Raw genomic sequence first — 57,671 nt, 5'->3', positions numbered from 1 at the left:
GTGCGCGCGTTCGCCGTCGTGGCCGGCGTGGTGGCGCTGGCCGGCTTTGCCGCCCTGTTCGGCCAGCTGAGCCGCACGCCGCGCCTGTTCCTCGGGCTGTTCCTGTTCGGGCTGTACGTGGTGCTCAATGCGAAGGGGATCGCCATGCTGGACGTGGTCGGCTTCCACGGCGACGCCAACCTGGGGTCGGCTTCTACCTTCCTGGTGGCCGGTGTGGCCGCGCTGGCGGCCGGCATCGCATGGAGCCGGCGCGCAGGATAGTTAACGGCGAAACCGTCGCACCGGCGAAGGCCGGTGCCTAATTCTGTTGAGCACCCACGGGCGTCAAACGCAGTTGGTTCGCACAAAAACTTGGGTTCCGGCCTGCGCCGGAACGACGAGGTTTACACCGCAATCTGCTGCAGCAAATACAAGCGCTGGTACAAGCCCCCCTCGATCCGCATCAGCTCTTCATGCGCCCCGGCTTCAGTAATCCGCCCATGGTTCAGCACAATGATCCGGTCCGCCGCGCGGATCGTCGACAGCCTGTGCGCGATCGCGATGATGGTCACCTTGCCGCGCAATTCCTCCAGCGCTTCCTGCACCACCTGCTCGGTGGCGCTGTCGATGCGCGAGGTCGCTTCATCCAGCAGCAGGATGCGCGGCTCGCCGGCCAGCGCGCGCGCGATCGCCACCAGCTGCTTCTGCCCCGACGACAGGCGCGAGCCGCCTTCGCCGAGCTGGGTCTCGTAGCCCTGTTCCAGCCCGGCGATGAAGCCGTGCGCATGCGCCGCGCGCGCCGCCGCCTCGATGCGTTCGGCCGGCAGGCCGCGCCCCATGTCGATGTTCTCGCGCGCGGTCGCGGCCAGGATGAACGGGTCCTGCGGCACCAGGCCGACTTCATTGCGGAAGCGCTCATTGCCGATCGAGGCCAGCGGCAGGCCGCTGATCTCGATACTGCCTTCGTCGGCCGTGTAGTAGCGCAGCAGCAGCGACAGCAGCGTCGACTTGCCGCTGCCGGTGTGGCCGACGATGCCGAAGAAGGCGCCCTGCGGCACGTCCAGCGACAGCGCGTGCAGCACCCGCTGGCCTTCGCTATAGCCGAAGTTCAGGCCGCGCACCCGCACCGCCGGCGCCTGCGCATCGAACGCCGCTTCGTTGCCGATGCGTCCCACCGCGTGCTCCGCGGCGCCCGCCTCGTCCAGCAGCGCCTCGACGCGGGCAGTGGCGACCACCGCCTGCTGCAGGCCGCTGAACTGCATGGTGATCTGGATCAGCGGCTCCACCACGCGCGCGATGTAGCTGATGAAGGCGTACAGCACGCCGACTTCCACCGCATTCATCTCGCGCCGACCGAAGCCGAAGATGACGATCGCCAGCAGCACCACGTTGAGCAGGTCGAGGGCAGGGCGCAGCAGGAAGGCGTTGGCCTTGAGCTCGCGCAGGCGCGCGCTGCGGTGGGCACGGTTGGTGGACAGGAAACGCTCGCCGAAGCGCTTCTCGGCATTGCTGGCTTGCAGCACGCTCATGCCGCCGATCGATTCGGCCATCTGGCCGTTGATGTCGCTGCGCAGCGCGCGGGCGTGCGTGACGGCCGGCGCCGACAGGCGCTGGTACAGCCAGACGATGCCGACCACCGCCGGCACCAGCGCCAGCACCACCAGCATCAGGCGCCAGTCGAGCCAGGCCATCGCCGCCATGGTCCCCACCAGCACGATGCTCGAGTCGAGCATCACGAACAGCACCTGGATGTAGAGCGTTTTCACCGCTTCGGTGTCGTTGGTCACGCGGCTGACCAGCTGGCCGGTGATGGCGCGGTCGAAGAACGCCATCGGCAGGCGCAGTACGTGGCCATAGACCCATTCGCGCAGGCGGCGCACCGAGCGCATCGCCAGGCCGGAGAGGCGGATCAGCTGCAGGTAGCGGATCCACGACGAGGCCCAGCCGGTGAGCACCAGGCCGCCCAGCAGCAGCCAGATCCGGTGCCAGTCGAGGTTGCGCGTCAACAGGTGGTCGTCGATCAGCATCTTGCCCAGCAGCGGGCCGACCACCTCCAGGCCGGCCGCCACCACCAGCCACAGCGTGGCCCAGTACAGGTGGCGGCGGTCCGGGTGGGCGGCGCGGCGCAGCAGGCGCGCCGCGTGCCTGGCCTGGTCTTTCATGCCGCCGGTCTTGGTATCACTCTGCATCGATGCTGGCCTCCAGTTGTTGGTAGCGCCACTGGCTGGCATACCAGCCGCCTAGCAGCAGCAGTTCGTCGTGGGTGCCCGATTCGGTGATGCGGCCCTCGCGCAGCACCACGATGCGGTCGGCGCCGGCCACCGCCGATAAACGGTGGCTGGCGATGATCGCGGCGCGCTCCGGCCGCGCGGCGCGCAGTTCGGCCAGGTGCTCGAGGATGCGGGTCTCGGTGCCGGTGTCCACCGCCGACAGCGCATCGTCGAGCAGCAGCAGGGCGCTGTCGGCCAGCAGGGCGCGCGCGATCGCGACGCGCTGGCGCTGGCCGCCTGACAGGGTGATGCCTTTCTCCCCCACCGGCGTGTCGTAGCCTTGCGGGAAGCGCAGGATGTCGTCGTGGATCGACGCCATCCTGGCTGCGTCCTCGACTTCCTGGCGCGCGGCGCCGGGCCGGGCCAGCGCGATGTTCTCGGCGATGGTGGCGGAAAACAGGAAGGATTCCTGCGGCACCCAGCTCAGGGCCGCGCGCAGCGCCGCCAGCCGGTAGGCTGCCAGGGGCTGGCCGGCCCAGGTGACCGTGCCCTGTTGCGGCGTGGCCTGGCGCAGCAGCACCCGCAGCAGGGTCGACTTGCCGGCGCCGGTGGGCCCGACCAGGCCCAGGGTCTGGCCCGGCTCCACCGTCACCGATACGTCGCTCAGCGCCGGCTGCTGTGCGTCGCCATAGGCGAAGCTCACGCCGTTCACGACCAGCGCGCCGCGGCCGACGGCATCGAGCGTGCCCTGGTCGTCGACCGTCAGCGGCGCGTCCAGCAGCGGCTGCAGGCGCGCCAGGCCGGCACGGCCACGCTCGATCAGCGACAGCACCCAGCCGGCCGCGAACATTGGCCAGATCAGCTGGCCCAGGTACATCGAGAAGCTGGTGAGCGCACCGACCGTGAGCTCGTTATTCCACACCAGGTAGCCGCCCAGGCCCAGCGTCAGACCGGTGGCGGCCGTCAGGGTCAGGCCGACCGCCGGCTCGTAGGCCGCTTCCCAGCGCTGGGCGCCGAGGCTGGCCTTGGCGGCATTGCCGGCCAGTTCGCTGAACTGCGCGGCGCTGCGTTCTTCCAGCCCGAGCGCGCGCAGGGTGCGCACGCCGGTGAGCGATTCCTGCACATGGTCATTCAGCGCCGAGAAACGCTTCAAGGCGTCGCCTTCGGCCGTGTGGATGTGGGCCGAGATGCGCCAGAACGCAAAGGCCATCAGCGGGAAGGGCAGCAGGGCGATGCCGGCCAGGCGGTAGTCGACGCCGAGGGTCATGATGCCCAGCACCATGACCAAGGTCAGGGTGCCGTCGAAGCCGGCCAGCATCGCTTCGCCGGCCGCCATTTCGATGGCGTCGATGTCGTTGGTGGCCAGCGCCATCAGGTCGCCGGTGCGCTGGCGCTGGTAGAAGGCCGGGCCCTGGCTGGCCAGGCGCGTGTACAGGCGGGTGCGCAGTTCGACGCCGAGGTTGTAGGCGGCCGAATACAGGCGGATGCGCCAGCCCACGCGCAGCACGTAGATGGCCACGCCCAGCCCGAGCAGCTGGGCCAGCCCGAGCAGCAGCGCATCCTGGTCGAGCTGGTGGGCCGCCAGGCCGTCGATCAGGGCGCCGACTTTGCGCGGGATCAAGACCGTGCAGATCGCCACGCCGGCCAGCATGAAGGCCGACGAGACATAGGCATGCCAGTGCCGGCGGACGAATCCGCCGATCAGCCTTGCGAGACTCATGCAGTTTCCTAAGAGATTTTGCGCCCAAAAACAAAAGCGGGCCGAAGCCCGCTAGTGTAGTCGCTTTGCAATGCAAGCGCAGCGGCGCGCACGGCGCCGGCCCTGCCTGCCCGCTGTTGCAGGCGTCCTACATTATTTCCTGCGCTTGGACGACGCGGCCGGGGTGACCAGCTTTGGCGCTTGGGCGATGTCGATGGTTTCCACCGGCGCCGAGGAAGGATGCGGGACCACGGCGGCGCGGGCGCTGCCCTTGCCGGCGGCCTTGGCGATGGCGGTCTGCTCGGCGGCCGGGGCCGGTTCTGCCACGGCGGCCAGCGCCTCGGCGGCGGTTTCCGGTTCGGCCAGGACGACCGGCTCTGCGACGGCGGTCGGGCCTGGCGCAACGGCAGGCTCGTCCGCGACAGCTTCTGCCGCCACGGCAGCTTCAGGCGCTGCCTCGACGGCGGGTGCTTCCAGCGCCGGCTCGACGGTTTCGACCGCCAGTTGCGGCGCGAAGGCTGCCGGCAGCGACCGCAGCGCGAACGGGCGCACGCCGCTGGCAATGCCAAGCAGCTCCTGGCCATACGAGAACAGGCTGCGCACCTGCTCTTCGGCCTGGCCGCCGAAGTTGAGGAAGTCGCGCGGGTCGCACGAGTTCATGAGCGCAAAGGTGGCGCCGATCGAGCGCTGCACCGAGTCACGCGAGGTGGCCAGGTTCAGGGCGGCGACCCGGCTGGCGCTCTCGAACGCCTGGGAGGCAAAGGAATTGAAGAAATCGAACTGTGCTTCGAACTGGGCCTTGCGTACTGCCGAAAATTGCTCGGGGAGTGAAGTCATGGGATTTCCTTGTCGGTCATTTATGGCGCGCTGCAATATCGGCTAGTGTATCCATGAATCGCCGGGCTTGCAAAGCACTTAATGTTCTGTTCTTGAGCAGAAATATTGCGTTGCAGCATTACGAATGCGCTGCGCATGGGCAATGCCGTCCATTCTGTCGGGAAATCGCTACAATCAGGGAAACTGAGGAGGAGCTCGCATGGATCTCGTGATTCGCAACGCCACCCTGCCCGACGGCAGCCGCGGCATCGATATCGGTGTCAAGAATGGACGCATCGCCGCCGTGGAAACGCGCATGGCGGCGCAGGGCGCGCGCGAGATCGACGCCAACGGCGACCTGGTCAGCCCGCCCTTCGTGGACGCCCACTTCCACATGGATTCCACCCTCAGCTACGGCCTGCCGCGCGTGAACCGCAGCGGCACCCTGCTGGAAGGGATCCGTCTTTGGGGAGAGCTCAAGCCCCAGCTGGCGCAGGATGCGCTGGTCGAGCGCGCGTTGCGCTACTGCGACTGGGCGGTGGCGCGCGGGTTGCTGGCGATCCGCACCCACGTCGATATCTGCGACGACCGCCTGCTGGCGGTGGAGGCGCTGCTGGAGGTACGCAAGCAGGTGGCGCCCTACCTCGACCTGCAGCTGGTCGCCTTTCCCCAGGACGGCGTGCTGCGCAGCCCCGGCGCCTTCGACAACCTGAAACGCGCGATCGCGATGGGCGTGGACGTGGTCGGCGGCATCCCGCACTTCGAGCGCACCATGGCCGACGGCGCCGAATCGGTGCGCCTGCTGTGCGAGTTCGCGGCCAGCCAGGGCCTGCGCGTGGACATGCATTGCGACGAGACCGACGACCCGATGTCGCGCCACATCGAGACCCTGGCCAGCGAAACCCAGCGCCTCGGCCTGCAGGGCCTGGTCGCCGGCTCCCACCTGACCTCGATGCACTCGATGGACAACTACTATGCGAGCAAGCTGATTCCCCTGATCGCCGAGAGCGGGGTCGCGGCGATCGCCAACCCGCTCATCAATATCACCCTGCAGGGCCGCCACGACAGCTATCCCAAAAGGCGGGGCATGACGCGCGTGCCGGAGCTGCTCGCCGCCGGCGTCGACGTCGCCTTCGGCCACGACTGCGTGCTCGATCCCTGGTACGGCATGGGCTCGGGCGACATGCTGGAAGTGGCGCACATGGGGCTGCACGTGGCCCAGATGACCGGCGTGGAAGCGATGCACCAGTGCTTCCTGGCCGTGACCGAGACCCCGGCGCGCATCCTCGGCCTGGAGGGCTACGGTCTGCAGCCCGGCTGCCACGCCGACCTGGTGCTGCTCGACGCCGGTTCCACGGTGGAGGCGATCCGCTTGCGCGCGCCGCGCAAGCTGGTGCTGCGGCGCGGCGTGGTGGTGGCCGAGGCGCCGGGCGTGCAGGCGACCCTGCACCTGCCCGGGCGGCCGGCCAGCACCGATTTCCGGATGGCGCAGTAGGGCGCGGGCGCGGCCTCACAATTGCTTACATCCGGATGCGCACGATACATGAAGCCGATCCCGGTTTGAGGCTAGAATAGAACGCTTTCAAGTTCAGCAAGGCTTCCAGAGCAGCCGTGAAAGACCTCCAGATCCGCCCCGCCGGCGAGCAGGACTTCGATGCGATATGGAGCATTTTTTCTGCCCATGTCGCCGCCGGTGAAACCTATCCGTTCACCACCGCGATCTCGCGCGAAGCCGGCCACGCCTACTGGCTGGCGCCCGACGTCTGCAGCTTCGTCGCGTGCACCGGCGGCGGGCGGCTGCTGGGCATGTACCGCATCGTCAATAACCAGGTCGGGCGCGGCCACCACGTGGCCAATGCCTCCTACATGGTCAGCCCGTCCGCGCAGGGCGCGGGCGTCGGCCGCATGCTGGGAGAGCACAGCCTGGCCGAGGCGCGCCGCCTGGGTTACCTGGCCGTGCAGTTCAATTACGTGGTGAGCACCAATACCGCCGCCATCCGGCTGTGGAAGAAGCTCGGGTTCTCGATCGTCGGCACCCTGCCCAAGGCCTATCGCCACAAGCGCCTGGGCTATGTGGACGCCTACGTCATGTACCAGCTGCTGCACGACCCGGACCACTGGCCGACGGTGGATGCATGACCGACATCCTGCGCACCAGCCGCCTGCGCCTGCGCGTGCTCGATTCCCGCGACGCCGCCTTCTACCTCGAACTGGTCAACGACCCGGCCTTCATCGCGCACATCGGCGACCGCGGCCTGCGCACCCTCGAGGCGGCCCGCAAGGCCATCGAGGAAGGCCCGGTGGCCATGCAGCGCAGCCGCGGCCATTCGATCTGGCTGGTGGAACCGATCGAGGGCGGCGCGCCGCTCGGGCTGTCCGGCCTGATCAAGCGCGAGGTGCTCGACGACGTCGACCTCGGCTACGCCTTCCTGCCGCAGCACCGCGGCCGCGGCTACGCGTTCGAGGCCGCGCAGGCCGTGGCGCAGCATGCGCGCACGCTCGGCATCGCGCGCCTGGCGGCGATCGTCGACCCGGCCAACGCCGCGTCGATTGCGCTGCTGCTCAAGCTGGGCATGCGCTTCGACCGGTTCGCCGAGCTCACCCCGGGCCAGCCGGGCGTCAATGTTTACCTGATGGACACGCGCCAGCCCGGCTAGCGCAGACGTGCCGCACCCGGTCGGCGCCGATGGTAGGATGGCCCTGGTAAAACTTGACCATCCGATAACACGAGCCCCTGATGCCGACCACCGAGCCGCGCCCCGATACCCCATTCTTCATTGTCATGAACGCCGGCTCGGGCCATTCCGAGACCGAGCTGCGGCGTTCGACCATCGAAGAGGTATTGCGCGGCGCCGGTCGGAGCTGCCACCTGGAGGTGGTCGAGGACCCGGAGCAGCTGCAGGCGACCGCGCGCAGCATGGCGGCGCGCGCGGTGGACGCCGGCGGCACCCTGGTGGCGGCGGGCGGCGACGGCACCATCAACACCGTCGCCCACGAGGCGGTGCTGGCCGGCTGCCCGTTCGGCGTCCTGCCGCAAGGCACCTTCAATTATTTCGGCCGCACCCACGGTATTCCCGAAGACCTGGCCGAGGCGGTGTATGCGATGCTGCGCGCCAAATTGCAGCCGGTGCAGGTGGGGCTGCTCAACAACCGGATCTTCCTCGTCAACGCCAGCGTCGGCCTCTATCCGCGGCTGCTGGAAGAGCGCGAGCACGACAAGAAGCAGTACGGGCGCAGCCGCGTGGTCGCTTTCTTCTCGGCGATCAAGATCGGGTTGCGCGCGCACCGCCACCTGCGCATCACGCTGGAACTCGACGGCAAGGAACGCCACCTGCGCACCACCACGCTGTTCGTCGGGAACAACCGCCTGCAGCTCGAGCAGGTCGGGATGCGCGACGGCCTGATCGAGGCGGTGGAGGATGGCCAGCTGGTCGCCATCGCGCCGCGCCCGATGGGCAAGCTGGGCCTGCTCGGCCTGCTGGTGCGCGGCATGCTGGGGCGGCTGGGCGAGGCCGACGACGTCGAAGCCTTCGCCTTCAAGCGCCTGACGGTCCGCACACCGGCCGTATACGGACGCCGGCGCATGAAGGTCGCGACCGACGGCGAAGTGGAGCAGATGGCGATGCCGCTCGAGTTCCGGGTGCTGGAAGGCCGGCTCCTGCTGCTGGTGCAGGGGGCGTCGCGCAAGCAAGCGCGCACGGTCCCCGAGGGCGACGAGGCTAGTTGACCCGCAGCAGGCGCACGCCGTAGAGGTCGAAGCGGTTCGAGGGCCCGGCCAGCCCGCCGGCGGCGCTGAAGCTGCTGTTACTGTCCAGGTAGCTCATATTGTAGAAGTCGCCCAGCTCGATGCGGTAGCGGCCCGCCTGCAGCCTTGCCGCCAGCGGCGTCGAGTACACGGTCGGCGTATCCGCCTTGGCCAGCGGGGCGTGCGGCAGCTGCACCACGCCCTGCGCCACCACCTTGCCGCGCGCATCCTTGACCGCCAGCCACTTCACGCCGCCGCTGATCCCCAGGTTCACCTGGTTCGCGCCATTGTGATAGCGCAGCTGCACCTGGTAGTTGCCGGCGGCCGGCACGGTGATGCGATCGACGGCGTAGCGGTCGCCCGGCTGGCCCCAGCCCTCCAGGCGCGGCGCGGCGAAGCGCGCGTTCGGGCCCGTTGGCTTGAGGTTGGCGCTGGTGCGCGGGTCGGTGACGGCCACCTCGATGCCGGCGTCGACGCAGCGCGGCATGCTGTGGTGGCTGCGGTTGCCGCTGGCGGGGGAGTAGGCTTGCACGGCATAGCAGCCGAAGGCGCCCGCGCCGCGGTCGGTCCAGCTCCCCGCGCGTAAGCCGTCGGCCACCCGCTTGCCGTCGCGGTAGACGCTGTAGGTGACATCGCCTTCATTGCCGCCCGCCGCGATCTGCAGGCTGACCCCCTTGGGCCCATGCAGCAGCCCGGCGAGCAGGGGTTCGCGCGGCCCGAAGGTGGCGCCGCCCTCCGCATACGGGTCGGCGTTCACGCGGCGGATGCCCTGCTGGCCCGCCGCCAGCTTGCCAAGCACGATCTCGACCTGGTTGCTGTCCTGGAGCTGGGCCAGCGGCACGCGCTCCCCGCTGCGCGTGCCGTTCACGAGGATGGATTCGACCTGGTAGACGCCGTTGTCCTGGCTGGCCGAAGGCAGGCGCAGGCGCACGTCGATGCGCTTGCCCTGCAGGTGCAGGCCGTGCAGGGCGATCTCGCTGGAGGCCCCGAACATCTCGCGCCGCAGCTTGGCCGTCACGAACGGCTTGAGCTGCAGCGCGCCATCCTGCAGCGACACCCCGAACACCTCGCCCACCACCATGCCGAGGTAGGCGCCGACCGACCACAGCTGGCGCCGCGAATTGATCACCGGCCCGATCAGGGAAGGATTGCGTTCGTCCAGCAGCAGCGGCTGGCCGGACAGCCACTCGAGGTTCTCCATGTTCGACATGTTCAGGGCCGCGCCGCGCAGCAGCGAGTCGTAGGCCGCATCGGCCACCGCCACGTTGCCGGCCCGGGTCGCCGCGCGCAGGCCGTAGGCCGTCACGAAGGGCCACAGGGCGCGGTTGTGATACACCGGCATGCCCGGCTGCTGCGGCCAGATCACCGGCGCGCCCATCGGGCCATGCGGGTAGCGCGCCAGGATCGAGGCTGCCTGCTTGTCGCTGGCGATGCCGCCCAGGATGGCCAGCGACTGCCCGAGCCAGTCGAACTTGTGCATGGCCGCGCCGTCCTGGTGGCCGGCCGCGAGGCTGCTGTACATGCCGGCGTCTTCCAGCCACAGCTCCTTGTTGATGGCGCTTTTCAGCTGGGTCGCCCAGCCTGCATAGCGGCGCGCAAGGGCGGCGTCGCCATGCTCGCGCGCCAGGTTGGCCGCCAGGCTCAGCGCCTTGTGGTGGCCGGCGTTGGTCGACAGCGATTTCGAGGTCGACATGTAGGCCAGGTGGGCCGGGATCCAGGCCGCGTAGCTCTGGTCGCGCCAGTCGAGGAAGGATTGCTCGCCCATATACAGGCCGCTCCTGGGGTCGAAGGCCGCGATGCGGTCGTTCTCGATCGTGTTCGACAGCGCCTGCAGCGCGCGTTGCGCGAACGGCGTGCGCTCGCCAGGGGGCAGGGTGCGCAGCACTTCCTCGGCCGCGAAGGCCCAGGTGACGCGGTCGGTGCTCACCGGCCAGCTGCCGCCGCTGCCGGTGTCCTGCACGATCTGCAGGCCGTCCCGCGTGCCGGCCACCTGCGGCGCGATATCGACGCCCTTGCGCCAGCCGGAGAGCTTGAACTCGAGCGAATTGCGCACCCGCTGCGGGTCGAGCAGGGCCAGGCCCAGGTCGGCCGCATACGACAGGTCGCGCGTCCACACGTAGTGCCACTTCTCGCCGGTGGCGAAGCAAGCGCAGGGGATCGCCGCGCCGCCGTTGTAGTTGCCGTCGCGGATCTCGCTCACCGCATCGAGGCGCATCTCGGCGCCGGCCAGCGCGAACAGCGCATCGAAGGCCAGGTTACCGCTGCGCACGCGCGGCAGGCCGTCCTGCTCGGCGTAGTCGCTATGCTGCGGGCCCGGGTCGCGCAGGGCCAGGGTGGTGGAGTGGGCGTAGCGGCGCAGGGTGGCGGCAGCGTCGGGCGAGGAGAAGCGCGCCGTTTCCTGCTTGCCGTCCCAGGTTGGCCAGGTGAGTGCGGCCACGGCCTCGCGCCCGGCATGCGGATCTGCGCTGCGCGCTGCCTGCGGCGTCTCCAGGCGCGCCACGCGCAGTACCGGCGCGGCAGGGTTCGAGGCGTCCACCGTGAAGCGGTAGGTGCCGGTCTGGCGCACGAACAAGTAGTCTTCCGGGCCGGCCTGGGTCGCGAGCCGGTAGGGCGTGCCCGGCGCCACCGTGATGCTCTTATTAGTGTCCGCCACCCATTCGTCGCTCCAGTCGCGGCTGCCCACCTTGAACGCGTGGTTGCCGGGGCTGACCAGGATGTCGGCCTGGTACAGCCCCTTGCCCTGGTGGGCCAGGGCGTTGTCGGTGCCCCAGCCGTTAAAGGCGCCGCGGATATACAGTTCCCTGGCCGGTCCTTCCTGTGCGCCGGCAGCCAGGCTGGCGAGGAGGGCGGCCGTGGCCAGCAGACGGCGCTTCATAAGGCGCGCTCCAGTTCGAGGATCACGCTCGCCTTGGCCGGCAGGCGCAATTCCTTGCCCAGCTCGAAGCGCTTGCCGCTCAGGACATCGACGCCGCCGGCCACGCCGTCGAGCATCTCGCGGAAGCGCCGGGTGCCCAGCACCATCTCCTTCGGGTTGTTGTTGAAAGCGACCAGCACCTTCCTGCTGCCGTCGTAGCGGAAGTAGACGTACGTATTGTCGCGCGGGCCGAAGTGCATCAGTTTCCCATGGTGGATCACCGGCTGGCCCTTGCGCCAGTTGGCCAGCTTGCGCACCAGCTCCTGGGCCGCGCGCTGCTGCGCGCTTAACCCCTTGCCCGCGAAGGCATCGACCTTGTCGCCGGCCCAGCCGCCCGGGAAGTCGCTGCGGTAGCTGACGTCGTTGCGTTCCCTGGTGGCGCTGGTCATCAGGATCTCGTCGCCCACGTAGAACTGCGGGATGCGCGGCATCGTCATCAGGAACACGAGGCCCATGCGGTAGCGGTCGAAGTCTTCCCCGGCCACGCTCCAGATGCGCGACATGTCGTGGTTGTCCGCGAACAGCACCAGGTTGCCCGGTTCCGGGTACAGGTAGTCGAGCGACAGGGTTTCATACACGTCGCCGAAGATGTTGTGGCCTTTGGTATCGGCCAGCGCGCTGCGCATGCTTTCCGCCAGCGGGAAGTCCATCATGCTTGGGGTCGCGGCCTGGTAGCCGTCGAAGTTCTGCTTGCCGCGCTGCCAGCGCGCCACCACGGTGGGCAGCTTGCTCCATTCTTCGCCGACCATGTTCAGCTTCGGGTATTCCCCCATCACGCGCCGGGTGTACTCGGACAGGAAGGCGCTGTCCGAATAGCCGAAGGTGTCGATGCGCAGGCCGGACAGGCCGGCGTACTCGATCCACCAGATGTTGTTCTGGATAAGATAGTTCGCCACCAGCGGGTTGGACTGGTTCAGGTCGGGCATGCTCTCGACGAACCAGCCGCGCGTGAAGTTGTCGGCGTCTTCCTTCGATGCGTACGGGTCCTGCACCGCGGTGCGGTGGTGGTGGGTCGGCACGAACTTGCCGTAGTTGACCCAGTCCGGCGCCGGCAGGTCCTTCATCCACCAGTGACCGCTGCCGATGTGCGACAGCACCACGTCCTGGATCAGGCCGATGCCGCGTTTTTTCGCCTCCTGCGACAGGCGGCGGAAGTCCTCGTTGCTGCCGTAGCGCGGGTCGATGCGGTAGTGGTCGGTCGCCGCGTAGCCATGGTAGGAATAGGCCGGCATATTGTTCTCGACCAGCGGGGTCGGCCACAGCTGGGTGAAGCCGAGGTCGCGGATGTAGTCGAGGCGCCCGATGATGCCGGCGATGTCGCCGCCATGGCGCCCCGAGCCGTTGGCGCGGTTGGCCTTTTCCAGCGTGTCGGGCGTGCTGTCGTTGGACGGGTCGCCATTGGCGAAGCGGTCCGGCATCACCTGGTAGATGGCGTCGCGGCTGGCAAAGCCCTGGCGTCCGGCCGAACCGGGTTCGCGCGCGCGCAGTTCGTAGCGGTAGCTGGCCTGGCGTCCGGCGCCCTGGAACAGGATGTCGAACTTGCCGGGCTGCGCGTCGGCGCCGATCGCCAGGTCGATGAACAGGTAGTTCCTGCTCGGGACCCTGGTGACCGAGGCGATGCGCACGCCGGGGTAGGAGAGGGCCGGTTCGAGGTCGGCGATGCGCTCGCCATGCACCATCAGTTTGCAGCGCCTTGTGCTGCATCCCGGCCCACCAGAACGGGGGCTCCATATGGGCGATGGCGGGGGATTGGGCGAGGGCGGCGTGGGGCGCAAGTGCGGCGCTGCCGATCAGGATGCTGGCGAGGAGCTGTCTCATGGGATCTGTGGGGCTGGCGGCGCCGCGAGCCAGCACACTGAGCACGGATACGTAGTCAGACTACAGCATATGTGCCAGGCCAGACGTCGCAGGAACAGCCGCGCTTAGTTGTGTTGCCTGAAGAATACTACGGAACGTGTTTGTCGCACAAACCAACATCCGGCCGTCGCATCTAGTCAAAGTACAGGTTTTGGTGGCGATGCTCGGCAACCCCTCCCGGCCGCTCACCGGCGTCACTGTCAGCCTTGCACCAAGATGGTGCAATTTGAGGTTGTTTTGCAATCAAAACGAGCATTTGTAGTCGTACTACAGGTGTCGGTATGCCTTCCTGTAGCTCAAATACAACGCAAAACCCGTGTGCTCCTCTGGATTTTCGGAAAAACATGCCATTATCGTAGTAACAAGCAACTCCCGTTGACAGTGCATCTAGTTTTAATACAGAATCCTTTGCAGAACGTCTAAATCGTTTGCTTGAGGCTGCTGTGGCGGTGCCTGACGCGCTGTAGTTTCGGGAAATAATTATTGGTCTTTATTGAGGGGACAAATGAAAATCTTCGCAACCAAGCGCGCCGCCTCGGCCCGCATCGCATTCCAACTGAGCCCGGTCGCTGCCGGCTGCGCAGTCTTCCTGTCCGTTCTCGCGGGTAGCGCCTACGCGCAAACCACCGAACAGGACACCACCACCAGCGCCACGTCGAGCGTCGCCACCGCGCCAGCGTCCGCCCAGCAGGCAGCCGCTGCCGCCGAGCCGACGCCGCCCGGTGCGACGCCAGGCGTGGCCACCGTCCAGGTGACCGGCATCCGCCGCGGCATCGAAGCGGCCATCTCGATCAAGAAGAATTCCAGCTCGATCGTCGAAGCCATTTCGGCCGAAGACATCGGCAAGCTGCCTGACCAGAGCGTGGCCGAGTCGATCTCGCGCCTGCCGGGCGTCTCGGCCCAGCGCGGCCGCAGCTCGGGCAAGGCATCGGACATCTCGGTGCGCGGCCTGTCGCCAAGCTTCAACGGCACCCTGCTCAACGGCCGCGAAATGGCCTCGACCGGCAATGCCCGCTCGCCTGAATTCGACCTGTTCCCGGCCGAACTGATGGGTTCCATCGTCATCTACAAGACCCCGGACGCGAGCGTCGTCGGCCAGGGCCTGGCCTCGACCATCGACCTGCGCACCGTGCAGCCGCTCGACTTCGGCAAGCGCACCGTCGCCGTCAGCGTCAAGAAGAGCCGCCTGGGCGTCAAGCAGCGCGACGGCCTGCCGGAAGGCGACGGCGACCGCTACACCCTTTCCTACGTCGACCAGTTCGCCAACCGCACCATCGGCGTGGCCGTGGGCTTCACCCGCTATGAAGAAATGGGCGGCGGCCAGTCGAAGTTCAATTCGTGGGGCACCGCGGACATGACCTACAACGGCGCCACCGTCAAGGTGCCGAACGGCTTCGGCTACGACACCGAGCAGAATTCGCACAACCGCGACGGCGCCTTCGCCTCGCTGCAATTCCGTCCAAACAAGAATTTCAAGTCGACCGTCGACGTGTTCTACTCGGCTGGCGAAACCGGCCTGAAGAAGACCGGTTTCGAAGCCGGCGTGGCCGGCAATGCCGGCGGCGCCTACGAGCTGCCGCACGTCCTGACCAGCGCCGTCGTGAGCAACGGCGTCGCTACCAGCGGCACCATCGGCAACTGGAAGGGTGTCGTCCGTAACCACTACGAGGGTGCGGAAGACGACCTCAAGACCATCGGCTGGAACAGCGAGCTGAAATTCGGCGAATGGACCTCTTCGGCCGACCTGACCTGGTCGAAGGCGACCAAGCTGGGCTCGCGTTACGAGACCACCGCCGGCACGCTGCCAAGCCAGCAGGACACGCTGGCGTTCAGCGGCTTCAATGGCGCCAACGTCACCGAAGTCAAATACACCCCGGGCATCAACTACGCCGACCGCGGCGCGGTCAAGCTGACCGACACCATGGGCTGGTCCGGCGGCGCAGCATCGCCGCAGGCCGGCTACCTCGGCCAGCCTTACGTCGAGGACGAAGTCAAGGCGATTCGCCTGAACGCCAAGAAGGCCGTCGAGTGGGGCCCGGTGGTCGCCACCACCTTTGGCTACAACTTCACCGCGCGCGACAAGCAGCGCACCGGCCAGGACGGCCGCCTGATGGTCATCGGCGGCAGTCCGACCGGCGCCGCGAACGTGCCGGGCAGCGAAACCGCCCCGGCCGGCGCTTCGGGCTTCAACGTGGTGTCGTGGGACCCGCGCGGCTCGCTCGGTACCGTCTACGAGATCGCGGAGAAGGTCGACGCCGACATCCTCAACAAGTGGTGGGACGTCAAGGAACGCATCTCGACCGTCTATGCCATGGGCGACCTCGAAGGCGAGATGTTCGGCCTGCCGTACCGCGGCAACGCCGGCGTCCAGGCGATCCACACCGATCAGATGGGCGGTGGCTACCAGGTCGACAGCGGCCGTTGCACCGGCAATACCCCGACCGCCTGCCCAGGCATGCGCGTCGCCGCCGGCGACAAGTACTGGGATGTCCTGCCAAGCCTGAACCTGTCCTTCGACCTGAAGAACGAGCAAAAAGTGCGCCTTGGCCTGGCCAAGGTGGTCTCGCGCGCCAACCTGGACGACCTGCGCGCCGGCCAGAACGTCACCCTGAGCAACCAGCAGGGCGTGTCGGTCCTGACCAGCAGCGGCGGCAATCCACAGCTCAAGCCGTTCCGCGCCAAGGCCTTCGACCTGTCGTACGAGAAGTACTTCGGCAACAAGGGCTATGTCAGCGCCGCGCTGTTCTACAAGAAGCTCGACACCTACATCTTCCGCATGGCCCGCGACTACGACTTCGCGTCGACGATCTCGCCTGAAACCACGCTGCCACCGGGCGGCTCGACGATCGGCCGCTTCACCCAGCCGATGAACGGCGACGGCGGCAACCTGCGTGGCTACGAGCTGGCGATCAACCTGCCGTTCTCGATGGCGTCCCAGTACCTGGACGGTTTCGGCGTGATGCTGAACCACTCCGATACCAAGAGCAGCATCGACCTGCCGCGCGAAGGTTTCGGCAACGTCACCGGCAGCGCGGTCAGCATTCCGCTGCCTGGCCTGTCGCGCAAGGTCAGCAACCTGCGCCTGTACTACGAGAAGAACGGCTTCCAGATCGCCGCCGCGGCGCGCAAGCGTTCGAGCTTCCTGGGCCAGGTCTCGGACTTCCAGGACAACGCACAACTCACCTTCATCAAGGGTGAGACCATCGTCGACCTGCAGGCCTCGTACGAAATCCAGAGCGGCTGGCTGAAGGGCGTGAGCCTGTTTGCCCAGGCCCAGAACTGGAACAACCAGCCGTTCCTGGAGTTCACCGACGACGAGAACAACCCGACCAACCGTGTCGACTACGGCCGCACCTACCACTTCGGCGCCAGCTACAAGTTCTAAGCTGAGCTGAACTGCGGTAAAGTAACGACCCCTGCCGGGCAACTGCCTGCCAGGGGTCGTTTTTTTGACCTCCGGGCGAACACATATGCACAACGAACCAATCAAGGACATCGTCATCGTCGGCGGCGGCACCGCCGGCTGGATGACGGCCGCCGCGCTGTCGACCATGCTCAATGGCCGCTATAACATCCGCCTGGTGGAGTCGGACGACATCGGCATCGTCGGCGTCGGCGAAGCGACCATCCCGATGATCCAGCGCTTCAACCGCGTGCTCGGCATCGACGAGAACGAGTTCATGCGCGAGACCCAGGGCAGCTTCAAGCTCGGCGTGGAGTTCGTCAACTGGGGCAAGCTGGGCGACCGTTACATGCACGGCTTCGGGCGCCTGGGACAGGACCTGGCCACGCTGCCCTTCGACCAGTACTGGCAGCGCATGCGCCGCGCGGGCAAGGCCGCGCCGCTCGAGGAATACTCGATCACGCGCATGGCCGCCAAGGCCGACAAATTCATGCCGCCGCGGATGGACGTGCCCAATTCGCCGCTGCGCGACATCGCCTACGCCTATCACTTCGACGCCAGCCTGTACGCAAAATACCTGCGCAAGCTGGCCGAGTCGCGCGGCGTGGTGCGCATCGAAGGCAAGATCACCCGCGCCACCCAGCGCGAAAGCGACGGCTTCATCGACGCCATCGAGCTGGAAAGCGGCGCGCGCGTCGAGGGCGAACTGTTCATCGACTGCTCGGGTTTCCGCGGCCTGCTGATCGAGCAGACCCTGCAAACCGGCTACGAGGACTGGACCCACTGGCTGCCGGCCGACCGCGCGCTGGCCGTGCCCTGCGAATCGGTGGCCGCCATGACCCCGTATACCCGCGCCACCGCCCACCAATCCGGCTGGCAGTGGCGCATCCCGCTGCAGCATCGCACCGGCAACGGCCACGTCTACTGCAGCCGCTTCATCAGCGACGACGAAGCGGCCAGCACGCTGCTGGCCAATTTGGACGGCCGAGCGCTGGCCGAACCGCGCCTGATCAAGTTCCAGACCGGCATGCGCAAGCAGTCGTGGAACCGCAACGTGGTCGCCATCGGCCTGGCCAGCGGCTTCCTGGAGCCGATCGAGTCGACCAGCATCCACCTGATCCAGTCGACCATCCAGCGCCTGGTCGACTTCTTCCCGGACCGCGGCTTCAGCACCATCGTGCGCGATGAATTCAATCGCCAGTCGCGCTTCGAATACGAGCGCATCCGCGACTTCATCATCCTGCACTACAAGCTGAACCAGCGGTCCGATTCAGCCTACTGGACGGCGTGCGCCAACATGGCCATTCCCGAGACGCTGCAGCACAAGATGGACCTGTACCGCACCCACGGCCGCGTGGTCCGGGTCGACAACGAACTGTTCTCGGAAGTGGCGTGGATCCAGGTCTTCGAAGGGCAGAACATGCCGATCGAGGGCTACCACCCGCTGGCCGATACGCAGTCGGAAAGCGACATCGCCGACTATCTCGGCGGCGTGCGCGACGTGATCGCCAAGTGCGTGAACGTGATGCCTTCGCATCGCGACTACATCGCGAAAACCTGCGCGGCGAAGAAGATGTAGCGCGCGCAGCAGCATCCAGCGGCCCCATGCGTGAATGGCGCATGGGGCCGTTTCTTTTGGGTTTCCGATAGGCAAAAAATCGAGCCCGTTCCAAATAGTGCCCGCCGTCTTCCTCCGAAAGAGTAAACTGTCGGTTTAGTATCAATTCTGAAAGCTTTAACATGTCTGACACCCCCCTCCCGACGTTTTCCGACCTGAACCTCTCCGCGCCCGTCCTCAAGGCACTGAAGGATGTCGGCTACGAAGCGCCGTCGCCGATCCAGGCTGCAACCATCCCGCTGCTGCTGAGCAACCGCGACGTGCTCGGGCAGGCCCAGACCGGCACCGGCAAGACCGCCGCCTTCGCGCTGCCGATCCTGTCGAACCTCGACATCAAGCAGGCCACGCCCCAGGCGCTGGTGCTGGCGCCGACGCGCGAGCTGGCGATCCAGGTGGCCGAGGCCTTCCAGACCTACGCCGCCCACATCAAGGGCTTCCACGTACTGCCGATCTACGGCGGCCAGAGCTACGGCCCGCAGCTGCAGGCGCTGCGCCGCGGCGTGCACGTCATCGTCGGCACCCCGGGCCGCGTCATCGACCACCTCGAGAAAGGCTCGCTCGACCTGTCCAGGCTCAAGACCCTGGTGCTGGACGAGGCCGATGAAATGCTGCGGATGGGCTTCATCGACGACGTCGAGCAGATCCTGAAAAAGACCCCGGCCGAACGCCAGACCACGCTGTTCTCGGCCACCATGCCGCCGGCGATCAAGCGCATCGCGAAAACCTACCTGCGCGACCCGCAGGAAGTCACCGTGGCGGCCAAGACCGGCACCGCCGAGAACATCACCCAGCGCTACTGGCTGGTGTCGGGCATGCAGAAGCTCGAAGCGCTGACCCGCATCCTGGAAGCCGAGCCTTTCGACGGCATGATCATCTTCGCCCGCACCAAGCTGGGCACCGAAGAACTGGCGACCAAGCTGCAGGCGCGCGGTTTCGCGGCCGTGGCCATCAATGGCGACATGGCCCAGCAGGCGCGCGAACGCACCATCGAGCAGCTCAAGAACGGCAAGATCGACATCCTGGTGGCGACCGACGTCGCCGCCCGCGGCCTGGACGTGGAGCGCATCAGCCACGTGATCAACTACGACGTGCCGTCGGACCCGGAAAGCTACACCCACCGCATCGGCCGTACCGGCCGCGCTGGCCGCAGCGGCGACGCCATCCTGTTCATCACCCCGCGCGAGCGCAGCCTGCTCAAGGCCATCGAGCGCGCCACCCGCCAGCCGGTCTCGCAGCTGACCCTGCCGACCGTGAAGGCGGTGAACGACGTGCGTATCGCCAAGTTCAAGGACCAGATCACCGAGATGCTGGCCGCCGGCGGCCTGGATATGTACCGCTCGCTGATCGAAGAGTACGAGCGCGAACAGAACGTGCCGGCGGTCGACATCGCCGCCGCGCTGGCCAAGCTGGGCCGCGGCGACGTGCCGCTGCTGATCGAGAAGCCGGACCGCGAACCGCGCGCCGACTTTGCGCCGCGCGAATCGGGCGCCTGGGAAGAGCGTCCGGCGCGTCCGGTGCGCGAGCCGCGCGAGTCGCGCGAATCGCGTGATACCGTGCCGTTCAAGAAGGAACGCGTGGTGCGCGAGTCGGAACCGGGCATGGCCACCTTCCGCATCGAGGTGGGCCACCAGCACGGCGTCAAGCCAGGCAACATCGTCGGCGCCATCGCCAACGAGGGCAACATCCCGTCGAAGTACATTGGCCGCATCGAGATCTACGACGATTTCAGCACGCTCGACCTGCCGGACGACATGCCGCCTGACCTGATCAGCCACCTGAAAACCGTGTGGGTGGCGGGCCAGCAGCTGAACATGACCCGCGACGGCGAAGAACCGTCGGCGCCGTCGGCGCCGAAGAAGAAGAGCTTTACGAAGGCGGGGACGAAGAAGCCGCATCGTAAGGGTTGATTGTTTGATTGATCGGTATCGGCTGCGTAGTTTCGGCTACGTACCGATGCCCCGTCGTCCCGGCGCAGGCCGGGACCCAATTTTGCATGCGCTGCAGCTATCGCTCGATGTAACCACTGCTCGCGAAAATTAGGTTCCGGCCTGCGCCGGAACGACGTGTTAACTAAATTAAGTCTGTTTGTGGCTGCTCGCAAGCGTCGTATCCACCGGCGCAAACATCCACAACAACGCCTCCCGCAATTCCCCCGCCCAGAACTTCTCATTGTGCTCCGCCCCCGGCACGATCTTGAGCCGCGTGTTTGCCGCCGGGTGCCCGCTCTTCTGCACCACCTCCGCCATGCGCTTCACATCGGCCACCATCTCCGGGCCTTCCTTCTCCCCCATCAGCATGAACACCCGCGCATCCTTCGGCGCCGGTCTGCCGGCCACGAAGGCGAACGACGGCTGCGCCGTCCAGTAGGCCGGCGAGAACACGCCGGCCTTGCTGAACACCTGCGGGTACTGCGCCAGCGCGTAGTGCGAGGCCAGGCCGCCCATCGAGCTGCCCATGATGGCGGTGTGCTCGCGGCCGGGCAGGGTGCGGTAGCTGCGGTCGACCAGCGGCTTGACGGTCTTGACCACGAAGTCGGTGTATTCGCGGCCCTCGGCCGCACCGAAGCGCTTGCTGTCCCAGGCGTTCAGTTCCGTCATGCGCTTCTCGCCGCCGTTGTCGATGCCGACCACGATCAGTTCCAGCTTGCCTTCCCTGGCCAGCGCGTCGAGCGTCTCGTCGACCTGCCATTCGCCGGCATAGGCGGTGGCCACGTCGAACAGGTTCTGGCCGTCGTGCATGTAGAGTACCGGGTAGCGCTTGCCGGACGTCGCATAACCCGGCGGCAGGTACAGGCGCAGCTGGCGCTTGCGCTCCAGTCCCGGCATGTCCAGCGGTGCGCCGAGCAGGCTCACGCCCGGCAGCGCGGTCGAGGCTTTGGCCGGCTCGGGCTTGTCCGCGGCCGGCGCGGCAGGGGAGGCGGCCAGGGCGGCCACGATGAAGGGGGTGGCAGGGGAGCGGAACAGGCGCATGCATTGTCTCCTTTGGCAGGCATTCTTATGTTGTTTGACTACAGAGGCGGGATATTCGGCCACCGCTGTGGTGTCGATTCTACTATGGAGGCTCTTCGATTGACACTCAGAAATCGCCATGTTATTTTGCTACAGATTAGGGTGGGCCGGCTGCGTCGGCCTACCGCCATCACACGAGAGAGCCCGGCACTTGTCCCGGGCCAGATTGGGGACACACATGGATATGCACACTGGCACGCTCAAGCCGCGCCTGTCGTTCTGGCAGCTCTGGAACATGAGCTTCGGCTTCTTCGGCATCCAGTTCGGCTTCGCACTGCAAAACGCCAACACCAGCCGCATCTTCTCGACGCTCGGCGCCGACCCCGACAACCTCGCGCTGTACTGGCTGGCCGCGCCCGTCACCGGCCTGCTGGTCCAACCCATCATCGGCTACCTGAGCGACAACACCTGGCACCCGAAGTGGGGCCGGCGCCGCCCGTTCTTCTTCATCGGCGCCGTGCTGGCGGCCATCGCGCTGTTCCTGATGCCGAACTCCGCCGCCCTGTGGATGGCGGTGGCCGTGCTGTGGCTGATGGACGCCGCCATCAACGTGTCGATGGAGCCGTTCCGCGCCTTTGTCGGCGACAAGCTCGATACCTCGCAGCAGACCGCCGGCTACGCGATGCAGACCTTCTTCATCGGCTGCGGCGCGGTGATCGCTTCGCTGCTGCCGACCTTCTTCGAATCGATGGGCGTGTCGAATGAAGCCGTGGGCGGCCTGATCCCGGACACCGTGCGCTATTCGTTCTATGCCGGTGGCGCGATCTTCTTCCTGGCCGTGCTCTGGACCGTGGTCAGCGCCGACGAACTGCCGCCGCCCGACATGGAGGCCTTCAACGCCGAGCGCAAGCACGCCCGCAGCTTCAGCGTGGCACTGGCCGAGATCCTCGGCGGCTTCGCCAAGATGCCGAAAACCATGGTGCAGCTGGCCTTCGTGCAGTTCTTCACCTGGATCGCGCTGTTCGCGATGTGGATCTACACCGGCTCGGCCATCGCCGACAATGTGTTCGGCACGACCGACGCGCAATCGTCGAGCTTCCAGGCCGCCGGCAGCTGGGTCGGCATCATGTTCGCGGTCTACAGCGGCGTCTCGGCGCTGGCCGCCTTCATCCTGCCGATTTTCGCGCGCGCCACCAGCCGCAAGACCGTGCACGCCACTTGCCTGGCCATCGGGGGGCTGAGCCTGGCCAGCATCTACTTCATCACCGACAAGCACACGCTGATGGTCCCGATGATCGGCGTCGGCCTGGCCTGGGCCTCGATCCTGACCATGCCCTACGCCATCCTGGCCGGTTCGCTGCCGGCCAAGCGCATGGGTTACTTCATGGGCCTGTTCAACTTCTTCGTCGTGATCCCGCAGATCTGCAGCGGCCTGCTGCTGGGCGGCGTGACCAAGCATTTCTTCGGCGGCCACACGGTGCTGACCCTGATGCTGGGCGGCGCCTGCATGCTGGTCGCGGCCGTGCTGACCCTGTTCGTCAGCGACCGCGCAGCGCCGGTAAAGGCATCCGCCTAAGCCCGCGCGCCAATGATTTCGCGCCTGTCGTATCGTAAGGTTTTGCCAACATCGGACGATGTAGCACCACGCGATCACGACAGGAGCGAAGCATGAGTATCCAGACCATTCCGACCACGCCCTTTGCCGGGCAGCGGCCCGGCACCTCGGGCCTGCGCAAGAAGGTCACCGAATTCCTGCAACCGGGCTACCTCGAGAATTTCGTCGAAGCGATCTTCCTGACCCTGGGCGAGGGCGCAGGCCGCACCCTGGTCGTCGGCGGCGACGGCCGCTATTTCAACCGCGGCGCGATCCAGACCATCCTGCGGATGGCCGCGGCCCATGGCGTGCAGCGGGTGCTGGTGGGACGCGGCGGCATCCTCTCCACGCCGGCCGTGAGCTGCGTGATCCGCAAGCACGCCGCGTTTGGCGGCATCGTACTGTCTGCCAGCCATAATCCGGGCGGACCGGACGGCGACTTCGGCATCAAGTACAACATCGGCAACGGCGGCCCGGCGCCGGAAACCCTCACCGAAGCGATGTTCGCCAACACGCAGGCGCTCACGCACTACCGCATCAGCGACGCCGGACCGGTCGACCTCGACCAGCTGGGCAGCACCCAGCTCGACGGCATGGCCGTCGAGATCATCGACCCGGTCGCCGACTACGCCGAACTGATGGCGCGCCTGTTCGACTTCGCTGCAATCCGCGCCCTGTTCGCCGGCGGCTTCCGCATGCGCTTCGACGCCATGCACGCCGTCTCCGGTCCCTACGCCACGACCATCCTCGAAGGCATGCTCGGAGCCCCGGCAGGCACCGTCGTCAATGGCGAGCCACTGGAAGATTTCGGCGGCGGCCATCCGGACCCGAACCCGGTCAACGCGGCCGAACTCATCGCCTGCATGGACGGACCCGGCGCCCCGGACTTCGGCGCCGCCTCGGACGGCGACGGCGACCGCAACATGATCGTCGGCCGCAGGCTGGCGGTCACACCATCGGACAGCCTGGCCATCATCGCCGCCAACGCCACCGTGGCGCCGGGCTACGCGGGCGGTGTCCAGGGCATCGCACGCTCGATGCCGACGTCGACGGCGGCCGACCGCGTGGCCGAGGCCCTCGGCATCTCCTGCTTCGAGACCCCCACCGGCTGGAAGTACTTCGGCAACCTGATGGACGCCGAGCTGGTGACGCTGTGCGGCGAAGAAAGCTACGGCACCGGTTCGCACCACATCCGCGAAAAGGACGGCCTGTGGGCCGTGCTGTTCTGGCTCAACCTGCTGGCCGTGCGCGGCAAGCCGGTGGGCGAGATCGTGCGCGAGCACTGGGCCCGTTTCGGCCGCAACTATTATTCGCGCCACGACTACGAGGCGGTGGATGCCGCTGCCGCCGACGCCATGATGGCGGCGCTGCGCGCGCAACTGCCGGCACTGGCCGGCCAGGTGTTCGGCAGCTTCCGCGTGGCGCTGGCCGACGATTTCGCGTATACCGACCCGGTCGACCATTCGGTGGCGACGCGCCAGGGCATCCGCATCGTCATGGCGGACGGCTCGCGCATCGTGTTCCGCCTGTCCGGCACCGGCACCGAAGGTGCGACCGTCCGCCTCTACCTCGAACGCTACGAGGCCGACCCGGCGCGCCACGACATCGACACCCAGTACGCCCTGTCCGAACTCATTGCCATCGCCGACAGCGTGTCCGGCCTGCGCCAGCGCACCGGCCGCGACCGCCCGACCGTCGTCACCTGACCCTCCACCACCCACCACAGGAACCTGCATGAAACTTCCCGTCCTTGCCGCCGCCATGCTGCTCGCCTTCGGCGCCTGCGCCGACAGCAGCGCCCAGACCAAGCCAGGCCAGAGCGCCGGCAAGCCCTTCGTCTGGGAGAACGCCACCGTCTACTTCCTGCTGACGGACCGCTTCAACAACGGCGACAAGACGAACGACCTGGCCTACGGCCGCAAGCTGGACGCGGCAAAGCTGCGCGGCTTCATGGGCGGCGACCTGGCCGGCATCACGGCCAAGATCCGCGAAGGCTACTTCAAGGACCTGGGCGTGACCGCCATCTGGCTCACGCCACCGACCGAGCAGATCCACGCCTCCACCGACGAGGGCACCGGCAACAGCTACGGTTTCCACGGCTACTGGGCCAAGGACTTCACGGCGGTCGACGCCAATCTGGGCACCGAACAGGACTTCCGCACGTTCGTCGACACCGCGCACGCCAACGGCATCCGCGTGATCTTCGACGTGGTGATGAACCACACGGGCCCCGTGACCAAACAGGATCCGGCCTGGCCGAAGGACTGGGTGCGCACCGGCCCGAAATGCACCTTCAAGGACGCGCCCACGACGATGGACTGCACCCTGGTGGATAACCTGCCCGACTTCCTCACCGGCAGCGACAAGGCGGTCGCGCTGCCGCCGCTGCTGGTGGCGAAATGGAAGAAGGAAGGGCGCTACGAGCGCGAAGTGAAGGAGCTGGACGCCTTCTTCAAGCGCACCGGCTACCCGCGCGCGCCGCGCTACTACCTCATCAAGTGGAACACCGACTGGATCCGCAAGTACGGGGTGGACGGCTTCCGCGCCGACACCGTCAAGCACACCGAACCCGGGGTGTGGAAGGAACTCAAGCAGGAAGCCAGCCTCGCCTATGAAGAGTGGAAGCGCGCCAATCCGGGCAAGCGCGTGGGCGACCTGCCGTTCTTCATGACCTCGGAAGTGTACGGCTATTCGATCAACCACGGCCGCAGCTACGACATGGGCGGCGGCGAAAAGATCGACTATCTGGCCAATGGCTTCGACAGCATGATCAACTTCAGCATGAAGTCCGATGCCGCCCAGGGCTATGAGAAGCTGTTCTCCGATTATTCGAAGGCGCTGCACGGCCCCATGAAAGGCTATTCGGTCCTGAACTACATCAGCTCGCACGACGACGGCGGCCCGTTCGACCCGCTGCGCCAGCGCCCGCTGGAATCGGCCAACAAGCTGCTGCTGGCGCCGGGCGCCGCCCAGATCTACTACGGCGACGAGACCGCGCGCCTGCTCAAGATCGACGGCGCCGTGGGCGACGCCACCCTGCGCTCGTTCATGAACTGGGACGAGCTGGCGGCCAATACCCAGCGTGGCCAGCACCGCGTGGCCGACGTACGCGAGCACTGGGCGAAACTGGGCCGCTTCCGCGCCGCCCACCCGGCGGTAGGCGCGGGCGTGCACCAGATGCTGGCGCACAGCCCCTACACCTTCAAGCGCACCTGGCAACAGGATGGCGTGAGCGACCGCGTCGTGGTCGCGCTTGACCTGCCGAAGGACAAGGCGGTGCCGGTGTCGGTGGCCGGCGTGTTCAACGACGGCCAGACGGTACGCGACTGGTATTCGGGGCAGTCGGCGATCGTGGCCGGGGGCAAGGTGCAGTTCGGGGCGGCAGCGCCGGTGGCGCTGATCGCGCTGGACTGAGGTTCTCGATTCGAGCGAAGAACTCGCCGAACGAAACCCGATTGATGAGGCATTTTTTTGCCATTCGATCAATGGTATCCTAAGGCGATTCGCAACCAGCCTCGCGCCCCAGAATCGATCGCAATGACAGTTGAACCCGACAACGAACTGAAACCTTCCCGCGCCGCCTTCGCCGACGGTCCCCGCCTGCTGGCCGACATCGGTGCTACGCATGCGCGCTTCGGCCTCGAGACCGCGCCCGGCGTGCTGCGCCAGGTCGCGGTGCTGCTGTGCGACGACTACACCGGCATCGTGCCGCTGCTGCACGCCTACCTGGCGCAGATCGGCGGCGTGCGCATCAACCACGCGGCCTTCGCACTGGCCAACCCGATCAGCGGCGACACCATCCGCATGACCAACCGCGACTGGCAGTTCTCGACCGACGAGGTGCGCCGCGCACTGGGCCTGTCGACGCTGCTGATCGTGAACGACTTCACGGCGCTGGCGATGGCGCTGCCGGGCTTCAAGCCGCAGGACCTGCTGCAGGTCGGCGGCGGCGCGCCGCAAAGCCACGCGGTGGCCGGCGTGCTGGGACCGGGCACGGGCCTGGGCGTGTCGGGCGTGATCCCGACCATCGACGGTTTCGTCACCCTCGGCAGCGAAGGGGGCCACGTCAACTTCGCCCCAGCCGACGAACGCGAGTTCGCGATCCTGCAATACGCGTGGGAAGAGTGGCCGCACGTGTCCAACGAGCGCCTCATTTCCGGTCCCGGCATCGAACTGATGTACCGCGCGCTGGCGCGCCGCAACGGCGCCGCCGCGCCGGCGCGCAGCACCGCCGACATCGTCAGCGGCGCGCTCGACGACAACGACGCGCTGTGCCTCGAAACCCTGGAAGTCTTCGCCGGCATGCTGGGCGGCGCGGCCGCCAACCTGGCGGTGACCCTGGGCGCCTTTGGCGGCATCTTCATCGGCGGCGGCATCGTGCCGCGCATCGCCGAGTGGTTCGCCCGCTCGCCCTTCCGCAGCCGCTTCGAAGCCAAGGGCCGCTTCACCGACTACATCGCGCAGATCCCGACCTACGTCATCATGACGCCCAACCCGGCCCTGCATGGCGTCTCGCGCATCCTGTCCGAGCACCTGCGCGGGCGTACCGGCGCCAACACGCTGATGGACCGCGTGCAGCAGCTGCGCCACGAACTCTCGCCGGCCGAGCAGCGCGTCGCCGCGCTGGTGCTCGAGCATCCGCGCAAGGTGCTGGGCGAGCCGATCGCCGAGATCGCGCGCCTGGCCGACGTCAGCCAGCCGACCGTGATCCGCTTCTGCCGCTCGCTCGGCTTCCAGGGCCTGGCCGAGTTCAAGCTCAAGTTCGCCGGCAGCCTCACCGGCACGATTCCCGTGCGCCACAGCCAGGTGCGCATGAGCGACTCGACGCACGACCTGTCGGCCAAAGTGATCGACAATACCGTATCGGCGATCCTGAAGTTCCGCGACCAGCTGGACGTGCACGCGATCGACCGCGCCATCGAACTGCTGCGGCGCGCGCGCCGGGTCGAGTTCTACGCGATGGGCAATGCCCGTGCGGTGGCGCTGGACGGGCAGCACAAGTTCTTCCGTTTCCGCATCCCGGCCGCGTTGTATGGCGACTCGCACCTGTTCACGCTGGCCGCCGGCCTGCTGGGGCCGGGCGACGTGGTGATCGCCATTTCCACCGGCGGCCAGCTGCCGGAACTGCTGGCGGCGGTCGACACGGCGCGCAGCGTGGGGGCCGACGTCATCGCCATCACCAGCAGCAAGTCGGCGCTGGCCAAGAAATCCACCGTCTGCCTGGCGGTCGACCACAGCGAAGACAGCACCACCTTCCTGTCGATGATCTCGCGCATCCTGCAGCTGCTCCTGATCGACATCATGTCGGTCGGGATCTCGCTCGGCACGCAAGGCGAGGCGGGCGGCGAGGGCGATGCCGAGCGCCGGCTGCTGATCTCGCACCTGGATATGTAATTGCTTTTTATCCGGGTGCTAGAATGGCCCGAACCACGAATTTGGAAGCGTTTCCATGCATGAGCATTCTACGCGCCGCCGCCAGCTGATTGGCGGCGCACTGGCCCTGCCGCTGGCAGGCATTGGCACGGCCCGCGCCGCGCCGGCGCCGCTGGTGGTGGGCGGCCTGCCCGTCACCTGCAACCTGACCCTGCCGATCGCCTGCAAGGCCAAGGCTGCGGCCGACGGCAAGCCCGACGCGCCCTTCACCGCCTTCGAGTACAGCAAGTATTCCGGGTGGCCGGAGATCAAGGAGTCGCTCATGACCGGCCGCATCCAGGCCGCCTACATGCTCGCGCCCCTGGTGATGGACCTGACCGACAAGCGCATCCCGCTCAAGATCGTCTCGCTCGGGCACCGCTCGGGCGCGGTGATCATGGTGCGCCTTGATTCGCCGTACAAGAAATTCGCCGACCTGCGCGGCAAGCGCATCGCCATCCCGAGCCGCTTCGCGGTCGACTTCCTGTTCCTGCGCAAGATGCTGGCGCGCGAAGGCATGTCGCCGAAAGACCTGCAGATCATCGAGATGGCGCCGCCCGACATGCCGGCCGCGCTGTACGCCAAGGCCGTCGATGGCTACTGCACCGGCGAGCCCTTCGGCGCCGCCGCCCAGCGCGCCGGCTATGCGCGTCCGCTGTCGATGACGCGCACCGAGTGGCGCAACTACATCTGCTGCGTGCTGACGGTGCGCGAAGAACTGATCAAGACCAACCGCCCGCTGGTGCAGGAACTGGTGAACTACGTGCAGGCCGCCGGCACCTGGCTCGACGCCGCGCCCGCCAACCGCAGCAAGGCGGCAACGATTGCCTCCAACCGCAAGTTCTTCAACCAGGACCCGAACATCATCAAGTTCGTCATGGAGAACCCGGCCGACCGCGTGACCTACGGCGACCTGCGCATGCTGCGTCCGGAATTCGACGAGCTGATGAAACTGTCGATCGAAGCGGGCACGCTCAAGCGCCCGGTGGCCTACGAGCAGTACGTGGACGAGAGTTTTGTCAAGAATATCCGGCCCGTCAAGGTGGCGCTGTGAAGCGCGCATGGCTGGCCGCGCTGCTGCTGTGCGGCGCCACGGCGCAGGCCGCGCCGGTGCTGAAGTCCGGCGTGTTCTCGCCGGCGCGGGCCGCGCCCGAGATCGCCCTGAAGGCAGCCGATGGCAGCGACTTCCGCCTGTCCGCGCTGCGCGGCCGGGTGGTGGTGGTGGAATTCGGCTTCACCCATTGCGCCGCCGTGTGCCCGGCCACCCTGGCGGCGCTGGCGCAGGCGCAGCAGAAGCTGGGCCCGCACGCGGAGCGGATGCAGGTGCTGTTCATTTCGGTCGACCCGGAACGCGACACCCCGGCGCGCCTGAAAACCTACCTGGCGCAGTTCGACAAACGTTTTATCGGCATCACCGGCACGCTAGAACAGATGGCGGCGATCCGCAAGGATTACGGCATCACGGCCACCAGGCACCCAATGGGCGACAGCAAGCTTGAATACCAGGTGGGGCACTCATCCTACCTCTACTTCATCGACAAGAAGGGCATGCTGCGCGCGCTGCTGCCGTTCGGCCGGCCGGCCGACGACATCGTGCACGACGTGAACGTGCTGGCGGCCGAGTAGATGGGAAAACGCATCGGTATCGGTGCAGTGCTGGCACTGCTTGCAGCGCTCGCCTGGGCGGCCTTTGCGCCGCTGCAGGCGGCCTCGCGCGACCAGCTGTTCGAAATTCCCAAGGGCACCTGGGAGCGCCGCATGAAGGGCGACCAGGCCGCCATCCTGCCCGAACAGGTCACCCTGACGCTGGGCGTGCGCGACGTGCTCCTGCTGCGCAACAGCGACACGGTGCCGCAGATGTTCGGCCCCGTCCTGATCATGCCGGGCCAGGACTTCCGCCTGCCGTTCGCGCAAGCCGGCGAACATCCTTTCGACTGCACCGCCCACGCCAGCGGCAAGATGACGGTGCTGGTCGAGGAAGCGCCCGGCGCGGGCCTGGCGCGCCTGCGCTGGCGCTTCCACTCCCTAATGAAGGACAACGCATAAATGATGGATAGACTGAACAGGATCTGGCCCCCGCTGCTGGTGCTCACGGCCATCGTCGCGATCTGGTGGATCGTCGTGGTGCAGACCGAGAGCGTGATCTTCCCGACACCGCTGCAGGTGGTGACCGGCACCATGGAGCTGGTCGACGACGGCACGCTGTGGGAACACATCGCCGCTTCGCTGGGGCGCGTGGCCACCGGCTTCCTGCTCGCGCTGCTGTGCGCGGTGCCGCTCGGCCTGTGGATGGGCCGCGTCGACGCCGCCTACCGCACCCTGAACCCGGTATTCCAGATCCTGCGCCCGATCTCGCCGATCGCCTGGATCCCGATCGCGATCCTGTGGTTCGGCGTGGGCGACATGTCGCCGATCTTCCTGATTTTCCTGGCCTCGGTGTTCCCGATGATCGTGCAGACCGCCGCCGGCGTGCACACCATCGATGCGCGCTACCTGCGCGCCGCCGAGAACTTCGGCGTCTCGCGCGCGCGCCTGTTCCGCCAGGTGATCGTGCCGGCCGTGCTGCCCGAGGTCCTGACCGGCATGCGCATCGGCCTTGGGGTGGCCTGGCTGGTGGTGGTCGCGGCCGAGATGATCGCGCTGCGCTCGGGGCTGGGCTACCTGATCATGGATTCGCGTAATGCGGGCAACCGCTACGACCTGGTGGTGGCGGCGATGATCATCATCGGGCTGATCGGCCTGGGCATCGATGCGCTGATGCGCCGTCTTGAAGGACTCAAACAGGTGAGGTGGCGTTATGGACGCTAAGATTCTTGTCAGCGGCGTACGCAAGCAGTTCCGCTCCCTGCCGGTGGTCGACGGCATCGACCTGGCCGTGGCGCCGGGCGAATTCGTGGCCATCGTCGGCCCCTCCGGCTGCGGCAAGTCGACCCTCATGAAACTGCTGGCCGGCTTCGAGCATCCGGACAGCGGGTCGGTCGCGATCGACGGCCAGGCGGTGACGCGGCCCACGCCCAATGCCATCGTCATCTCGCAGCATGGCTCCGTGTTCCCGTGGCTGACGGTGCAGGAAAACCTGATGTTCGGCCTGTCGGGCAAGGACCAGGCGGCGAAAGAGGCGAGCGCCGACCACTACGCCGACGTGGTGGGCCTGAAGGGCTTCGAGAAGGCCTACCCGCACGAGCTCTCGGGCGGCATGCTCAAGCGCGTGGAGATCGCGCGGGCGCTGGCGGTGAAGCCCGACATCCTGTTCATGGACGAGCCATTTTCGGCGCTGGATGCGCTCACGGCCCTGAAGATGCGCAACGAGCTGCTGCGCATCCTGCGCGAAGAGCGCCACACGGTCATCCTGATCACCCACGACGTGGAAGAGGCGATCTACCTGGCCGACCGCGTGGTGGTGCTGTCGCCGCGCCCGACCACGATCCAGTCGGTGTTCGCGATCGCGCAGCCGCATCCGCGCAAGGTGTCGCAGCCGGCGCTGCAGGAAATCAAGGATGCGATCCTGGGGCAGCTCGGGCTGTAGGGTCAGGGTCGCGCGATCGACACCCCGCCATCGACCAGCGACGCGGTGCCGGTCACGAAACTCGCATCGTCCGAGGCCAGGTAGAGCACCGAGCGCGCCACCTCTTCGGGCGAGCCCACCCGTTTCAGGGCGTGCAGCCCGGTGATATAGGCCGTCTTGTCGGGCGTATCGTTCATCTCGCGGTACATCGCGGTATCGACGGCGCCGGGCAGGATGGCGTTGACGCGGATATTGTCCGGCCCGAACTCGGTGGCCAGTGCCTGCGTCAGTCCGATCAGCCCCGATTTGCTGGCAGCATAGGCGGCCACGCCCGGGAAGGCGGCGGTATGGCCGACAAAGGTCGAGGTGAAGATCAGCGAGCCGCCGCCATGCTTGAGCATCTGGGCGATCTGGTGTTTGGCGCCCAGGAAGGAGCCCGTGAGGTTGATCGCCAGCGCGTCGTTCCAGCCGGCTTCCGACACCCCGGTGGAAGGTCCGCCTTCCCCCAGCACGCCGGCATTGTTGAAGGCGATATCGAGCCGGTCGTAGGTACTGACGGCCAGCGCCACCAGGGCCCGCGCATAGTCTTCCGAGCGCACGTCGCCTGCGAGGCCGACGGCCTGGCCGCCGCCAGCTTCGATCTCGGCCACCAGCGCGTCCAGCTCTTCCTTGCGGCGGGCGCCGACCACGAGCTTTGCTCCTTCGGCGGCGAACAGGATGGCGGTGGCGCGGCCGATGCCGGCGCTGGCGCCCGTGATGAGGGCGACTTTGTTGGTCAAACGGTTCATGGTGATTCCTTTGAAAAGTGAGTAAGCAAGCGGATCAATCGATGAATTGCTGGACGGCGGCGATGGTGGCGGCGGGCGCCTCTTCCATCAGCCAGTGGCCGGCGTCCGGAATGACGACTTCGGTGACGTCTCCGGCGGCGTGCCGCATGACGGCCGCCTGGGTCGCGCCGAAGGACTTGGCGCCGCCGATGGCCAGGACCGGCATGCCGAGCTTGCGGCCGGAGAGGGCCTTGCGGTTGTCCTCGCCGTCTTTCGGAAAATTGCGGAACTGGGCGAAGGCCGAACGCATGGCGCCGGGACGGGCGTAGAGGGCGGCGTAGTAGGCGCGCGTGGCCTCGTCCACCTTCGCCGGGTCGCCCGCGAACTCGTTCCAGAAGCGGTCGAGGTAGATGCGCTCGCGTCCGGCCACCAGGCGCTCGGCATCCGGCCCGCCGAAGGAGAAGTGCCACAGCAGCGGATTGCGCACAAGCTCGTCCCAGGGCCCGACGCCCGGCACCGGGGCATCCATCACCACCAGGCGCTCGGTTTTTTCAGGGTAGCGGGCCGCATAGGCGAATGCGACCATGGTGCCGATGTCATGGCCGACGATCGCCGCCCGGTCGATGCCCAGCCGGGTCAGGACAGTGCGGATGTCGCCGGCCTGGGTCCATTTGTCGTAGCCGCCGTCGGGATGGGACGACAGCCCCATGCCGCGCAGGTCGGGAACGACCACGGTGTGCTTCGCCGCCAGCCGGGCGGCAAGCGGAGACCACATGGCGCCGGTATCGCCGAAGCCGTGCAGGAGCACCACCGCAGGGCCTTTGCCGCCGACCATGACATGGAGCGTCGCGCCTTCGGCCTGGACCTGTTTTGCCTGGAACGACGAGGGGAAGGGCTGGACTTCCGCAGCAGCGGGCAGCGCAAGGGCCATGGCAAGCGCCGCACCCGAGATGAACTTGAACATGATGGATTCCTCGCCCGAAAGGGGAAGGCCGGTCGGCCTTCGCATTGCCCTTGGGAGTCAATCCAGTATGGTTTAGTATGTTTGGGCGGAGTAGCCACCAATTCCCGCACCAGCTTTCCGGGAACGCCGAACAATGATGAAACTCGAGGGGATTGCCACCTTTGTGAGTGTGGCCGAATGCGGCTCGCTGACCGAAGCGGCGCGCAGGCTGCGCGTGGCGCGCTCAGTCGTGAGCGACCGCCTGGTGGAACTCGAGCGCTCGCTCGGCACCCGGCTGCTGCAGCGTTCCACCCGCAAGGTCAGCGTGACCGAAGACGGCGCCGCCTTTCTCGAGCGCGCCCGGCGCATCGTGCGCGAAGTGCAGGAAGCCGCATCGGACCTGGCCGAGCGCCATGGCTCCCTCAGCGGGCCGCTGCGCATCTCGGCGCCGGTCACCTTCGGCCGCATGCATCTCGGCCCGGCGCTGTACGCCTTCCTGGCCCGGCATCCGGACATCCAGCTTACGCTCGACCTGAACGACCGCAGGGTGGACGCCAGCTCGGATGGCTTCGACGCCATCATCCGCCACGGGCCGATGAGCGACACCTACCTGACCGCCTGGCCACTGGCGGCCAGCCGCCGGGTGCTGGTCGCGGCTCCCGCCTACCTCGAACGCCATGGCGTGCCCACGACGCCCGCCGAGCTGGAAGGGCACCGCGGCATCTTCTATACCAACCGGGGGAGCGACGACTGGCGCTTTCGCCAGCAGGACCATGTCCGCATTGTCCAGGGGCGGCTGGCGGCTGCCCTGAACAACGGCGACATGATGCGCGACGCGGCGATCGCAGGGCTGGGGGTCAGCCTGCTGCCGCTCTTCATTGTCAGCGGGGCGCTGGCGGAGGGGACGCTGCGCGTGATCGATATCGGTATCGACGCCGAGCAGGAATATATCTACATCGCCCACCCGGATGGCCGCAATCCTTCCACCAAGCTGCGCGCGCTGGCAGCCTGGCTCAGGGCAGCATTCGGCAACCCGCCCAGCTGGGACTCAGGCGGCCAGGCGATTGAGCGCTTCGCGTACGGCCAGGCCGCCACCACCGATGAGCGCGGCGAAATAGATGATGGTGGCGAGGTTGCTGATATAGCCCAGCAGCACGCAGACACCGTCGCGCTGCAGCAGCCCGATCGCAAGGAATAGCAAGGCCACCGCCGGGAAGGTGTTGCTGAACGGGATCAGGCCGAAGGGCATCATCAGCAGCACGGCGCCCAGCACGATCGACAGGTTGTTCAGGCGTTCGACCGGGCCCTCCGCCACCATCCACTGGATACGGTTGGGACGGCTCACGCGCTCGAGCTTCTGCAGCCAGGGCAAGGCCTTGCGCAGTACCGGGCGCAATTTCCTGGTCCCGATCATCCGGTGTTTCAGCTTCGCCGGAATCCACAATTCGCGCCGGAACAGGCGGCTCATGCCGATCAGCAGAATGGCGGCGCCAAACACGGTGCTTACGCCCGGGATCGACACCGGGAGCAGGAACACCAGGGTGAGCAGGGCGGTCAGGATCAGCAGGCCGTCGTTGCCGACGCGGTGGATCAGCTCACTGAGTGTGATACCGGTGCGGGGCAGTGAGCGGACCAGGGAACGGATCCTGCGGGAAATTGGTTCAGCGTGCATCAGGCGTCTTTTCTAGTGGCGGCAGGCGACAGTATAACCAAGCCGCTACTGGGACATTTGCCGCAGTGAAGATTCTCCTTTGATTGTGGCAAATCCACCGGATTTCACCGGGATTTCACCACGGGTTTCCTATCCTGCGTGCTCGACCACTTATTCGGGTAGCCAGATTGAGACCATTGACCATGTTGTTGGGAATCCTGCTTCTTTCCGTGCAATTGCACGCGGCTGGGGCGAACGTGGCGCCACGCATCGCCGCCCTGCTGCAGCAGCAAGGACTTGACGGCGCCGTATGGACCACGCTCGACGCGCAGGGCGCGGCCGGCGTCAGCGATGCGCGTAGCGGCGAGCCGATGCGGGCGGATGCACGCGTGCAGGTCGGGTCCGTCGCCAAGGCGGTGCTGGCAACCGGGGTGTTGCGCCTGGTCAGCGAGCGGCGCCTGTCGCTGGATGCGCGAGTGGCCGCGCTGCTGCCCGGGGTGGCGTTCGACAATCCGTGGGAGAACACCGATCCACTGCGTGTCCGGCATTTGCTCGATCACACGTCTGGCCTGGACGATGCGCGCTTCTGGCAGGTCTTCAGCTTGAGGCCGCGTGCGGATGGGCCGCTGGCCGCAGCCTTCCCGCCGGAAAGCGGCTTGCTGCGCCTGCGCCACCGGCCGGGCACGCGCTTTTCATATTCCAACATGGGATACACGCTGCTCGCCATGGTGGTGGAAGCGGTGGTGGAGCAAGCTTACGAGCGCTACTTCGACGCCGCGCTGCTGGCGCCGCTAGGCATGCACGACAGCAGCTTCGCCTTCGTGTCGCAAGACAGCGACCCGCGCCTGGCGATGGGACATGTCGAGCACGGTGAAACGCATCCCGCAGTCCCGTCCTGGGTCCGCCCCGCGGGGCAGTTCACCACGACCGCCGCCGACATGGGCCGCTTCGCGCGTTTTCTCATGAGCGACGGCAGCATTGGCGGAAAACCATTTATCGATGCTGTGCTGCTGCACCGCATGGGCGAGCCGAAGGGAACCGAAGCGGCGCGCGCGGGCCTCTCGGTCGGCTATGGCCTCGGCCTGCGCAAGGTCGACCGCCACGGTGCGCTTGCCAAGTGCCACAGCGGAAACACGATCGGCTTCCGGGCGACGCTGTGCCTGTTCCCGCAGACGCAGCAGGCATTTTTCATCGCCATCAATGCCGATAGCGAGACCGCCGACTACCACCGCTTCGATGCCGCACTGGTCCAGGCGTTGGGACGCGCGGGCCCGGCGCCGCCGGCAAGCCCGGCGCCGCGTTTCGATTCCCGCGGCTGGGAGGGCTTCTATATTCCTTCGCCTAACCGTTTCGACAGCATGCGCTTCGTCGATACCGTGTTCAACGCAGTGCACGTGCGCAGTGATGGGGCGCAACTGCGTTTCGCGCCATTCCAGTCGGCGGCGGTGGCGCTGGACCACGCGGGGAAGGGACTATTCCGTGCTCCGGGCAAACTAATGCCGTCGCACGTGCTGCTCATTTCGGCGCAAGGCGAGCGCATCATCAGCACCGGGACCCAGAGCTACGCGCAGGTGCCGCTCATGCGCCTGTTGCCACTGTGGACCAGCATGGCCGCGGGCATGCTGGGACTGGCGTTCATCCTGGTCAGCGCAACTGTCAGGGTGGCCAGGCGCAGCATGCCACTCCATGATCCATTGCTGGCGCCGTTCGCCGGCGTGCTGGCCCTGCTGCTCCCGCTTCCCTTTTTCTACACGCAATCCTTCCTCCAGTTGGGCGACCTGACGATGGCAAGCGGCCTGCTCGCCACCGTGACGGGGGCGCTGCCGCTGGCGATGCTGGTGGGGATGGGAGAGATGTGGAGACGGAGAAAGCTGGACAAGGCTGTGTTGGCGGCCTTGGTGGCGGTGCTGCAACTGGCGGCCGTGCTGGCCGCCTGGGGGCTGCTGCCGCTCCGGCTGTGGGCCTAGCACCTTCGCACCTTCGGGGTCAGGTCTGACAATCGGACACAAGCTCGGCTGTACAGAGCAAAAATCGGCGAAAACCCTGAACGCTGGGCGTCATGGTTCACCGGGCTGGGTTCCGCGCTGGTCGACCGGGGCAGCCTGGCGCACGACAGCGTCGAGGTGCCGAGCCGCCTGCTCGGGCCGAAGCTGAGCAGCGCGTCGCTGTCGGGCTACTCCATCATCGCAGCCGCCGACTTCAACGAGGCGGTGAAGCTGGCCGAGGCCTGCCCGATCTTCGACGAGAAGGGGGCGGTGGAGATCGCCCGCCTGCGCGACGCGGCGCCCTAGCCTTACTGTTCGACGAACACCACGGCGGTGCGCGCCGGCACGGTAAAGCTGCCGGTGGCGCTGTCGAACAGCGCTTGCGCGGCGCGCTTGTCGGCCGCACCGGGCGCCGTGTGCACCGGGTGCAGGCGCAAGGCCTTGCCGCGCAGCGCCGCGTCCGTGATCCGCTTCTCCACCTTGTCCACGTTCACTAGGTAGCCGATGCCGGCATACTGCGCGCCGGCATAGTTGCGCCCATCGAGCCACGCGGCCAGCACGGTGGCTTCCTGCTGCGGTCCGGTGTTGAAGAAGCGCAGGCGCTGCACGATGTCGTCCGTGGTGCGCATGCGCAGCAGCGTCGAGCTGGCGCGGATCGCCAGCAGGTCGCGGAAGGCGTCGCGCGCAAAGGCGATATCGGCGGGGCGCGGCTTGATCGCTTCGGCCTGCGCCAGGTAGGGTTTGAGCAGCGGCCAGTCCTTGCCGTTGTCGTCGCTTTGCGGCAGGCCGGTGCCGAAGTAGTTGTCCTGGTAGCGCCAGTCGATGCGGTTGAACCAGTCGCCCGAATTGAAGCTGTTCTTGTCCAGCGACTTGGAGCGCAGCGTGTCGATGCCGGCGTGGTAGTAGGCCACGCCCTGGCTGAAGGCGTTGATCGCCATGCCCAGCACCTGCACCCGCGCGCGGTCTGCGGTACTCGTCGCCAGCGGCAGCTTGAGTACGTTGATGTCGAACAGGGTCTGGTTGTCGTGGTTCTCGACGTAGTTCACCACTTCGCCCGGCTGGCTTGCGTAGCCGGCCGGCTGGTTGCCGTAGGCGATGTCTTCCAGCTTGCGGGTGTTGCCGTCGAAGGTCTGCAGCCGATAGCGGCGCACCGAGCCGGCCAGGCCAACGCGGATCATGTCGGCCGCCTGCAGCAGGTCGGTGGCCTTGTGCCCGCCGCCCAGCGCGTTGGGGTCGTACACCAGGCCATTGATATAGCCCTGGCGGCGGACCATCGCTTCGCCCGAGTCGCCGGCCGAACCGCCGCGTACGGCGTCGCGCGCGCGGTCGCTGAAGCTGCCGATGCCGGAACCGTTCAGCGATAGCTGCGAGGCCTGCACGAAGCGTGCGCCATCCGCCACTTCGCCGAAATTCCAGCCTTCGCCGATCAGCTGCACATGGCGGCCGGCGGCCTTGTCCACGCGCTTCTGCAAGCGCTCCATGGCATCGCGCGGCTGGTGGCCCATCAGGTCGAAGCGGAAGGAGTCGAGCTTGTAGTGGCGCGTCCAGAGTTCCGCCGAGTCGATCATCAGCTTGGCCATCATGCGGTTCTCGGTGGCAGTGTTGTCGCAGCAGGTGGAACGCTCGATACCGCCCACGGCGTTGAGGCGGTGGTAGTAGCCCGGCACCACGCGGTCGAGCACCGACTTCTCGTTCTGGCCGGCGATGAAGGTATGGTTGTAGACCACGTCCACGCCCACCCGCAGGCCGGCCTTGTGCAAGTCCATCACCATCTGGCGTAATTCGATGACGCGGCGCGCGCCGTCGGACGGGTCGCTGGCGTAGCTGCCCTCCGGGGCATTGTAGTGGTAGGGGTCGTAGCCCCAGTTGAAGCAATCGGTTTCCGCGGTCTTGCGGGTCAGCGCCTGCTGGCTCTCGCCGTCCGGCGTGCCGGAGGGCGCCGGGACTGCGCAGTCCTGTTCCGGCACGCTGCCCAGGTCATACACCGGCAGCAGGTGGATGTCGGTCAGGCCGACCTTGGCCAATGCTTTCAGGTGGCGCATGCCGTTCGAGCCGGTCTCGCCGAAAGCGGCGTACTTGCCGCGCTTGGACGCCGGCACGCTCGGGTCGTTGATGGAAAAATCGCGCACGTGCAGCTCGTAGATCACCATGTCGGTCTGCGCCTTGACCGTGTTCGGCGCGCGCGTGGCGTCCCAGCCCTTCGGCTTGAGCCTGGCCGAGTCCAGGTCGGCGATGTAGCTGCGCTTCGAGTCGGTGGTGAGGCTGACGGAATATGGGTCGGTGACGAGGTTGCGCACCAGGCCCATGCCGTCGACGGCCACGTCCACGGCGTACTTGTAGTAGCTGCCGGAGAGGTCGCGCGCAACCTGCGCACTCCACGCGCCGGTGCGTGCGTCGAAGGCCATGTCGTGCACGGCGCTGGCGCGTCCTGTGGCGCTGTCATAGGTGCACACGGCGACATGGCGCGCGGTCGGCGCCCACAGGCGGAAAGCCGTGCGGCCTTTCCGTGGCGTGGCGCCCAGGTCGGGGAGCTCGCCGGCGGGCGCGTACAGGTCGTCCAGCGCGCCTGCCACCTGGATGCGGGTCGCCGCGAGCACGGTGCCGTCAAGCGCTTCCTGCACCAGCACCAGCTGGCCGCGGTGCAGGTCGTTCATGCGCGGCAGGTCTGCGCTGCGGAGCGCGAACGCCGGGCCGGCGGCGACGTACTTGAAGCGCTCCGGCAGCCGGCCGGTGAAGGCGTCGAGCGGCAATGCGCCGTCGGCGCCTGTTACCTTGGCGCCGGCTTGTGCGACGATGCCCGCAGTGGCCGAGTAATACAGGCGGAACGTGCCGCCGGCCTCGGCGCCGGGCCATTGCACGGTGCGGCCGTCGAGCCAGACGGCGCGCGCGTCCAGCGTGGCGCTCGACGCATCGAGCACCTGCTGGAAGGACGGGCTGTCGCAGCTGGCAAGGGGAACCGCGGCGTGCGCGGACGTGGCAAGGGCGGTCGCCGCGAGGGCGACAATGCGAAGTCGGGTCATGGTGAATCAGCCGCGGTAGTTGTCGACCATCTTGTAACGGCGGGCATACAGCCCGAACGCCAGCGCCGCCAGCATCGCGAAGCCTGCAAAGAAGTACATCTGGAAGGCCATCACCCCCACCCCCGAGCTTTCGATCTGCGCAATCACCGCAGGGTTCTTCACGCCCGAGTTCACGATCAGCACCCACAGGTTGCCGACCGTGACCGCCAGGTACCACAGCGCCATGATCACGCCCTTCATCGAGGCCGGGGCCTGGCTGTAGGCGAATTCGAGGCCGGTGGCCGAGACCAGCACCTCGCCCAGCGTCAGCAGCGCATACGGCAGGATCTGCCAGGCGATCGACACCGCATCACCCGCGTCGAGCTGCACCTGCAGGTTGCCCACCACGATCCAGGCCAGTGCCGAGAAGGCGATACCGGCGGTCATGCGGCGCAGGGCGGTCGGCACCAGGCCGATCTTGTTCAGCAGCGGGAACAGCACCAGGTTGTTGAAGGGGATCAGCAGCATCACCAGCAGCGGGTTCAGCGCCTGCATCTGGGCCGGCAGCACATTGAAGCTGTAGCCGAGGAAGCTGACGTCGGTGGACATGGTATTGGCCTGCACGATCCAGGTCGAGGCCTTCTGGTCGAACAGCGACCAGAACGGGGTGACCAGCGCGAACACGATCAGGATGCGCAGCACGGCGCGCACGCCGTCCACGGCGTCGTCCGGGTGCACGCCGCGGGCGCGGTCGAGCTGCATCGAGGCGCCGGTGCCGACGAAAGCGATCAGGGACACCAGCGCCAGGCAGGCCGCGATGACGAAGCCCATGCTCGGCGTGAACGCCAGCGACACGACGGCGCCGATGACGCCAATGGCGGCCACCACCAGGCCGGGACGGCCCGCGCCCGGGCGCTGCGCCAGCACGGCGGTGCGCACCACGTGCAGGAAGGAGTGCGGATTGCTGGCCGCGGGCGGCACGTGCACGTACTTCTTCTTGCCGCTCCACAGGATCATGGTGGCGATGAACATCAGGATGCCCGGGACGCCGAAAGCGACCGACGGTCCGTAGTCGCGCAGGAGCAGCGGCATCAGGAGCGAGGCGAAGAAGGAGCCGAAATTGATGATCCAGTAGAAGGCGTCGAAGACGACCTTCGCACGGCTCTTGTTGGTCTTGTCGAACTGGTCGCCGACAAAACTGGCCACCAGCGGCTTGATGCCGCCCGATCCGAAGGCGATCAGGAACAGGCCGAAGTAGAAGCCGTTGACGCTGTGTTCGAAGATGGCGAGGCAGGCGTGGCCCGCGCAGTAAATGAGGCTGAACCAGAAGATGGTGTTGTACTTGCCGTAGTAGCGGTCGGCCAGCCAGCCGCCCAGCAGCGGGAAGAAGTACACGCCCATCATGAAGGTGTGGAACACGTGCTTGGCTTCGCCGGTGCGCTCGGACTCGGCCACGAACAGCAGCAGGGTCGAGATCAGGAAGGGCGTCAGGATGTTGCGCATCCCATAGAAGCTGAAACGCTCGCAGCCTTCGTTGGCAATGATGTAGGGGATCTGGCGCGGCATGCGCCCGGCCTTGCTTACGTCGCTCGTTGCTGCAGAAGTCATGGCTTCCTCGGAAAATCGAAACAGACGCGATCCTATGCCGAGGCTGAGTTACTTTGCAATAAAAATATTGTTGCGAAATGCGGCAGTGGGCGTCGTCGCGTAGTTTAGCTACTTTTTCCGCGGCACTGGAAACGATCATCAAATCCTAAGCTCATGATTTATAAGGATAATTAAAGTTTTATGGCGCAGATAGGTCAATTGTCAAGTTTTTCGAGATCCTGTATATTGCCTAGAATTCCACAAAACACCGACGGACGAGCCATGACCCAGAACCCGACGACCGCGAACCCGAACTGGTGGCAGGAAGCCATCATCTACCAGGTCTATCCGCGCAGCTTCCTCGACTCCAACGGCGACGGCGTCGGCGACCTGCCCGGCATTACCGAGCGGCTCGACTACATCGCGCAGCTGGGCGTGGACATCGTCTGGCTGTCGCCGTTCTTCACCTCGCCCATGAAGGACTTCGGCTACGACATCGCCGACTACTGCGACGTCGACCCGCTGTTCGGCACCCTGGCGGACTTCGACCAGCTGGTCGCCAAGGCCCACAGCCTGGGCTTGAAGATCATGATCGACCAGGTGATGTCGCACACCGCCGACAACCATCCCTGGTTCCTGGAAAGCCGCACGAGCCGCGACAATCCGAAGTCCGACTGGTATGTGTGGGCCGACCCGCTGCCGGACGGCTGCCCGCCCAACAACTGGCTGTCGGTGTTCGGCGGCTCGGCGTGGCAATGGGACACGCGCCGCAAGCAGTACTACATGCACAACTTCCTGGTAAGCCAGCCGCAGCTGAACTTCCACAACCCGGAAGTGCAGCAGGCCCACCTCGACGCCCAGCGCTTCTGGCTCGAGCGCGGCGTGGATGGCGTGCGCATGGATGCCTGCGTGTTCCACTTCCACGACCGCCAGCTGCGCAGCAACCCGCCGGCGCTGGTGCGCGACACGTCCACCGTCACCGACGTCAACCCCTATGGCATGCAGGCCCACCAATACGACAAGACGCAGCCGGAGAACATCGCCTTCCTGCAGCGGGTACGTGCGCAGCTCAATGAATTCGGCGCGGTCTCGATCGGCGAAGTCAGTTCCGACGACGCCCTGGCGCAGATGGCCGAGTACACCGAGGGCGGCGACAAGCTGCACATGGCCTACAGCTTCAACCTGCTCACGCCGGTGCACACGGCCGCGCACATCCGCACCCAGGTCGAGGAATTTAACGAGCGCGTGAAGGATGGCTGGGCCTCCTGGTCGGTAAGTAACCACGACGCCATCCGCGTGGCCACGCGCTGGAGCGACAGCAAGCCGACGCCGGCCCTGGCCAAGCTGGTGCTGGCGATGCAGCTCTCGCTCAAGGGCACGCCTTGCCTGTACCAGGGCGAGGAACTGGGGCTGGAAGAGGCCGACGTGCCCTTCGAGCTGCTGCAGGACCCGTATGGCATCACCTTCTGGCCCGAGTTCAAGGGCCGCGACGGCTGCCGTACGCCGATGCCGTGGGAAGCGCAGAAGCCGCATGCCGGCTTCACCAGCGGCCAGCCCTGGCTGCCGGTGGCCGCGCCGCATGCGGCCGTCGCGGTCGACCGCCAGGAACGGGATGCGGATTCGCCCCTGAACTTCGCGCGCCGCTTCATCGCCTGGCGCCGCAGCATGCCGCAGCTGACGCGCGGCGAGATCGCCTTCTTCGATGCGCCCGAACCGGTGCTGGCCCTGCGCCGCGACCTGGACGGCATGGATGGCGTGCTGGCCGCCTTCAACCTGGGCGCTGAGCCGGTGAGCTTCGACTGGCCCGAGGCGGTGCAGGCGATCGCGCTCGATGCGCAAGGCCTGCCGGGCAGCGCCGCCAATGGCCGCGTGACCCTGCCGCCCTACGGCGCCTGGTTCGGCAGCGTCGCCGGCAGCGCCGCATAATGGGCAAGCAGCAGGACGCGAGCCGCCTGGCCGACAAGTCTCCGCGCGCGGCCTTCGCCGACGGCCCGCGCCTGCTGGCGGACATCGGCGCGACCCACGCGCGCTTCGCGCTGCAGACCGCGCCCGGCGTGTTCAGCGCGGTGCGGGTGCTCAAGTGCGAGGACTTCGAGGGCATCGTCCCGCTGCTGCGCTACTACCTGCACGACCACGCCGGCATCCGCCTGCACCATGCGGCGCTGGCGGTGGCCAACCCGATCAGCGGCGATTTCGTCCGCATGACCAACCGCGACTGGCAGTTTTCCACCGACGCCGTGCGCCGCGAGCTGGGCCTGAACACGCTCCTGATCGTCAACGACTTCACGGCGCTGGCGATGGCCATTCCCGGCTTTGCCGCGGCCGACCTGATGCAGGTGGGGCAGGGCGCGCCGGCGCCGAACGCCGTGGTCGGCGTGCTGGGTCCGGGCACGGGCCTGGGCGTCTCGGGCGTGATCCCGACCGCCGACGGTTTCGTGACCCTGGGCAGCGAGGGCGGCCACGTCAATTTCGCTCCCGCCGACGAGCGCGAGTTCGCGATCCTGCAGTACGCCTGGCGCGAATGGCAGCACGTGTCGAACGAGCGCCTGGTGTCGGGGCCGGGCATGGAAATCATCTACCGCGCACTGGCCCAGCGTAACGGCGTCGATGCGCCCGCGCGCAAGGCGGCGGATATCATTGCCAGCGCGCTGGATGCCCAGGATCCGCTGTGCCTGGAAGTGCTGGAATGCTTCTGCGGCATGCTGGGCGGCGCGGCGGCCAACCTGGCGGTGACGCTGGGCGCCTTTGGCGGCATTTTTATTGGCGGCGGCATCGTGCCGCGCATGGGCGAGTGGTTCGCCGGCTCGCCATTCCGCGCGCGCTTCGAAGCCAAGGGCCGCTTTTCCAGCTACCTGGCCGAGATCCCGACCTACGTCATCACCACGCCCAACCCGGCCTTCCACGGCGTGGCGACCATCCTGGCCGAGCACCTGCGCGGGCGCAGCGGCGCCAATACGCTGATGGAGCGGGTCCAGCAGTTGCGGCACGAGTTGACGCCGGCCGAGCAGCGGGTGGCGGCGCTGGTGCTGGAGCAGCCGCGCCTGGTGCTGAGCGAACCGATCGCTGAGATCGCACGCCTGGCCGACGTGAGCCAACCGACCGTGATCCGCTTCTGCCGTTCGCTCGGCTTCCAGGGCCTGGCCGATTTCAAGCTGAAGTTCGCCAGCAGCCTGACCGGATCGATCCCGGTGCGGCACAGCCAGGTGCGCATCAGCGACTCCACCCACGACCTGTCGGCCAAGGTGATCGACAATACGGTGTCGGCGATCCTGCGTTTCCGCGACCAGCTCGACGTACGCTCGCTCGACCGCGCCATCGAGCTGGTGAGCCGCGCGCGCCGCGTCGAGTTTTTCGCGATGGGGAATTCGCGCGCGGTGGCGCTGGACGGGCAGCACAAGTTCTTCCGTTTCCGCATCCCGACTTCGCTGTACGGCGACTCGCACCTGTTCAAGCTGGCGGCCGAGCTGCTGCAGCCAGGCGACGTGGTGATTGCGATATCGAATTCGGGCAGCATCGCCGAGCTGCTGGAAGCGGTGGACATCGCGCGCGCCGCCGGCGCCGACGTGATCGCCATCAGCAACAGCCAGTCGCCGCTGGCGCGCAAGGCCAGCGTGTGCCTGGCCGTGGACCATGCGGAAGACAGCACCAGCTTCTTGTCGATGATCTCGCGCATCCTGCAACTACTGCTCATCGACATCATGGCCGTGGGTATTTCGGTGGACGGCCAACATGGCGAAGCGCAGGGCGCGGATGAGCGCAGGCTGCTGATTTCACACCTGGATAGCTGAGGAAGCACGCGGGCGGGGAGCCGCTGGCCCAGGGAGAAGGTGCGGACGGCAATGGATGCAAGATCGCTTACCGGCAGCGGCCAGCGGCTCTATCAAGATAGAAGACGCGGCTCGTTTTGGTTTGTGCCAGCTCAATCGTGCTCGCCTGCTTACCTGCGGTGCTTGCCGAGGAATTGCCAGATCACCTCATTGCCATCGATGTCGCGCGTCGTCTTCCCGATCGGCAGGCCGACGTTGAAGCCATCGGCGCCGGGCCAGGCGTGGCCGCCTTCCCGGAGCGTGGCCAGCGCCACGCTCCGGGCGCCGTTCGTCTGTTCGCGCCAGATCACGTCGGTGCCATCAAGCGGATCCGCATCGATGACCCGGCCGCTGGACCCAGCCGCCTCCATGCCGTTCTGCTTGAGCCAATAGCCATACGAGTCTTGCGCCGACAGGTAGCCGGCCGGCTTGCCGCCGTAGGCCACGACCTGGTCCGCCGTCCCGTGCACCAGCAGCACGCCGACCTTCGACGGCTTTGTGTGATGCTGCACCACCGGCTCCGGCATCGGTGCGCCGACCGAGGCGACGGCGGCGAACAGCTGCGGCAGTTCTGCCGCGATGCGCAGCGCGAAGAAGCCGCCGCGCGACAGCCCCGTCGCATACACGCGGCTGCTGTCGATTCGGTACTCCAGCTTGAGCTTTGCGAGCAGCGCTTCGGTATAGCCGATGTCGTCGCTGCCTTCGAGGTAAGGCATGCCGAAGCCCACGTTCCAGTCCTGCTTGATGCCGAGCGGGTAGACCACGATGAAGCCATGGCGGTCTGCCGCGCGGTTCATCTGCGTGTAGAGCATCTGCTCGGCCATGCTCATGCCGCCGCCATGGAAGTTGAAGACGAGCGGGAAGGCCTTCTGCGGCTGGCTGGCGTAGGCAGGCGGCGTGTAGACGAGGTAGCGGCGCTTTTCTTCCTTGTGGACGAGTGACTGCACCTGCGCCAGTGCGGGGAAGGAGGTGCAGGCCAGGATGAGAAGGGTAATCAGGATTTTCATGGTGCGTGCTTGCGTAGTGGGAGAGCACGCAGGATAGGAAACCGGCGGTGAAATCGCAGTGAAATCTGCCGGGTTTTAGCTGGGGCGCCGCGGCGTGATGGTCACGCGGTAGTCGGTGGGCCCGGGATGGAAGGCCAGTTGCCAGTCCATGGCCTGGGCAAGGCGGCCGAGCAGGTTCTGGCCGTGCAGGAAGCCCTGGGTCCGGCCGGGATGCGCAGCGTCGACCGTGTTGGTGATCTCCAGCCTGCCGTCAGCGAAACGGATGGCGAGGCGCGCACCGGGGCCGCCGTGGAACAGCGCGTTGCCCAGGCAGTTGTTGATGAGGAGCGTAGCCAGGTGCCGGTTGCCGCAGACTTGCAGCCGCTCGGGCAGGTCGATGTCCAGGCATCTGCTGCTGCCTTCTTCGGCCAGCTTCAACAGGCTGTGCTCGATGCATCCGCGCAGGTCGAATGCTTCGGGGCCGATGTGTTCGGAGCGCGCCAGCGCGAACAGCACCTCGATCACCTTGCGGATCTCGTCGAGGCCTTCCCGCAGCTGCGCCACGTCCTGCTGGTCGAGCGGCTGCGATTGCGCCAGCGTGAGCGTGTTGTTCATGACGGTGAGCGGCGTGCGCAGTTCGTGGCTGACGTCACGCGTGAAGGCGTGCTCGCGCCGCAGCGCCGTGTGCAGCTCGGCGATGGTGGCGCCGAGGCGCTCGGCAAGGTAGCCGATTTCGTCAGGCCGCTGCCTTGCGCTCAATTCGATGGGACCATGCGGCTCCAGGTTGCGCACCTCGTGCGCCAGCAGCTGCAGCGGTTCCACCAGCCTGCGCGAGAGCAGCCAGGCCAGCAGCAGCGCCAGGCCGACCAGGCCGAACGCCACGAACAGCAGGACGCCGCCGACGTCCTGCACCAGTTTCGATACCACCAGCAGCGGGCCGACGTCGGCCAGCAGGTAGAGGCGCTGCGAGGCGTCGCCGCTTCCCAGCACCAGCGAACGCAGGTGGTAGTGCTGGCCGGTGCCGGTGAATACTTCGGCGCGCTTGGCGCCGGCGCTGGCCTGCTGCCGCACCACCTCGGGCAGCGCGTCGAAGCTGCGGTACACCCGGACCAGGTCATTGCCCGGCTGGCGCACCGCGTCATGCACGCGGTAGTGGGCGCCGATGGCGGCTGCCTCGCTTTCCAGCAGGCGGTCGACCAGCATGTCTTCGGTGACGTAGGAAATGATGACCGCCAGCCCCGTATAGCAGACGCAGATGAGGATCGTGAAGCCGGCGAGGGCGGCGAACAGGCCGTGCCGGATCGACTTAAACATCGGCTACCGCTTCCAGCTGCAGCCGGTAGCCCAGTTGCGGAATGGTTGCGACCATCTTCATGCCGCTGGCGCCGTCCAGCTGCTTGCGCAGCGCGTAGATGTGCGATTTGAGGGCGTCGCTGTCGGGTGGGTTGGCGCCCCACACGTGCTGCAGCAGCGCCGAGCGCGAGACCGCGTGCGGATATTCGGTGCACAGCATCAGCAGGATGCGAAAGCCGGTCTGGGTCAGCGCCACCGGCGCGTTGTCGTACAGGGCGCGCAGCTCGCGCGGCAGCAGGGTCAGGGCGCCGACCCGCAACTCCTGCTCGAGGTGCAGCTGGCTGCGCCGCGCCAGGGCTTCGCAGCGCAGGGCGAGTTCGCGCAGGTCAAAGGGCTTGGTGAGGTAGTCGTCCGCGCCGTCGCTGAAGCCGCGCGCCTTGTCCTCGAAGGCGTCGCGCGCGGTCAGCATCAGGACGGGCACGTTGCGCGGCGCACGCGCCTTGATCGCGCGGCACACGGCCAGGCCGTCCATGTCGGGCAGGTTCAGGTCGAGCAGGACCACGTCGTAGGGTTCGCGCGTGGCCAGGTCGATGGCAAGGGCGCCGGTGGCGGCGTGGTCGAGCTGCCACTTCAATCCCTCGAGGAAGGCTACTACCTGGCGCGCGATGGTCGGGTGGTCTTCCACGAGCAGGATGGACAGGGGTGGTCGGGACATGGAGTGGGGCGTCGACAAGAACGAGGCTGATTGTACGACGGCGCTCAGGTGGAGTGGAACTGCGCCGTGCGTCGATGTTCCGGCATTCGCACTATAGTCGAGGCAACGACTTGACGTGAAAGGATCAGGATGCGACACCTTTTATTACTTGGAACGTTCGTGCTCGTGAGCGCGTGTTCGGAAAAGACGGCGCCCCCGGCCGCTGTCGCCACGAAGGCGCCGGTGGCCGCGCCCGCACCCACTGTGCTCAGCGCCGAAGGCATCGACGCCCTCCGCTTCGGCATGACGCTCGAGCAGGCGGAGAAGGCGTTAGGAAGCAAGGCGGCCTTGCCGGAACCCTTCGATCCGGCTTGCAGCATGGTGCGTTTTGCCGCGTTCGACAAGCTGCGCTTCATGGTCGAAAGCGGTGTCGTGACGCGGGCCGATGCCGGACCGGGTGTGCAGAATGCCCTCGGCGTTTCCGTGGGCGACACGCTGGCGCAGGTGCGGGCAAGCCATCCGGGCGCCGAGCTCACGCCGCATAAATACGATACGAATGGCCATTACCTGACTATCCCGAGCACCGACGGCCGCGCCGCGATCATCCTGGAGGAGAGCGGCGGCAAGGTCACCAAGCTGCGTGCAGGGCTGCAGCCGGCCGTGGCCTACGTCGAAACCTGCGGATAGGCCGATCGTCCGGCAGTTGGTGCATCCGGCTTCGGTGACAGCGAAGCCGTATTGCTTACTGGCCGACGCAGATGATGCGGGTGTCGTATTCGTGGGCGTTGCCCTTTTTCGTCGTGGCCCAGGCGATGACTTCTTCGGCGTCGGCGATCGTCATGACGGTGGCCTTTTCCTTGTTCTTGATGAAGGAGACGCCCTCGAACTTGCCTTCCTTGCTGCGCATGACTTTGGCGAAGACGGGTGGTTTCTTGCCGTCGTCGACGCGCTTGTTTTGCTGGACGAGGTAACGCTGGTCTTTGGTTTCCATGAGAATGTTCTGTGCGGTGGGATCAAAGGCGTATTTTACGGCTTGTGCACCTCAAGCACGAAAAACCATCTTGCCTTGGGGACAGGTTCGCGTTAGCAAACGTAACTTCGATTGCCTCTTGTCAGCGCTGGCCTAGACTGAACTGACGCTAATCGATCGGAGGTCGACATGAACATCCAGGGCATACGTCTATTGAAGCGCGGTGCGGTGGGCCTGCTGCTCGTTGCCGGGCTTGGAGGGTGCGCCGTGTACGGGCCGCCCTATGCCGGCAACGATCCGTATTACGGGGGCGGCGGCTATTCGACCTACTACGGCGCGCCCGTCGAGCTCAATCTTGGGCTGGGCTACTACGGCGGCAGCCGGCACGGGAATTACCGCCGTGACGGATGGGGACATGGCAGGTCGCACGGCGGCGGCAGGCGCGGCCGCCATTAAGCGAGGACCGGGCGGGGGCTCCCGCCTGGCTTGCGATCACTTCTGCTTGTAAATCGACTGCAGGAGCTTGAACGCTTCGCGCTTCGGGGTCAGGTCTGACATTTGGACACGGCCTCAACGCGCTTCGCGCTTCGGGGTCACGCTTCGGGGTCAGGTCTGACATTTGGACACGGCCTCAACTGTACATTCAAATCCGGGCCGTACAGAACGTTCCGGCCCTGCCAATGGCAATTTTTTTGCTCGCAAGGCCGTGATTAAAGCAGAGCTCGTGTCCAAATGTCAGACCTGACCCCGAAGTTACGATATTTCGCTCGCAAGGCCCCTGATTAAAGCAGAGCTCGTGTCCAAATGTCAGACCTGACCCCGAAGTTGCGCAGTTGGTTTTAGTCGGCGCTTTTCAGTTCGACGCGGTGGATGTTGCGGCGCCATTCTTGCAGGGACATCAGGGTGTCGGTTTCGGTGTCGTCGACCAGGATCTCGTCGCCTTGTTGGGCGACCAGGAAGCTTTCGCGGCGGCGCACGTCGTTGGCGCGGTTTTCGACGAAGGTGAGCTGGTAGTATTTTTTGCCGTTCACGTCGCGCGGGGTGGGGTCGTCTTCGATGACGGCGCCGTGGGCCTTGCCCTTGGAGCGCTTCTCGATTTGTTCGGACCACGCCTTCAGTTCCGGCACGGCGAGCAGGGCGGTCATGGCCTGCTCTTTCGTGCGCACAGGCGTTTCCTTGACGGCGGCGGGCGCTGGCTTGGCGGGCTCGCGCTCGGCGCGCTTGCAGCCGCCGAGCGCGAGGGCCGCGGCCAGGAACAGCGCCAGCAGCGGCAGGGAAGGACGGAATGCAGCGCGTGTGTACATAGGGTGCCTCGTAGGGTGACAAGGCAGTCTAAACCATGCGTGTTTTTCCGGCAACATCACTTGCCGAGGGCGCCATGCGTTCGCATCGTGCGGGCGAGGTAGCGGGCCAGGGCGTCGTCCGGCGCTGGCGCGGGCGGGCCGCCGAGGTAGCGGTGCAGCATCGTCAGCAGCAGGTGCACCTGCGCCTTCTTCGCTACCGGGTCGCGCAGGTTGTGGCCGGCGTCGGGATCGATCAGCAGGCCTACCTGCTTGCCCAGCCCCTGCAGGTGGGCGACGTAGTCGACCACCGCCTCGATCTCGATCTTCTCGTCCCGGCCGCCGGCCAGCACCATCAGGGGAGCGGTGAGCCTGGCGGCCTGGCGGCGCGGTGCGTCGGCGGCGATCGGCGCCATCTGGGCCGCGTTGTCCGGGTCGATGCCGGCTTCGCGCAGCACCTGGCGCAAGGGTGGCTCGCCGGGGCGCGCGGGTTCGGCGGCGGACACGCGCAGGGTGCGGGCGAAGTCGGGCGTGGGCTGCATCGCCATCCCGAAGCGGAACATGCCGGGGTTGTGGGTCAGCGCCAGCAGGGTGGCGTAGCCGCCGAACGAGGCGCCGGCGATGCCCAGGCGCTGCGGGTCGCCGACGCCTTGCGCCAGCAGCCAGCGCACGCCGTCGATGATGTCGGCCTGCGCGCGGCCGTTGCCGTAGCCGGCGCCCGGGGCTTTGGTGTAGCGTTCGCCGTAGCCGGTCGAACCGCGGAAGTTCGGCTGGAACACAGCGTAGCCGCGGTTGGCGAGCAGCTGCGCCAACGCACTGTAGCCGCCATCCACATGGCTCCACGGGCCGCCATGGACGACGGTGAGCAGCGGCAGGGCGCGCGCCGGCAGGCCGGCCGGCAGCGTGAGGTAGCCGTGTACCGTGGCGCCATCCGAGGCAGGGTAGCTGATGGCGAGATGTTCGGCCAGCTGCGCCGGCGGCAAGGGCGCGGCGCGTGCGCGCACCTCGTCCAGCACGGGACGGAAGGCCTGGCGCTGCAGGCCGAGGATCCAGAAGCGCGCATGCGACAGGCGCGCGCCGCGTTCGACCACCAGGCAGGCCGTCGGCGCGCAGGATTCCACCAGGGCGCCGCCCTGCGGAAATTGGCGCGCGATGCTCGCCGCGATGCGCCGGCCTTCATCGTCCAGCCCGTACAGCCGCAAGCGGGGAAGCTGGTAGGTGGCCAGCATCGGCTGCCCGCTGTGCGGCGACAGGGTCACGCCGACCAGGTCGGACAGCGCATCCGGATCGGTGTGGAGCAGCCGCCGCGCGCCGCCGGCCAGCGTCACCTCGATCAGCGCCTCGCGGTCGTCCGCATGCCGGGTGCGCAGCAGCAGCCGCTTGCCATCCTGCGACAGCGCGACCAGGGCGCAGGTGCGCAGCGGCTTGCAGCGGGCCGCTTCGACCCAGCTCGCACCTTCGCGCCGCAAGACCAGCTGGTTGAAGCCGGCGTCCACGCTGCGCAGCACGGCCGGCGCGCCATCGGGCCCGGCCAGGAATGCCGCGACGACACCGGGCCCGTCGAACAGGATCGTGCGGGCGCCGTCGGCGCCGATGCGCACCAGGCGCGTGGTGCGCCGCGCCACATCGGTTTCCTGCACGATGGCGTGGCGCGGCATGCCGCGGTCGATGCCGGCAAAGCGCTGGCTCCCGTCCTTGGCGAACATGGCCACCCGGCCGCCGGCGCCGTCGCGCATGCCGACGGCGGACAGGCTGCCTTCCTGCGCCACGAACAGCACCGCGCCGTCGCGCGACCAGTGCACGCGGTCCTTCGGGTCGACGGCGATGAGCGGGCGGGGTGCGCCGCCGCCAAGCGGCATGACGTGGAGCTCGGCCTTGTTGCCCTCGTCCTCGATCCAGGCCAGGTGCGAGCCGTCGGGCGACAGGCGCACGTCGCGCAGGCGCTCGGGCTGGTCGAAGGCGTCCGGCGCCAGCAGCGGCGCGCGCGGCAGGGCGGCGTTGCGCGCCAGCGCGGCCGCCAGCGGCTCGGCGTGGGCGCAGGTGGTGACCAGCAGGAAGGCCGCGCACAGGCGTGCGCCGGCCCGCGCCAGCGCGGCGCATGAGAGGTGTGGCATGGTGGCTTCCTTAGGCGGTGGCCGGGACGGGTAAGGGCGCCGGCGCGCGGGCGGCGGCGCTGGCCGCGCGCGGCAGGCGCGGCGCCAGCACCCACAGTGCGGCGACGCAAGGCGCACCAAACACCAGGGCCGCCGCCGACCAGGCCAGCACCTGGCGGCGCGGATGCCGGCGCAGGCGCCACGCCGCCAGCGCTGCGGAGAGGATCGCTGCGACCAGCGCCGCCGCGACCACGGCGGCCGGCCGTTGCTGCGCCACGGTGCCAGGAGCATCCGGGGTCAGGCCTTTGTCGAGCAGGCGTTCCGGCAACGCGAGCGCGGCGTGAATCACGGGCGAGAGCCACCAGTCCTTGTGCTCGAACAGCAGCGGGAAGTCGTGGCCGACCTCGCGCACGGCCACTGTCTGCGCACGACCGGCGCCATCGACGAAGACCAGGTGCTGGCGCGAGCCGACTTCGCCATCGATCATGCGGCGGCCGAAATTGAAGGACAGCAGGGTGCCGTCGAGCAGGCGCGCCACGTCCACCCGGTCCAGGTCGCCGAAGGGGCCGGGCAGGGGCACGCTGTAGACCTGTTCCAGCGGCGCCGGCTGCCCGGCGGGCGCCACGCCCGCACGGTAGGAGACCAGGCGCCGGTTGGTCAGCACGAAGGGCTGGCGGCCCACTTCCTGCACCGGGCCGGCCAGGGTCTCGGGCGCCGCCACCGATGCCAGCAGGTGGATGCGGTGGGTTTCGGGATCGATCTGCAGGAGCTGCTGGGCCGTCTGCAGGTACTTCCCGTCCATGGCGGGGACGGCGGAGAAGGGCCGCAGGTCGCCCAGCCCGCCCATGCCGATCCAGCCGCGCGGGGCGTCGGTATGGGCGTCGCGGCCTTCGAACAGCATGCGGTCGTGGCTGAAGGTCCAGATGATGTTGCGCGTGTTGTCGAACCATTGCAGCTTCTGGAAATTGCCGACCTGGCCGCGCACCGGCAGCTCCAGCCAGCGCGCGCGCACGCTGCCGGTATCGAGCAGCGCCACCTGGCGGCGCCAGTGCGCGGCGCGCGCATCGCTGGAGGCGGCGAGCACCCGTTGCAGGTTGGCGCGGCCGTCGGCCCGGGTCATTTCGATGGCGCCGCCGCTGGGGGGCAGCGGACTGTTGAAGGGATTCACGCCCAGCAGCATCTGGCCCGACTGGAAGGCGATCGACGCGCCCCACAGCAGCACGAAATGGCAGCCCAGCACCAGCGGGACGCCTGCCGCCAGCCAGCCGCTGGTCGTGGAGGGCGGCGCGGTGCGGTCCGGCGCAAACGCGGTGTAGGCCAGCGCCGCCATCAAGGCGACGGCCAGCAGCGCCGGCGCCAGCAGGGCATCGGCGGCGGCCAGGTGCCAGCACAGCAGGGCGGGAACGAACAGCACCACGAAGGCGCTCCTGCGGCCGGACAGCATCAGGTAGGCGCCGCCCAGCCATGCGCTGAAGGAGGTGAGCAGCAGGTGCAGGGGAATCAGGTAGTGGTGGCTGTCCACCGTGCGCCCGGTCAGCCGGTCGCTGCCCAGCACCGCCAGCAGGGCGGGCAGGCCGATCGCCGCGACCAGCAGCGCCAGCGAGGCCAGGGCGAGCGCGCCGAAGATGCGGCTGCGCGGCAGCGGCCGGTGCATCAGCCATAGCCAGCGGCTGGCCTGGCGGTGGGTGCTGAATTGCGCCACCGCGAACGCCAGGCCGGCCACGGCGCAGGCAATCAGGATGACGGTCTGTTCGCGCCAGCCCATCTGCAGCGGTTCGGTCATGCGCGAGGCCATCAGCTGCAGCACCAGGTGGATGGTGGCGGCAACCAGGGCCACGGTGCGAAAACGCCGGCACTCGGAGAGGAAGAGTTCTTTCATACCAGGCACTTTCAGGCGGCTGCGGTGGTCGGGAATGCTGCGGGGGACACGCCGGCGTGGCCGCGCGCGAGGAAGCCGTTGACGGCGCGGTCCAGGCTCACCGGCATCTGCTGCGCGGTGCGCGCGCCCATCAGGCGCAGGCGGTGGCCGAAATCGACGCCGCCATCGAACACCACGAGGTGGGTCAGGCCGTCGATGACGCGGGTCTCCAGTACGCCCGGCAGGCGCGCGGCTTCCGGCTGGCGGAACGGGAAGTCGGCGATCCACAGCGAGACCCGTTCGCAGAATGCGTCCGGCGCCGACATGTGGCGCAGCACGCCGCGTTCCAGGATCACCAGGTTGTCGGCGACCCGCTCGATTTCCTCCATCTGGTGCGAGCAGTAGACCACGGTGGCGCCGTCGTCCAGGCTGGTCTGCAGCAGGGCGTCGAGGAAGGCGCGCTTGGCCACGACGTCCAGGCCCAGCGTGGGTTCGTCGAGGATCAGCAGTTCCGGTCCCTGCGCCAGGGCCAGGGCCAGGCTCACGCCGGCCCGTTCGCCGCGCGAGAGCTGGGCGATCTTCTGGCGGTCGCCGACGTTGAAGTTGGCCAGCACCTGGCGGTAGCGATCATCGCTCCAGCGCGGATACAGGCGCGCCTGCATCCGCGCCAGTTCGTCCACGCGCATCCAGCCGGGCAGGGTGTGTTCCTCGTTGACGAAGCCGATGCGCGCGCGCAGCGCCGGAGTGAGATGCCGGCTGTCGCAGCCCAGTACTTCAGCGCTGCCGGCGTCGCTCGAGGCAAAGCCCAGCAGCACGCGGAACAGGGTCGATTTGCCGGCGCCGTTGGCGCCGACGATGGCATGCACGCCGCCGCGCGGCAGGTGCAGGGTGAGATTGTCGAGGGCCTGCTTGCCCTGGTAGGACAGGCACAGGCCGTCGGTACGGATGACGTGGTCGTTCATGGTGTGGTCCTTATGCGACTTTGCGCGGCAGGGCGGCGGCCAGCTCGCCGGCGACGCGGTCGAGCACTTCGGCGCCGCTGTAGCCCAGCCCGATCACGTCGCCGGTGAAACGGTCGACCGCTTCGCCGAGGCGGCGTTCGCGCTCGGCGTCGGACAGCAGCTGGCGCGGCTGCAGCACGAACAGGCCGAGGCCCGCGCGCGATTCCACCCAGCCTTCCAGCGCCAGTTCGCCATAAGCCTTGGCCACGGTGTTGGGGTTGATCGACAGCTGCTGGGCCAGCCCTCGCACGCTGGGCAGGGCGGCGCCCACCGGCAGCTCGCCATTGGCGATCAGGCGGCGCACGCCGTCGACGATCTGGCGGTTGATCGGGCGCGTGTCGCCGGTGGCGATGTTCAGCATCAGGGGTGTTCGGCGGCTCATGGGTGTCTCCCAACTGTACTATTACGGTTAGTACAGTAGCAGCGCGGGAAGTCGCCGTCAATCCATTTGATGGCGATTACGCGAGGCGCATGCGGGCCGCGCAGGCCGCCATCAGCTTGGCCAGCCTCGCGGCGCGGGTGTCGGCCTTTTTGGCGCTGGTGATCCAGTGCAGGATGGTCTTGCGGTAGCCGGGCGGTGCGGCGCCGAAGTAGTCCCAGGCCACGGGGTCGCGCTGGAACAGCGCCAGTTCGTCCGGCGAGAGCGCGGGCGCATCCACGCGTTCGTGCGCATAGATGCCGGATTTCGCTTCGGACCGGTGCGCGAACGCCGCCTCGCCGGCCGGGGTCATGCGGCCCTGCGCGCGCAGCTTGTCCATCTTGGCGATGTTTACCACGCTCCAGATCGACGACGGCTTGCGCGGCGTGAAGCGGATCGTGTAGGTGGCCTCGTCCACCCGATTGCGGCGGCCGTCGATCCAGCCGAAGCACAGGGCTTCGTCGACCGACTCGGGCCAGCTCATGCTCGGCTGGCCGCTGCCCACCTTGTGGAAGCCCACCAGCAGTTCGCTGGCGCTGGCGGCGTGCGCTGCGAGCCAGGCGCGAAAGGCGGGGGCGTCGGCGAAGAAGGTGGCGTTCATCGTGTCTGGCATGGCGCCATTATGCGGGCAGCACGATCGCCGTGCGCAGGAACGCGAACATGGCTTTCATGCGCGCCAGGTAGCGGGTGTCGGGATGGGCCAGCAGCCACAGGCCGATGTCCAGTTCCGGCACGGGACCCTCCAGCATCGCGACCTGCGGATGCTCGCGCAGCACCGCCAGCGGGACGATGCCCACGCCCAGGCCATTGACCACCGCGCCGCCCACCGCCAGCAGGTTGCTTGCCTTGTGGCGCGGCGCCAGCTTGGGGTAGTGCGCGCGGCGCCATTGCTGCGACGGGTGGTCCGGCAGGCTGTCGTCGAGGGCGATCCAGTCCATCTCGCTGTAGTGCTTGCCGGCCGGCTGCGTGGCCAGGTAGTCCTTGCCGGCATAGATGGCCGAGCGCATGGTGCCCAGGCGGATGCCCACCAGGTGCTCCGGTGGCGAAGACGTGACGCGGATGGCGATGTCGGCTTCGCGCTGGCTCAGGTTGGCCAGCACATTGGTCGTCACCAGTTCCAGCTCGATGCGCGGATAGCTCGCGGTGAACCGCGCCAGCACCGGCAGCAGCACGCTGTGCAGCAGGGTGTCGGTGAGGGTGATGCGCAGCTTGCCCGAGGGTTCCGAGGACTGGTTGAAGGCTGCTTCGCGCGCTTCCTCGAGCCGGGTTTCGATCTGCTCGGCGTAGCCGGCCAGTTCGCGCCCCAGCTCCGTGGCCAGGTAGCCCTGCCGGCTGCGCTCGAACAGCACTTCGCCGATGTCCTTTTCGATGCGCTTGATGGCGCGGAACACCGTCGACGCATCCACCTTCAGGCGCTCGGCCGCCCCGGCCAGGTTGCGGCCGCGCTGCAGGGCCAGGATGGTCTCCAGGTCCTGCAGGTCGAGCTTTGATTGCAATTTTGCATAGGATGGTTTCATGGATGCCTATTTTACTTGCGTTTGTGCATAGGTACAGTAGCGACTCCTCAACCAACACCGCAAGGGGCACATCATGCAGGATCATTCCACCCGTTCGACCGCGGCACTGCTGCTGCGGCTGGC

46 protein-coding genes and 1 pseudogene (2 of these 47 running past the window's edge) are annotated in these 57,671 nt (G+C 67.3%); 25 read left to right on the top strand and 22 right to left on the bottom strand.

All coding sequences use genetic code 11. The annotated features are described in order from the left end of the window. Positions 1–261: the final stretch of a hypothetical protein gene (locus BM031_RS06760; RefSeq protein WP_091872823.1), read on the top strand. The gene continues 1,302 nt to the left of window position 1, outside the view; the window shows 261 of its 1,563 coding nt (coding positions 1,303–1,563); its start codon lies off the left edge, out of view; it ends in the stop codon at positions 259–261. A gap of 122 nt (positions 262–383) precedes the next feature. Here the strand turns inward: BM031_RS06760 and BM031_RS06755 are convergent, their stop codons facing one another. From BM031_RS06755 to BM031_RS26190, 3 genes are all read right to left on the bottom strand, one after another. Then, on the bottom strand, positions 384–2,168 hold the full coding sequence (locus BM031_RS06755) for an ABC transporter ATP-binding protein (protein WP_091872820.1): 1,785 nt from the start codon (positions 2,166–2,168) through the stop codon (positions 384–386). After that, positions 2,158–3,909 (bottom strand): ATP-binding cassette domain-containing protein, encoded by a 1,752-nt coding sequence (locus tag BM031_RS06750; protein WP_091872816.1) that lies wholly within the window; start codon positions 3,907–3,909, stop codon positions 2,158–2,160. Before BM031_RS06750 ends, BM031_RS06755 begins: the two co-directional genes overlap by 11 nt. A 132-nt stretch (positions 3,910–4,041) precedes the next feature. Further along, positions 4,042–4,725: a phasin family protein gene (locus tag BM031_RS26190; protein WP_091872813.1), complete on the bottom strand. Its 684-nt coding sequence runs from the start codon at positions 4,723–4,725 to the stop codon at positions 4,042–4,044. A 199-nt stretch (positions 4,726–4,924) separates the two neighbouring features. Between BM031_RS26190 and BM031_RS06740 the strand changes: the two genes are divergently transcribed. From BM031_RS06740 to BM031_RS06725, 4 genes are all read left to right on the top strand, one after another. Next, positions 4,925–6,199 carry an amidohydrolase family protein gene (locus BM031_RS06740; RefSeq protein ID WP_091872810.1) on the top strand — a complete coding sequence of 425 codons (1,275 nt, stop codon included), beginning with the start codon at positions 4,925–4,927 and terminating at the stop codon, positions 6,197–6,199. Between the two features lie 116 nt (positions 6,200–6,315). Beyond that, positions 6,316–6,843, top strand: a complete 528-nt coding sequence (locus BM031_RS06735) for a GNAT family N-acetyltransferase (RefSeq protein ID WP_091872807.1) — start codon at positions 6,316–6,318, stop codon at positions 6,841–6,843. Further along, on the top strand, positions 6,840–7,361 hold the full coding sequence (locus BM031_RS06730; protein ID WP_091872805.1) for a GNAT family N-acetyltransferase: 522 nt from the start codon (positions 6,840–6,842) through the stop codon (positions 7,359–7,361). The genes BM031_RS06735 and BM031_RS06730 overlap by 4 nt, the downstream gene beginning before the upstream one ends. 80 nt (positions 7,362–7,441) lie before the next feature. Then, the gene (locus tag BM031_RS06725) at positions 7,442–8,431 is read left to right on the top strand and encodes a diacylglycerol/lipid kinase family protein (RefSeq protein ID WP_091872802.1); all 990 of its coding nucleotides are present in this window, start codon (positions 7,442–7,444) and stop codon (positions 8,429–8,431) included. Here the strand turns inward: BM031_RS06725 and BM031_RS06720 are convergent. Both BM031_RS06720 and BM031_RS06715 read right to left on the bottom strand, forming a co-directional pair. Further along, complete coding sequence (locus BM031_RS06720; protein WP_091872799.1) at positions 8,424–11,324, bottom strand: MGH1-like glycoside hydrolase domain-containing protein; 2,901 nt, start codon at positions 11,322–11,324, stop codon at positions 8,424–8,426. The two genes, BM031_RS06725 and BM031_RS06720, sit on opposite strands and share 8 nt — an antisense overlap. Beyond that, positions 11,321–13,042 (bottom strand): glycoside hydrolase family 13 protein, encoded by a 1,722-nt coding sequence (locus BM031_RS06715; RefSeq protein ID WP_229408672.1) that lies wholly within the window; start codon positions 13,040–13,042, stop codon positions 11,321–11,323. Before BM031_RS06715 ends, BM031_RS06720 begins: the two co-directional genes overlap by 4 nt. A 683-nt stretch (positions 13,043–13,725) precedes the next feature. On the opposite strand from BM031_RS06715, the gene BM031_RS06710 reads away from it, so the two are divergent. The 3 genes from BM031_RS06710 (at position 13,726) to BM031_RS06700 (ending at position 20,148) form a co-directional block, all read left to right on the top strand. Beyond that, positions 13,726–16,605 carry a TonB-dependent receptor gene (locus BM031_RS06710; RefSeq protein WP_091872796.1) on the top strand — a complete coding sequence of 960 codons (2,880 nt, stop codon included), beginning with the start codon at positions 13,726–13,728 and terminating at the stop codon, positions 16,603–16,605. A gap of 85 nt (positions 16,606–16,690) precedes the next feature. Next, entirely contained in the window at positions 16,691–18,202 is a 1,512-nt protein-coding gene (locus tag BM031_RS06705) for a tryptophan halogenase family protein (RefSeq protein ID WP_091872794.1), read from the top strand. Between the two features lie 161 nt (positions 18,203–18,363). Beyond that, positions 18,364–20,148: a DEAD/DEAH box helicase gene (locus BM031_RS06700; protein ID WP_091872791.1), complete on the top strand. Its 1,785-nt coding sequence runs from the start codon at positions 18,364–18,366 to the stop codon at positions 20,146–20,148. 168 nt (positions 20,149–20,316) lie between these two features. Here the strand turns inward: BM031_RS06700 and BM031_RS06695 are convergent, their stop codons facing one another. Further along, on the bottom strand, positions 20,317–21,210 hold the full coding sequence (locus BM031_RS06695) for an alpha/beta hydrolase (protein WP_091872789.1): 894 nt from the start codon (positions 21,208–21,210) through the stop codon (positions 20,317–20,319). 217 nt (positions 21,211–21,427) lie between these two features. Here BM031_RS06695 and BM031_RS06690 point away from each other — a divergent pair, with 217 nt between their 5' ends. The 9 genes from BM031_RS06690 to BM031_RS06650 all read left to right on the top strand — a co-directional run bounded on the left by BM031_RS06690 (position 21,428) and on the right by BM031_RS06650 (position 31,721). Beyond that, on the top strand, positions 21,428–22,765 hold the full coding sequence (locus BM031_RS06690; protein WP_091872786.1) for an MFS transporter: 1,338 nt from the start codon (positions 21,428–21,430) through the stop codon (positions 22,763–22,765). Positions 22,766–22,857: 92 nt separating this feature from the next. Continuing rightward, positions 22,858–24,489: an alpha-D-glucose phosphate-specific phosphoglucomutase gene (locus tag BM031_RS06685; protein ID WP_091872783.1), complete on the top strand. Its 1,632-nt coding sequence runs from the start codon at positions 22,858–22,860 to the stop codon at positions 24,487–24,489. A 28-nt stretch (positions 24,490–24,517) separates the two neighbouring features. Beyond that, a complete protein-coding gene (locus BM031_RS06680) occupies positions 24,518–26,197 on the top strand; it encodes an alpha-amylase family glycosyl hydrolase (RefSeq protein ID WP_091872780.1) in 1,680 nt (559 codons plus the stop codon). Between the two features lie 123 nt (positions 26,198–26,320). Then, on the top strand, positions 26,321–28,177 hold the full coding sequence (locus BM031_RS06675) for a glucokinase (RefSeq protein ID WP_091872777.1): 1,857 nt from the start codon (positions 26,321–26,323) through the stop codon (positions 28,175–28,177). 55 nt (positions 28,178–28,232) lie between these two features. Then, a complete protein-coding gene (locus tag BM031_RS06670) occupies positions 28,233–29,249 on the top strand; it encodes an ABC transporter substrate-binding protein (RefSeq protein WP_091872774.1) in 1,017 nt (338 codons plus the stop codon). Then, positions 29,246–29,821 (top strand): SCO family protein, encoded by a 576-nt coding sequence (locus BM031_RS06665; RefSeq protein ID WP_091872772.1) that lies wholly within the window; start codon positions 29,246–29,248, stop codon positions 29,819–29,821. Before BM031_RS06670 ends, BM031_RS06665 begins: the two co-directional genes overlap by 4 nt. Continuing rightward, positions 29,822–30,241 (top strand): cupredoxin domain-containing protein, encoded by a 420-nt coding sequence (locus BM031_RS06660; protein WP_091872770.1) that lies wholly within the window; start codon positions 29,822–29,824, stop codon positions 30,239–30,241. Further along, entirely contained in the window at positions 30,242–31,003 is a 762-nt protein-coding gene (locus BM031_RS06655; protein ID WP_229408668.1) for an ABC transporter permease, read from the top strand. It abuts the gene before it with no gap. Continuing rightward, positions 30,993–31,721: an ABC transporter ATP-binding protein gene (locus BM031_RS06650; protein WP_091872767.1), complete on the top strand. Its 729-nt coding sequence runs from the start codon at positions 30,993–30,995 to the stop codon at positions 31,719–31,721. The genes BM031_RS06655 and BM031_RS06650 overlap by 11 nt, the downstream gene beginning before the upstream one ends. Positions 31,722–31,723: 2 nt before the next feature. Here BM031_RS06650 and BM031_RS06645 read toward each other — a convergent pair whose 3' ends face one another. Together BM031_RS06645 and BM031_RS06640 are read right to left on the bottom strand one after the other, a co-directional pair. Further along, on the bottom strand, positions 31,724–32,488 hold the full coding sequence (locus BM031_RS06645; RefSeq protein WP_091872765.1) for an SDR family oxidoreductase: 765 nt from the start codon (positions 32,486–32,488) through the stop codon (positions 31,724–31,726). Between the two features lie 34 nt (positions 32,489–32,522). After that, on the bottom strand, positions 32,523–33,431 hold the full coding sequence (locus BM031_RS06640; RefSeq protein ID WP_091872762.1) for an alpha/beta fold hydrolase: 909 nt from the start codon (positions 33,429–33,431) through the stop codon (positions 32,523–32,525). A gap of 133 nt (positions 33,432–33,564) precedes the next feature. Here BM031_RS06640 and BM031_RS06635 point away from each other — a divergent pair, with 133 nt between their 5' ends. After that, a complete protein-coding gene (locus BM031_RS06635; RefSeq protein WP_091872759.1) occupies positions 33,565–34,608 on the top strand; it encodes a LysR family transcriptional regulator in 1,044 nt (347 codons plus the stop codon). Here the strand turns inward: BM031_RS06635 and BM031_RS06630 are convergent. Then, positions 34,579–35,082 (bottom strand): annotated as a pseudogene (locus BM031_RS06630) (exopolysaccharide biosynthesis protein); the annotation flags it as partial. The gene BM031_RS06635 and the pseudogene BM031_RS06630 sit on opposite strands and share 30 nt — an antisense overlap. A gap of 236 nt (positions 35,083–35,318) precedes the next feature. Here BM031_RS06630 and BM031_RS06625 point away from each other — a divergent pair. Together BM031_RS06625 and BM031_RS25460 are read left to right on the top strand one after the other, a co-directional pair. Next, entirely contained in the window at positions 35,319–37,028 is a 1,710-nt protein-coding gene (locus tag BM031_RS06625) for a serine hydrolase domain-containing protein (RefSeq protein WP_177207672.1), read from the top strand. A gap of 156 nt (positions 37,029–37,184) precedes the next feature. Beyond that, complete coding sequence (locus tag BM031_RS25460; protein ID WP_177207671.1) at positions 37,185–37,352, top strand: YciI family protein; 168 nt, start codon at positions 37,185–37,187, stop codon at positions 37,350–37,352. Positions 37,353–37,354: 2 nt separating this feature from the next. On the opposite strand, the gene BM031_RS06620 is transcribed toward BM031_RS25460, so the two are convergent. Together BM031_RS06620 and BM031_RS06615 are read right to left on the bottom strand one after the other, a co-directional pair. Next, on the bottom strand, positions 37,355–40,066 hold the full coding sequence (locus tag BM031_RS06620; RefSeq protein ID WP_091872751.1) for an alpha-1,6-glucosidase domain-containing protein: 2,712 nt from the start codon (positions 40,064–40,066) through the stop codon (positions 37,355–37,357). 6 nt (positions 40,067–40,072) lie between these two features. After that, positions 40,073–41,653 (bottom strand): POT-type proton-dependent oligopeptide transporter, encoded by a 1,581-nt coding sequence (locus BM031_RS06615; protein ID WP_229408667.1) that lies wholly within the window; start codon positions 41,651–41,653, stop codon positions 40,073–40,075. A 261-nt stretch (positions 41,654–41,914) separates the two neighbouring features. On the opposite strand from BM031_RS06615, the gene BM031_RS06610 reads away from it, so the two are divergent. Together BM031_RS06610 and BM031_RS06605 are read left to right on the top strand one after the other, a co-directional pair. Then, entirely contained in the window at positions 41,915–43,558 is a 1,644-nt protein-coding gene (locus BM031_RS06610; RefSeq protein WP_091872746.1) for an alpha-glucosidase, read from the top strand. Then, on the top strand, positions 43,558–45,420 hold the full coding sequence (locus tag BM031_RS06605; protein WP_091872743.1) for a glucokinase: 1,863 nt from the start codon (positions 43,558–43,560) through the stop codon (positions 45,418–45,420). Before BM031_RS06610 ends, BM031_RS06605 begins: the two co-directional genes overlap by 1 nt. Positions 45,421–45,569: 149 nt before the next feature. Here BM031_RS06605 and BM031_RS06600 read toward each other — a convergent pair whose 3' ends face one another. The 3 genes from BM031_RS06600 to BM031_RS06590 form a co-directional block, all read right to left on the bottom strand. After that, on the bottom strand, positions 45,570–46,445 hold the full coding sequence (locus tag BM031_RS06600) for a CE1 family esterase (RefSeq protein ID WP_091872740.1): 876 nt from the start codon (positions 46,443–46,445) through the stop codon (positions 45,570–45,572). 75 nt (positions 46,446–46,520) lie between these two features. Then, the gene (locus BM031_RS06595; RefSeq protein WP_091872738.1) at positions 46,521–47,738 is read right to left on the bottom strand and encodes a sensor histidine kinase; all 1,218 of its coding nucleotides are present in this window, start codon (positions 47,736–47,738) and stop codon (positions 46,521–46,523) included. Continuing rightward, positions 47,731–48,432, bottom strand: a complete 702-nt coding sequence (locus BM031_RS06590) for a response regulator transcription factor (protein ID WP_091872734.1) — start codon at positions 48,430–48,432, stop codon at positions 47,731–47,733. The genes BM031_RS06595 and BM031_RS06590 overlap by 8 nt, the downstream gene beginning before the upstream one ends. A gap of 129 nt (positions 48,433–48,561) precedes the next feature. Here BM031_RS06590 and BM031_RS06585 point away from each other — a divergent pair, with 129 nt between their 5' ends. Continuing rightward, a complete protein-coding gene (locus tag BM031_RS06585) occupies positions 48,562–49,098 on the top strand; it encodes a hypothetical protein (RefSeq protein WP_143084517.1) in 537 nt (178 codons plus the stop codon). Positions 49,099–49,153: 55 nt separating this feature from the next. On the opposite strand, the gene BM031_RS06580 is transcribed toward BM031_RS06585, so the two are convergent. Beyond that, entirely contained in the window at positions 49,154–49,402 is a 249-nt protein-coding gene (locus BM031_RS06580) for a hypothetical protein (protein WP_091872729.1), read from the bottom strand. Between the two features lie 168 nt (positions 49,403–49,570). Between BM031_RS06580 and BM031_RS06575 the strand changes: the two genes are divergently transcribed. Beyond that, a complete protein-coding gene (locus BM031_RS06575) occupies positions 49,571–49,837 on the top strand; it encodes a hypothetical protein (protein WP_091872726.1) in 267 nt (88 codons plus the stop codon). A gap of 383 nt (positions 49,838–50,220) precedes the next feature. Here BM031_RS06575 and BM031_RS06570 read toward each other — a convergent pair whose 3' ends face one another. The 7 genes from BM031_RS06570 to BM031_RS06540 form a co-directional block, all read right to left on the bottom strand. Then, positions 50,221–50,685 carry a hypothetical protein gene (locus tag BM031_RS06570; protein ID WP_091872723.1) on the bottom strand — a complete coding sequence of 155 codons (465 nt, stop codon included), beginning with the start codon at positions 50,683–50,685 and terminating at the stop codon, positions 50,221–50,223. Positions 50,686–50,741: 56 nt separating this feature from the next. Continuing rightward, positions 50,742–52,775 carry a S9 family peptidase gene (locus tag BM031_RS06565; protein ID WP_091872722.1) on the bottom strand — a complete coding sequence of 678 codons (2,034 nt, stop codon included), beginning with the start codon at positions 52,773–52,775 and terminating at the stop codon, positions 50,742–50,744. A 10-nt stretch (positions 52,776–52,785) separates the two neighbouring features. Beyond that, the gene (locus BM031_RS06560) at positions 52,786–54,633 is read right to left on the bottom strand and encodes a hypothetical protein (protein ID WP_091872719.1); all 1,848 of its coding nucleotides are present in this window, start codon (positions 54,631–54,633) and stop codon (positions 52,786–52,788) included. A gap of 11 nt (positions 54,634–54,644) precedes the next feature. Beyond that, a complete protein-coding gene (locus BM031_RS06555; protein ID WP_091872716.1) occupies positions 54,645–55,574 on the bottom strand; it encodes an ABC transporter ATP-binding protein in 930 nt (309 codons plus the stop codon). Positions 55,575–55,584: 10 nt separating this feature from the next. Continuing rightward, positions 55,585–55,995, bottom strand: a complete 411-nt coding sequence (locus BM031_RS06550) for a GntR family transcriptional regulator (protein WP_091872713.1) — start codon at positions 55,993–55,995, stop codon at positions 55,585–55,587. Between the two features lie 76 nt (positions 55,996–56,071). Beyond that, complete coding sequence (locus BM031_RS06545) at positions 56,072–56,644, bottom strand: YdeI/OmpD-associated family protein (protein ID WP_229408666.1); 573 nt, start codon at positions 56,642–56,644, stop codon at positions 56,072–56,074. Between the two features lie 7 nt (positions 56,645–56,651). Beyond that, the gene (locus BM031_RS06540; RefSeq protein WP_091872708.1) at positions 56,652–57,548 is read right to left on the bottom strand and encodes a LysR family transcriptional regulator; all 897 of its coding nucleotides are present in this window, start codon (positions 57,546–57,548) and stop codon (positions 56,652–56,654) included. A 73-nt stretch (positions 57,549–57,621) separates the two neighbouring features. Between BM031_RS06540 and BM031_RS06535 the strand changes: the two genes are divergently transcribed. Beyond that, positions 57,622–57,671, top strand: partial view of a DoxX family membrane protein gene (locus BM031_RS06535; RefSeq protein ID WP_091872705.1) — the 5' end (the start) only. Its footprint extends 217 nt past the window's final position; the window shows 50 of its 267 coding nt (coding positions 1–50); it begins with the start codon at positions 57,622–57,624; its stop codon lies off the right edge, out of view.

Source organism: Massilia yuzhufengensis, assembly GCF_900112225.1.
Taxonomy (GTDB): domain Bacteria; phylum Pseudomonadota; class Gammaproteobacteria; order Burkholderiales; family Burkholderiaceae_D; genus Telluria; species Telluria yuzhufengensis.
The sequence above is the reverse complement of the archived record's forward strand: the minus strand, read 5'-3'. Positions and strand labels throughout refer to the sequence as shown.

What these genes read in the sequence shown, in the direction of transcription:
- BM031_RS06750 (WP_091872816.1), bottom strand. Translation starts at nt 3,909, where the DNA reads ATGAGTCTCGCAAGGCTGATCGGCGGATTCGTCCGCCGGCACTGGCAT.
- BM031_RS06620 (WP_091872751.1), bottom strand. Translation starts at nt 40,066, where the DNA reads ATGACCCGACTTCGCATTGTCGCCCTCGCGGCGACCGCCCTTGCCACG.
- BM031_RS06610 (WP_091872746.1), top strand. Translation starts at nt 41,915, where the DNA reads ATGACCCAGAACCCGACGACCGCGAACCCGAACTGGTGGCAGGAAGCC.
- BM031_RS06720 (WP_091872799.1), bottom strand. Translation starts at nt 11,324, where the DNA reads ATGAAGCGCCGTCTGCTGGCCACGGCCGCCCTCCTCGCCAGCCTGGCT.
- BM031_RS06655 (WP_229408668.1), top strand. Translation starts at nt 30,242, where the DNA reads ATGATGGATAGACTGAACAGGATCTGGCCCCCGCTGCTGGTGCTCACG.
- BM031_RS06700 (WP_091872791.1), top strand. Translation starts at nt 18,364, where the DNA reads ATGTCTGACACCCCCCTCCCGACGTTTTCCGACCTGAACCTCTCCGCG.
- BM031_RS06680 (WP_091872780.1), top strand. Translation starts at nt 24,518, where the DNA reads ATGAAACTTCCCGTCCTTGCCGCCGCCATGCTGCTCGCCTTCGGCGCC.
- BM031_RS06580 (WP_091872729.1), bottom strand. Translation starts at nt 49,402, where the DNA reads ATGGAAACCAAAGACCAGCGTTACCTCGTCCAGCAAAACAAGCGCGTC.
- BM031_RS06555 (WP_091872716.1), bottom strand. Translation starts at nt 55,574, where the DNA reads ATGAACGACCACGTCATCCGTACCGACGGCCTGTGCCTGTCCTACCAG.
- BM031_RS06575 (WP_091872726.1), top strand. Translation starts at nt 49,571, where the DNA reads ATGAACATCCAGGGCATACGTCTATTGAAGCGCGGTGCGGTGGGCCTG.
- BM031_RS06740 (WP_091872810.1), top strand. Translation starts at nt 4,925, where the DNA reads ATGGATCTCGTGATTCGCAACGCCACCCTGCCCGACGGCAGCCGCGGC.
- BM031_RS06690 (WP_091872786.1), top strand. Translation starts at nt 21,428, where the DNA reads ATGGATATGCACACTGGCACGCTCAAGCCGCGCCTGTCGTTCTGGCAG.
- BM031_RS06660 (WP_091872770.1), top strand. Translation starts at nt 29,822, where the DNA reads ATGGGAAAACGCATCGGTATCGGTGCAGTGCTGGCACTGCTTGCAGCG.
- BM031_RS06585 (WP_143084517.1), top strand. Translation starts at nt 48,562, where the DNA reads ATGCGACACCTTTTATTACTTGGAACGTTCGTGCTCGTGAGCGCGTGT.
- BM031_RS06730 (WP_091872805.1), top strand. Translation starts at nt 6,840, where the DNA reads ATGACCGACATCCTGCGCACCAGCCGCCTGCGCCTGCGCGTGCTCGAT.
- BM031_RS06635 (WP_091872759.1), top strand. Translation starts at nt 33,565, where the DNA reads ATGATGAAACTCGAGGGGATTGCCACCTTTGTGAGTGTGGCCGAATGC.
- BM031_RS06540 (WP_091872708.1), bottom strand. Translation starts at nt 57,548, where the DNA reads ATGAAACCATCCTATGCAAAATTGCAATCAAAGCTCGACCTGCAGGAC.
- BM031_RS06670 (WP_091872774.1), top strand. Translation starts at nt 28,233, where the DNA reads ATGCATGAGCATTCTACGCGCCGCCGCCAGCTGATTGGCGGCGCACTG.
- BM031_RS06685 (WP_091872783.1), top strand. Translation starts at nt 22,858, where the DNA reads ATGAGTATCCAGACCATTCCGACCACGCCCTTTGCCGGGCAGCGGCCC.
- BM031_RS06590 (WP_091872734.1), bottom strand. Translation starts at nt 48,432, where the DNA reads ATGTCCCGACCACCCCTGTCCATCCTGCTCGTGGAAGACCACCCGACC.
- BM031_RS06755 (WP_091872820.1), bottom strand. Translation starts at nt 2,168, where the DNA reads ATGCAGAGTGATACCAAGACCGGCGGCATGAAAGACCAGGCCAGGCAC.
- BM031_RS06605 (WP_091872743.1), top strand. Translation starts at nt 43,558, where the DNA reads ATGGGCAAGCAGCAGGACGCGAGCCGCCTGGCCGACAAGTCTCCGCGC.
- BM031_RS06640 (WP_091872762.1), bottom strand. Translation starts at nt 33,431, where the DNA reads ATGTTCAAGTTCATCTCGGGTGCGGCGCTTGCCATGGCCCTTGCGCTG.
- BM031_RS26190 (WP_091872813.1), bottom strand. Translation starts at nt 4,725, where the DNA reads ATGACTTCACTCCCCGAGCAATTTTCGGCAGTACGCAAGGCCCAGTTC.
- BM031_RS06550 (WP_091872713.1), bottom strand. Translation starts at nt 55,995, where the DNA reads ATGAGCCGCCGAACACCCCTGATGCTGAACATCGCCACCGGCGACACG.
- BM031_RS06615 (WP_229408667.1), bottom strand. Translation starts at nt 41,653, where the DNA reads ATGACTTCTGCAGCAACGAGCGACGTAAGCAAGGCCGGGCGCATGCCG.
- BM031_RS06675 (WP_091872777.1), top strand. Translation starts at nt 26,321, where the DNA reads ATGACAGTTGAACCCGACAACGAACTGAAACCTTCCCGCGCCGCCTTC.
- BM031_RS06595 (WP_091872738.1), bottom strand. Translation starts at nt 47,738, where the DNA reads ATGTTTAAGTCGATCCGGCACGGCCTGTTCGCCGCCCTCGCCGGCTTC.
- BM031_RS06715 (WP_229408672.1), bottom strand. Translation starts at nt 13,042, where the DNA reads ATGGTGCATGGCGAGCGCATCGCCGACCTCGAACCGGCCCTCTCCTAC.
- BM031_RS06545 (WP_229408666.1), bottom strand. Translation starts at nt 56,644, where the DNA reads ATGCCAGACACGATGAACGCCACCTTCTTCGCCGACGCCCCCGCCTTT.
- BM031_RS06560 (WP_091872719.1), bottom strand. Translation starts at nt 54,633, where the DNA reads ATGAAAGAACTCTTCCTCTCCGAGTGCCGGCGTTTTCGCACCGTGGCC.
- BM031_RS06650 (WP_091872767.1), top strand. Translation starts at nt 30,993, where the DNA reads ATGGACGCTAAGATTCTTGTCAGCGGCGTACGCAAGCAGTTCCGCTCC.
- BM031_RS06725 (WP_091872802.1), top strand. Translation starts at nt 7,442, where the DNA reads ATGCCGACCACCGAGCCGCGCCCCGATACCCCATTCTTCATTGTCATG.
- BM031_RS06710 (WP_091872796.1), top strand. Translation starts at nt 13,726, where the DNA reads ATGAAAATCTTCGCAACCAAGCGCGCCGCCTCGGCCCGCATCGCATTC.
- BM031_RS06565 (WP_091872722.1), bottom strand. Translation starts at nt 52,775, where the DNA reads ATGCCACACCTCTCATGCGCCGCGCTGGCGCGGGCCGGCGCACGCCTG.
- BM031_RS06695 (WP_091872789.1), bottom strand. Translation starts at nt 21,210, where the DNA reads ATGCGCCTGTTCCGCTCCCCTGCCACCCCCTTCATCGTGGCCGCCCTG.
- BM031_RS06570 (WP_091872723.1), bottom strand. Translation starts at nt 50,685, where the DNA reads ATGTACACACGCGCTGCATTCCGTCCTTCCCTGCCGCTGCTGGCGCTG.
- BM031_RS06705 (WP_091872794.1), top strand. Translation starts at nt 16,691, where the DNA reads ATGCACAACGAACCAATCAAGGACATCGTCATCGTCGGCGGCGGCACC.
- BM031_RS06600 (WP_091872740.1), bottom strand. Translation starts at nt 46,445, where the DNA reads ATGAAAATCCTGATTACCCTTCTCATCCTGGCCTGCACCTCCTTCCCC.
- BM031_RS06645 (WP_091872765.1), bottom strand. Translation starts at nt 32,488, where the DNA reads ATGAACCGTTTGACCAACAAAGTCGCCCTCATCACGGGCGCCAGCGCC.